The sequence below is a fragment of the Streptomyces sp. NPDC058221 genome, assembly GCF_042882365.1.
In the GTDB taxonomy this organism is placed as follows: domain Bacteria; phylum Actinomycetota; class Actinomycetes; order Streptomycetales; family Streptomycetaceae; genus Streptomyces.
Genome location: NZ_JBHVWF010000021.1, coordinates 1 through 57,671 on the forward strand (window position 1 = coordinate 1; position 57,671 = coordinate 57,671).

Here is a 57,671-nt window from a genome sequence, read left to right on the forward strand (position 1 = left end):
ACGTATGCAACCTACTGCCGGTGCTTGCGTCAAGTGACACCGGAACGCGGCGAGGGGCGGTGGCGGATGCGCCACCGCCCCTCGCGGACGTCTGCCGACGAGCCGTCAGACGGCGCGTCCGTCATCAATGTTGAGCGACGGCGCACCGATGGTCTCCAGCTCACCGCCGGGGCCGGTGCCGACGACCGCGCCCGTGCTCTTCTTCCCGCGCCGGAGCCACCGCTCCAGCCAGCTCGCGAACGAGGTGAGGGTGAAGTTCACCGCGATGTAGATCAGAGCGATGATGGTGAAACACGCGATGGTGTTCGCGCCGTAGTTCGCCGCCATCGGCCGGGCCGATGCCAGGAGCTCGGGGAAGGTCATCACCGCGCCACCGAGAGCGGTGTCCTTCACGATCACCACGATCTGGCTGACGATCGCGGGCAGCATGGCGGTGACCGCCTGCGGCAGCAGCACGAAGACCATTGTCTGGCTCTTGCGCATGCCGATCGCCTTGGCCGCGTCCGTCTGCCCCGAGGGGAGTGTCAGGATGCCGGCCCGCACGATCTCGGCGAGCACCGAGGCGTTGTAGAGCACCAGACCCGTGACGACGGCGTACAGCGGACGGGTGTCGGTGCTGATGTTCGTGTACTCGGAGTAGACCGCGTTCGCGATGATCATCAGAATCAGAACCGGGATGGCCCGGAAGAACTCGACGACCACACCGGCAGGCATCCGCATCCACCGGTGGTCCGAGAGCCTGCCGATCCCGAACAGCGCACCCAGCGGGAGAGCGATGATCAGGGCGAAGAACGCAGCCTTCAGAGTGTTCTGGAGCCCCGGCCAGATGTACGTCTCCCACGGCTGGGAGCTGGTGAAGAAGGGCTTCCACTTGATCCAGTCGAGCTGGTGCTTGGACGCGAGGCCGTCGTAGACCCACCACACGACGGCCGCGGCGACGAGCACGAACAGGACTGTGTACAGGATGTTCCGCCGCTTGGCGCGCGGTCCCTGGGCGTCATAGAGGACGGAGCTCATCGCTTCACCGCCACCTTCTTGCTCACCCAGCCGAGGATGAGGCCGGTCGGGAGGGTCAGGACGATGAAGCCGAAGGCGAAGACGGCCGAGATCAGGATCAGCTGCGCCTCCTTCTCGATCATGCCCTTCATCAGGTACGAGGCCTCCGCCACACCGATCGCCGAGGCGACGGTGGTGTTCTTGGTCAGCGCGATCAGCACGTTGGACAGCGGATTGACGACCGAGCGGAAGGCCTGCGGGAGGATGATCAGCCGCAGTACCTGGGTGAAGCTCAGACCGAGGGCGCGCGCTGCCTCGGCCTGGCCGACCGGGACGGTGTTGATCCCGGACCGGAGCGCTTCGCACACGAACGCCGCGGTGTAGGCGCTCAGCGCGAGCACGGCGAGCCGGAAGTTGATGTCGGTGAAGTCGCTGACGCCGAGAGTGATGCCGAGCGTCTGGAACAGGCCCAAGGAGGAGAAGAGAATGATCACGGTCAGCGGAATGTTCCGGACCACGTTCACATAGCCGGTCGCGAAACCGCGCATCAGGGGGACCGGGCTGACCTTCATGCCGGCCAGCAGCGTTCCCCATATGAGGGAGCCGAGGGCGGAGTAGACGGTGAGTTGCACCGTCACCCAGAACGCCCCCAGCAGGTCGTAACCATCAAGAAAGTCGAACACGATCTCCCGCGCTTCCGCGTGTAGGAGGGCACGGCGCGCCGCCGTCAGTGGCGGCGCGCCCGGTCAGCCCTGCTTCACTTGACGACGTTGCCGATCTTCGGGGCGGGCTCGTTCTTGTAGTTCGCCGGGCCGAAGTTGGCCTTCACGGCCTTCTCCCACGAACCGTCCGAGACCATCTTGGTCAGCGCGTCGTTGATCTTCTTCTTGAGGTCGGCGTCGCCCTTCTTGAGGCCGATGCCGTAGTTCTCGTTGGTCATCTTGAAGCCGGCCAGCTTGAACTTGCCCTTGTTGGTGTCCTGCGAGGCGTAGCCGGCCAGGATGCTGTCGTCCGTGGTCAGCGCGTCAACGGCGTTGTTCTCCAGGCCGGTCAGGCACTCGGAGTAGCCGCCGTACTCCTGGAGCTGAGCCTTCGGGGCCAGCGTGTCGTGGATGTTCTGCGCCGAGGTCGAACCGGCGACGGAGCAGAGCTTCTTGTTGTTCAGGTCCTTCGGCGACTTGATCGACTTCTCGTCCGCACGGACCAGGATGTCCTGGTGGGCGAGGAGGTACGGGCCCGCGAAGTCGACCTTCTGCAGACGCTCGTCGTTGATCGAGTAGGAGGCGGCGATGAACTTTACGTCACCGCGCTCGATCGACGTCTCACGGTCGGCGCTCTTGGTCTCCTTGAAGTCGATGTCCTTGGCGTCGTAGCCCAGTTCCTTGGCTACGTACGTGGCGACATCGACGTCGAAGCCGGTGAACTTGCCGTCGGGCGTCTTCAGGCCCAGGCCGGGCTGGTCGATCTTGATGCCGATCGTGATCTTCTTGCCGCCGCCCGAACCGGACGCGTCGTCCTTGTCGTCGGAGCCACAGGCGGTGGCGGTCAGGGCGAGAGCGAGCACGGCGGCCGAGGCGGCGGTGACCTTACGAAGCTGCATGGTGAAATTCCCTAGAGTTGACGCGATGTGAGTGATCGGCCGGTCCTGAGGCCGGCACCGAAGGCTCCGTCAGTGGTGAAGGATCTTCGACAGGAAGTCCTTGGCCCGGTCACTGCGCGGGTTGCTGAAGAACTGGTCGGGGGTGGCCTCTTCGACGATCTTCCCGTCCGCCATGAAGATGACCCGGTTCGCCGCAGAGCGGGCGAAACCCATCTCATGGGTGACGACGACCATGGTCATGCCCTCGCGGGCGAGCTGCTGCATGACCTCCAGCACCTCGTTGATCATCTCCGGGTCCAGCGCGGAGGTCGGCTCGTCGAACAGCATGACCTTGGGGTCCATCGCCAACGCCCGCGCGATCGCCACGCGTTGCTGCTGACCGCCGGAGAGCTGCGACGGGTACTTGTCGGCCTGGGTCGCCACGCCCACCCGGTCGAGCAGTGAACGCGCCTTGTCCTCGGCAGCCTGCTTGTCCGTCCTGCGGACCTTGAGCTGGCCCAGCATCACGTTCTCGAGCACCGTCTTGTGGGCGAAGAGATTGAACGACTGGAAGACCATGCCGACATCGGCGCGCAGCCGCGCCAGCTCCTTGCCCTCCTCGGGCAGGGGCTTCCCGTCGATCGTGATCGCGCCCGAGTCGATCGTCTCCAAGCGGTTGATCGTGCGGCACAGCGTGGACTTCCCGGACCCCGAGGGCCCGATGACGACCACGACCTCGCCGGAGGCGATAGCCAGGTCGATGTCCTGGAGCACATGCAGCGCGCCGAAGTGCTTGTTGACGTTGCTCAGCACGACCAGGTCGCCGGCCGCGGGTGCAGCGTCCTCGGTGTCCTTGGTCACTGAAACTCCGCTCATCGGCTTTTTGCTCCGTCCTCCTCGGTTGGCAAGGACCTTAGTGACGCAGTGCGACCAGCGTCATTACATCTGAGCGGAAATTGAGCATAACGATCCGGCCGCAACCGGACACTCCGCGTGAACGGGACGCCCTGCGGGCCGTCCGGGCGTACCGGGTGCATAACGGAAACATGGATGCAACGGGCGGGCACTTGACTGGCCCACCGGTCATCGGAGTGGATGCCCTGGTACACCCTTACGTGAAACGCCTCGAAACGGGGAAGTGACCAGGGGCCTACGCACCGAGACACGACCGCACCGACACCACATCGAGATCGCACCGATCACCGCGCCTTTGGATCACCGCACCTTCGGAGAGGGGGGCCCATGAGACTGCTGCTCGTCGAGGACGACAACCACGTCGCCGCCGCCCTGTCCGCCATCCTCGGCCGGCACGGCTTCAAGGTGGTGCATGCCCGTAGCGGCGAGGAGGCCCTGCAGGCGCTCCTCCCTGCGGACACGGAGCCCTTCGGTGTCGTGCTCCTCGACCTCGGGCTGCCCGACCAGGACGGGTACGAGGTGTGCGGGAAGATCCGTAAGCGGAGCTCCGTGCCGGTGATCATGGTGACCGCCCGGGCCGACGTCCGCTCACGGATCCACGGGCTGAACCTCGGCGCGGACGACTACGTGACCAAGCCGTACGACACCGGGGAACTCCTCGCCCGTATCCACGCCGTCAGCCGCCGCAAGCCGGCCGGCGAGGAGACCGGGCCCACGCCCGTCGCCGCGCTGCGCCTGGGCCATGTGCACATCGAGCTGCCGACCAGGCGGGTCAGCGTCGACGGGGCCGAGGTCCAGCTCACCCGCAAGGAGTTCGACCTGCTGGCGCTGCTCGCGCAGCGGCCCGGTGTGGTGTTCCGCCGGGAGCAGATCATCAGCGAGGTCTGGCGTACGAGCTGGGAGGGGACGGGGCGCACGCTCGAGGTGCACGTCGCCTCCCTGCGTTCCAAGCTGCGGCTGCCCGCACTGATCGAGACCGTGCGCGGGGTCGGCTACCGCCTCGTCGCCCCGTCCGCGTAGGGCGTACGTCTCCGGTGCGCACCAGGCTGCTTTCGCTGCTCATCGTTCTCATGGCGAGCGTCCTGCTGGCGCTCGGCTTCCCGCTGGCCGTCAGTGTGGCCGCGGCCCAGCAGCAGGGTGTGGTGATCGACCGGATCGACGACACCGCACGCTTCGCGGCGCTCGCCCAGTTCATCACCGAACGTACCCGCGGCTACGACGAACGACGGCGCACGCTGCAGACCGAACTGGAGACGTACGACTCGGTGTACGGCATCCGGGCGGGCGTCTTCTACCGTGACGACTCCGCGATGGCGAAGGCCCCGGCGGCCTGGCGGCTGCCGGTCGAGGGCGAGGGCCGGGAGGCGTTCAACGAGGCGCTGCTCGGCCGGCGCAGCCACGATCCGCCGCAGGTCTGGCCCTGGCAGAACGGCCGGGTCGTCGTCGCCTCGCCCGTTGTGCGGGACGGTGACGTGATCGCCGTCGTCGTCATCGACTCGCCCACCGCGCAGATGCGTTCCGACACACTCCGCGGCTGGCTGGTGATCGTGGCGGGCGAGGTGGTCGCCATGCTGGTGGCCGTCGGTGCGGCGATCCGGCTCACCGGCTGGGTCCTGCTGCCGGTGCGGACGCTGGACGTGGCCGCCCACGACATCGCCAGCGGCCGGATGCGGTCTCGGGTGGCGGCCTCCGGGGGGCCTCCGGAACTCAGGCGGCTGGCCCGGTCGTTCAACGAGATGGCCGACAACGTCGAGGACGTGCTGGAGCAGCAGCGGGCCTTCGTCGCCGACGCCTCGCACCAGTTGCGCAACCCGCTGGCCGCCCTGCTGCTGCGGATCGAGCTGCTTGCGCTCGAACTTCCCGAGGGCAACGAGGAGATCGCCTCCGTGCGCACGGAGGGCAAACGGCTCGGCCAGGTTCTCGACGACCTGCTCGACCTGGCGCTGGCCGAGCATTCCGCCGTCGACCCGCAGCTGACGGACATCGGCGCCCTCACCGCCGAACGTGTCTCTTCCTGGCGGCCGGTGGCCGAGGAGAAGGGGGTGCGTCTCAGGGCCGACGGCGTCCCTGCCGTCACCGCCTGGACCGACCCCATCGCACTGTCCAGCGCGCTCGACGCCATCATCGACAACGCGCTCAAGTTCACCCCCGCCGACGAGGAGGTCCGGGTCACGGTCGCCTCGGGCCGCGAGTACGTCACGGTCGTCGTCGCGGACCGGGGCCCTGGCCTCAGCGAGCAGGAGCTGGAGCGGGTCGGAGACCGCTTCTGGCGCAGCTCCCAGCACCAGAACGTGCGGGGGTCCGGCCTCGGTCTCTCCATCTCGCAGGCGTTGCTGGCCGCGAGCCGCGGCTCCATCGCCTACGAGCGGCACGAACCGCACGGGCTGCGGGTGACGGTGTCGGTGCCGCGCAACGGGCCGCACGGGTGAGCCGGGGTGCGAGGTCTCAGGGCTTGACCGAGCGGTAGTAGCGTTTCGCCCCTTCGTGCAGCGGCAGCGGATCCGTGTAGATCGCGGTCCGCAGATCCACCAGCTGTGCGGCGTGCACCTCGCGCCCGATGCGGTCCCGGCTGTCGATCACGGTCCGGGTGAACGCCTCGGTCATCGCCGCATCCGTACGGTCCGTGGTCACCAGCACATTGGCGACGGCGACCGTGGGCACGGCCTGCCCCTGCTGCGCGTTTCGGTAGACGTCCGCGGGCATCACGGCCGAGCGGTAGTAGCGGGTGGAGCCGCCCGCCGCCTGGAGCTGCTTGATCAGCGGCTCCTCCAGCGGGACCAGCCGGATCGCGAACCGGCTCGAGAGATCGGCCACCGCGCTGGTCGGCAGCCCACCCGACCAGAAGAACGCATCGAGCCTGCCGTCCTCCAGCAGTTTCGGCATGGTGTCGATCCCCGCGGGAACCGCCGTCACGTCGTTGACGGGGTCCAGTCCGGCGGCCGTCATCAGCCGGTCGGCGACCAGCCGCACACCCGACCCCTGCTGTCCGACCGCCACCTTCTTGCCGCGCAGATCCGCGACCTTGCGGATGTTCGAGCCCCGGTCCACGACCAGCTGTATGTAGTCGTCGTACAGCCGGACACAGCCACGCAGCCGTTCCGCACCGGGCTTCCCGTCCCGCAGATAGGTGGCGACGGCGTCGGTGGTGGCGATGGTGAAATCGGCCTTTCCCGTCGCCACTCGTGCGATGTTCTGCTGAGAGCCCTCGCTCGTCTGCAGCTTTATCGACACATCCGGCAGGTCCTTGGCGAGTGCGCCCTCCAGCCGCTCCCCGTAGCGCTGGTAGACGCCGCTGCGGACACCGGTGCTGAAGGACAGGCTTCCGCCGGGTTCCGGGTCCCCCAGGGGGAGCAGCCACCACAGCAGCAGGCCGAGCACGACGGCGAGGGCGGCGCCCGCCCGCAGGGAGCGCCGCCGGCCGATTCGGGACAGTACTGCCGGGGGCATGGCCGCGATCCTGCCAGGTCGTTCCGGGCGATGGCCAGGGGCGCAGACCGATCTCCCGGCTGCCCCGACGGCCGTGAGGGCGGTCCTGGAGCCGCCCGCGGCGGGAGGCGTCCGGGCAGCGCCTACCCTTGACGCATGAGCAGCGGCAACCGGAGCGAAGCAGTGGACGTCAGAAAAAGCTACGAGGTGCGCACCTACGGGTGCCAGATGAACGTCCACGACTCCGAGCGGCTGTCGGGTCTGCTGGAGGACGCCGGCTATGTGAGGGCGCCCGAGGGCTCCGACGGGGACGCGGACGTCGTCGTCTTCAACACCTGCGCGGTGCGGGAGAACGCCGACAACAAGCTCTACGGCAACCTGGGCCGGCTCGCCCCGATGAAGACGAAGCGCCCCGGGATGCAGATCGCCGTCGGCGGCTGTCTCGCCCAGAAGGACCGCGACACCATCGTCGAGCGGGCCCCCTGGGTCGACGTCGTCTTCGGCACGCACAACATCGGCAAGCTGCCCGTGCTGCTGGAACGCGCCCGTATCCAGGAGGAGGCGCAGATCGAGATCGCCGAATCCCTGGAGGCGTTCCCCTCCACGCTCCCCACCCGCCGCGAGTCCGCGTACGCCGCCTGGGTCTCCATCTCCGTGGGCTGCAACAACACCTGCACCTTCTGCATCGTCCCGGCGCTGCGCGGCAAGGAGAAGGACCGCCGGACCGGCGACATCCTGGCCGAGATCGAGGCCCTGGTCGCCGAGGGCGTCTCCGAGATCACCCTGCTCGGCCAGAACGTCAACGCGTACGGCTCCGACATCGGCGACCGGGAGGCCTTCTCCAAGCTGCTGCGCGCCTGTGGGCGGATCGAGGGCCTGGAGCGGGTCCGCTTCACCTCGCCGCACCCGCGCGACTTCACCGACGACGTGATCGCCGCGATGGCCGAGACGCCGAACGTGATGCCGCAGCTGCACATGCCGATGCAGTCCGGCTCGGACACGGTCCTGAAGGCGATGCGCCGCTCGTACCGGCAGGAACGCTTCCTCGGCATCATCGAGAAGGTGCGCGCCGCGATGCCGGACGCCGCGATCTCCACCGACATCATCGTCGGCTTCCCCGGTGAGACCGAGGAGGACTTCGAGCAGACCATGCACGCGGTCCGCGAGGCCCGCTTCGCCAACGCCTTCACCTTCCAGTACTCCAAGCGCCCCGGGACCCCGGCCGCGGACATGGACGGGCAGATCCCCAAGGAGGTCGTCCAGGAGCGGTACATGCGGCTGTCCGTCCTCCAGGAGGAGATCTCCTGGTCGGAGAACAAGAAGCAGGTCGGCCGCACGCTGGACGTCATGGTCGCGGAGGGCGAGGGCCGCAAGGACGGCGCGACCCACCGGCTGTCCGGCCGCGCCCCCGACAACCGCCTGGTCCACTTCACCAAGCCGGATCAGGACGTACGGCCCGGCGATGTGGTGACCGTCGAGATCAGTTACGCCGCTCCGCACCACCTGCTCGCCGAGGGCGCACCCGTCGGGGTGCGGCGGACCCGCTCGGGGGACGCCTGGGAGAAGCGCAACGCCGCCGCGGCCGCCGAGCCCGCCGGTGTGATGCTCGGCCTCCCCGGGATCGGCGCGCCTGCACCGCTGCCCGCCGCATCGGCTCCGGGCTGCGGCTGCGACTGAGGGGCCGAGGGGCGTCCCAGGCGTAGCCAGTACGCTGCCCACCATGCTCGTAGCCGCCGCTGTCTGCCCCTGCCCGCCCCTGCTGGTCCCCGACGTCGCCGCCGGTGCCGCGCCCGAGCTCGACGCCGCGAGGACCGCGTGCACCGACGCTCTGGGCGTGCTGGCCGCCTCCAGGCCCGGTCTGCTGATCGTGATCGGCCCGGCGGACCTCGCGGGGCGCGGCCCACACCCCGAGGGCGCCACCGGCACCTTCAGGGAGTTCGGTGTCGATCTCGAAGTACGGCTCGGGCGGGATCTGGGCACGGTGGCCGAACGTCCGCTCCCGGCCTCGCTCGCGGTCGGCGCCTGGCTGCTGACGCGCACCGGGTGGGCGGACGCGCCGGTCGAGGCGCTGGGCGTGGGGGAGCCGCTGGAGACCGGCCGCTGCACGGACACCGGGCGGACGCTGGCTGCCAGGGCGGACCGCGTTGCACTGCTGGTGATGGGCGACGGCAGCGCCCGTCGCACCCTCAAGGCCCCGGGCTACCTCGACGAGCGCGCCGCGGGATTCGACGCTGCGGCCGCCCACGCGCTGGGCACGGCCGACACCACCGGGCTGATCGCACTGGACGAGGCACTGGCGTACGAACTGAAGGCCGCCGGCCGCGCGCCCTGGCAGGTGCTCGCGGGGGCGGCACAGGGCGCCGGGCTCGACGGCCGGCTGCTGTACGACGACGCGCCGTACGGCGTGGGCTACATGGTCGCCGCCTGGTCCTGAGCGGCTGCGCCCGCGAGGGCCGGGGCGGGGCACCGTGCGGACGCACAGCGGCCGCGGAGCGGCACCAGCGGTACCTCTCCGCGGCCGGCGGTTGTCCCCTGGGACCTGACAAGGCCCTGGCAGGACGACGTGCCCTGCCGGGGCCGGTCAGGAAGCGGTATCCCCGGCTGCCTGCCGGACCCGTGTCAGGAAGCGGGCGGAGGCGGCGTCGAGCCCGGGGCCGGCGGCGTACCGTCGCCGTCCTTGTGGGAGAGCCGCTCCACCGCGTCCTTGGCCTTCTGGGTGCCGGACACGATCTTGTCGCTGTACTTGCCCTTGGTCTTCTCGTCCACCGTCCGCGCGGCCTTGTCGAGCCCCTGGTCGATCTTGCCCCCGTGCTGCTGCGCGAGGTCGCTGACCTTTTCCTTCGCCGGGCTCAGCTTCGCCTTCAAATCGTCCATGAAGCCCATCGGACACCTTCTCTGCTGGGGGACTGCGGGCGGGTGTTCTCCCTGGCCCGGCTACCCGCCGTGCTGGTGCGCACTCTCCTGGCCGCGAGAGAGCGGCCACGGAGGACGAACGGCGGAACCATGAGAAAACGCCCATATTCAGTCTTCATTTTACTTGACGGGGCGTCCGGACGCCCCGTCGTCCCGGCCGTCACGTCGTCCATTCGGGAATGGGCACCCGGTTTGCGAGACTGGGGCAGTGAGAAGCTCAGCTCCCGCACCGCGGGTCATCGCCGTCGTCGGTCCCACCGCAGCCGGAAAGTCCGACCTGGGGGTGTTCCTCGCCCAACAGCTCGGGGGTGAAGTGGTCAATGCCGACTCCATGCAGCTCTACCGGGGGATGGATATCGGCACCGCGAAACTGACCCTCGCGGAGCGCGCTGCCGTCCCGCATCTGCTGCTGGACATCTGGGACGTGACCGAGGCCGCCAGTGTCGCCGAGTACCAGCGACTGGCCCGCGCGGAGATCGACCGGCTGCTCGCGGAGGGCCGCACCCCTGTTCTGGTGGGCGGCTCCGGTCTCTACGTGAAGGGCGCGATCGACGCCCTGGAGTTCCCCGGTACGGATCCCGGCGTCCGCGCCGCGCTGGAGGCGGAGCTGGCCGAGCGCGGTTCCGGCGCACTGCACGAGCGGCTCGCATCGGCCGACCCGGAGGCCGGCCGCGCGATCCTGCCGAGCAACGGGCGGCGCATCGTCCGTGCCCTCGAAGTCATCGAGATCACAGGCAAGCCCTTCACCGCCAACCTCCCCGGTAACGACGCGGTCTACGACACCGTCCAGATCGGTGTCGACGTGGCCCGTCCCGAACTCGACGAACGCATTGCCGGGCGGGTCGACCGGATGTGGGACGCGGGACTGGTCGACGAGGTACGCACCCTGGAGGCACGGGGGCTGCGCGAGGGCCGCACGGCCTCCCGGGCGCTCGGCTACCAGCAGGTGCTCGCCACGCTGGCCGGGGACTGTACCGAGGAGGAGGCGCGCAGCGAGACCGTGCGCGCCACCAAACGGTTCGCGCGCCGCCAGGACTCCTGGTTCCGCCGTGACCCGCGCGTCCAGTGGCTGAACGGCGCCGCGGAGCAGCGTGGAGAACTCCCGCGCCAGGCGCTGGCGTTGGTCGAACGAGCGGTCACAGCCTGATCGCATGACGGGAGAGCGGCGGCGTGGCGGAAACTGCCAGTCGTCACCGTCAGGGGGGCGGACCGGCGCCCCCGCAGCAGGCCACCACTGCTGTCGCCGTGGAGTCCGAGAAGACCTCAAGGCGTGGCGCATTCGCCCCCGCAAGACGCCCGCATGCCGGGGTCCGGTCGCGGGATATGGCGGTTCAGAGGCCACCAAAAAGGTAATGCGGGGCGATCAGGACAAGTGGTCGTTGGTCCAGATCCCCGATTCGATTCTGGCTGATCCGGGCAGGGCGCCCAACTCGATCACGAACTGGAGTGTGTATTTCCATGTGTTCCTGTCCATATCAGCGAAAATAGGCCAGTCGACTTCCTCGATGCTGGCCTGCATCACCGCGTCTGGGATTCCGGGCATCGCCTGCCTGATTTCAGGCACAATGGCCGGGTCGTCCGCATGCAGGTTCAGGTAGGCCGAGCCCTGCTCCACCGCTGCGATGAATTTCTTGACCGTCGAGGCGTGCTGGTCGGCGTAGGTCTTACGGGTCACCACTACCTGTCCGTAGCCGGCGTAGGAACCTGACCATTCATGCGCTGTCTGCGGGTTCGCTACGACGACGCCGTCCCCGGCAGCCTGGATTTGCAACGGGAGCGGCTCCGAGGTCACGAACCAGTCGATCCGGCCGCCGGCCAGCGCCGCCCTGTCCTCGGAGGGGCTGGCCAGGGACACCCATGAGACTTCGTCGAGGTCCACGGAGCGGTTCTTGAGGAACATCTCCGCCTCTGCCCTTGTGTTGGCCGAGCTGAATCCGCCGGCTGAGCCGATGAGAGCCTGGGCCACCTTCTCGGACGACGTCTTGGAAGTGAGTGCATGCTGCGCTGCGAACTTTTTGCTCACGACAAGACCGAGCGGGTTGCCGAGGCCGTCTGCACCGATCGCGACTTCTTTGTTTCCCTTTGCCACTGCTGAGAGGAAGTTGGTGGGGCTGGAGTTGAGGAACTGAAGCGAGCTGGACTCCAGGGACGGCGTTCCACTGGCTGCTGTCACATGGACGAATGTGACCTTCAGCCCCTGCTCCCGGAAGAAGCCGCGGGCTTCCGCCACCCGCAGGGGGGCGTCAAAGATATTGCCTGCGACGCCGACGGTGACTGTCTCCGCCTGACTGGAGGCGGGACTGCTCGACCCACCGCACGCTGCCAGCAGGACTGAACCGAGCGCGATGGTGGCTGCGACCACCGTCCTCCTGGGGGCGAGCGACACCGGCTTGCTGTGGGCGGAGGCTAACGTGGCCCGTCCGAGGCGGTGCTCCATGATTCTCCTGTCATCAAGTCTTATGGGTGGGGATCGGCCTACGGGTGCCAAGGAAGCCCGGCGACTCATGAACGGGTCCGCCACTCCCCAGTCGATGCGGTCCGTCGGCACGCAGGCGTTGCGTCCTCCTTGGCCCGGCTACGGGAGGAGACTCCAGCCGTATGCCGGCGCGGTCGGCGGGCCCGCCGACCGTGGGGGGAAGAGTGTGCAGGTTGGGCACGTGAAACGGCTACCCCTTCGCGTCCCTCCGGCCTCCGGCGACATCGCGAGGCACCCCTGCGGGGAGTGCGGCTCCGCCGATGTCCTCCGAGCCGCGGCCCTTGCCCGTATTCGACGGGCTCGCGCCAAGAGTGGAGAACGGCGGCGCAACGGCAGGCAGGCGTCTGTCGGCAGGACAGGGCGTTCGTCTACCGCGTCGGCACGGCCGTTCTCCATAAGGTGTCAGCTGTCCATACGCGCGAGCTGATTGTCCGACGAGTGGTGCGTGGGAATGTAACAGCAGCACCGGCGCGCATCAAGAGTCCTGGAGAAGGGTTCACGTTGTGCTTGGTCGGCCTGTTCGGGCCTGGCCTGGCAGATACTCCCGGGCGGTCGCCTCAATGGCCTCTGGTGGGGGAGTGTGTCCTCCTCGGCAGAGGAGGTGGCGGTCAAGCATCAGGGCTTCGGGGCGAGCATTTCTTGTCCGACGATCCAAGTTACACATCAGTCAAAGTGGGGCGATTTGCCCGCGACGGCGCCATGAGGCCGTCACTCGCCCTCGGTGTCGCACTCACCGGGCCTGGGCGGCTCTTGAGGCGGGCGGGGCCGGGTGGCCCGCTCCGGGTCGGCAGGCGCTCCGTTTTCGTCGACCGGGTGGTGTCTTCGGGCTCGCACCGCCCCCACCTCGTGCGCCGGCGCATGGTGTGACCGAGTCGTAGTGCCCCGTCGGTGACGAGACTTTGTCGGACAGTTCTTCAGCGGGTATCCCGGGATTCCTGAGTTTTAAAGCTTCTTCCTGCGCACATCTTGTAGGGCCTGGGTCGTGGTGTTAGCTTCCCCTTATCGGTTGTCAGACAATCTGGCGGGCGCCAGGGTTGCCGACGGCTGATCAGCAGGAGACTCACGTCGGCCTGGATGCTCGTTCGCGTGCAGCAGGCGACCACCTTCACAAGCACCGCCATCCACGAACGCCGCCATAGGCGCGAGCGCACGGCCCCGCTTCAACTCTTGCGAGGACGAGGCCGAGGAGACAGATATGTCGACCACACAGCGCAACTCCCATTCGGAGGCTCTCCGTCTGGACCACGTCACTCTGGAGTTCCCCGGGACTCACCGGCCGGCGATCGAGGACGTGTCGTTCAGTGTCGATCGCGGCAAGGTCGTGGCCGTGATCGGGCCCAGCGGGTGCGGCAAGAGCACCATCCTGAACCTGGCCGCCGGGCTGCTCACTCCCACGCAGGGGCAGGTCCACTACGCCGGCGAACCGGTCACAGGCGTCAACTCCGATGCGGCGTACGTGACTCAGCAGTCCCACCTGCTGCCCTGGCTGAGTGTCCGGGCCAACATCGGCCTGGCGCTGAAGTTCCGCAAGGTCCCCAAGGAGGAGCGCGAGGAGCGCGTCGCCCAGTGGGTGGAGCTCGTCGGTCTGACGGGCTTCGAGAACCACTTCCCCCGGGAGCTGTCGGGCGGTATGCAGAAGCGCTGCGCGATAGCGCGGGCGCTGATCTACAACCCGTCCATCGTGCTGATGGACGAGCCGTTCGGGCCGCTCGACGCCATCACCCGGCTCGAACTCCAACAGGAACTGCTCAACATCTGGCGGGAGCAGAACGGGACACTGATCTTCGTCACGCACGACCTCAACGAGGCCATCTACCTGGCCGACGAAGTCGTCGTGATGTCCAAGGGCCCCGGCACGATCCGCCGTGTCATCAAGGTTCCCTTCGAGCGTCCGCGCCAGATCGGGTCGCTTGTCGAGTCGCCCGAGTTCTCGGAGCTCTACAACGACCTCTGGGGTCTGTTCGCCGCGGAGCGCAAGACCGCCGCGTAACACGCCAAGTCCCGCAGCCGGATCCGGCGGCCCGCACGGGCCCCGGTCCGATGTCCGGAGCTCCGCGTCCCAAGCCACCATGCCGGTCGCACCGTCACGCCCCCTTGTCCGTCTGACGTCGCGCCTGCCGCCCAGTGAGGTACACAGCTTTGATATCGATCACGGAAGAGATCCTCGTTCCGAGTCCGCCCGAACGTGTCTGGGAGGTCATCTCCGACCCCTCCGCCGTCGTGTCCTGCATCGGTGGCGCCGAGCTCGGCCCGTCGCACGACGACGGATCCTTCGACGGCGCCCTGGCCATCAGGTTCGGCGGTCTCCGGGTCAAGTTCGCCGCCAGGGTCTCCCTGGATCTGGACGAGACTGCACGTGAGGGACGTCTTACGGCCCGCGGTGCAGACGGGCAGGGCGCCACCCGCTTCAGCGCCGGCGCCACCTTCCGGGTCGTCGAGGGGGAGACCCCGGGCACGTCACGGGTCTTCTGTGACGGCGAGATCAAACTCAACGGCAAGCTGGCCAAGTTGATCGAGTCGGGCGCGGGGATGGTCGTCTCCCGGATGACGAAGGAGTTCACCGACCAACTGGTCCAGAAGTGCGCCGCAGCTCCTGCCGAGCCGCTCGCTGCCACGCCGGTGGAACCTGTCGCAACCGCATCCGACGGGGCACAGACCTCTCAGCCCCGGCCGCCGGCCGGCCTGTTCGCGCGCTTGCGGGCGTGGTGGGCAGGCCGACGGTCCGGGCGTGCGGGGCAGACGACGCAGCGTCCCGAGGAAAGTTCCGCTGAGGCACTCGACCAGGGAGGTCGGCGATGACAACGTCCAGGCTCAACAAGGTGATCGGCGCCCTGGACGCGGGGCAGCACGTCTTCGCGACCTTCTCCGCGGCCGATCCGGCGTCGGCGGTCGAGCTGAGCAACTCGGAGTACGACGCCGTGGTGTTCGAGATGGAGCACAAGCCCTGGGACATCAACGCGCTCAAGGACAGCTTCCAGTACCTGCTGAGCAGGCGAAGGGTTTTTGAGGCGGACAGCCTGGCGCCGGACGTCACCCCTCTCGTGCGTATCCCTGCCAATGGTGCGGAGAAGGCGCAGTGGCACGCCAAACAGGCCCTGGATCTCGGTGCGTTCGGCATCATCTGGCCACACATCTCCACGGTGGACGAGGCCCGTAACGCCGTCGCCGCCTGCCGCTACCCGCGGCTGCCCGACGCTCCCCGCTACCAGCCGCCCGGTCTGCGCGGGGACGGCCCGCACGCGGCGACCCGCTACTGGGGCATCCCGAACACCGAGTACTACGCCCGGGCCGACGTGTGGCCGCTGGCTCCGGACGGGGAGATCCTGGTGGGCCTCATGATCGAGGACCAGCTCGGGATCACGAACCTGCCGGACATCCTCGACCAGGTGCCGGGTATCGGGCTGGTCCTGATCGGCGAGGGCGACATGAGCCAGGAGCTGGGCTTCCCCCGTCAGTACGAGCACCCGCGCGTCCTGGAGTGCAAGCGGCAGATCCTCGACATCTGCAACGAACGCGGAGTCGCCGTGGGCCACCCGCACGTCACCGCCGGCAACGTGAAGCAGGTGCTCGACGACGGCTACCGGTTCCTGATGTCGGCGCCGGTGCGTACCTACCCCGGCCTGCACAGGGCCCGGGAACTGACCGGCCGTGTCTGACGGGGGCCTTCCCCCACGGCCACCCGCCACGCGAGACCGCACCGCAAGTTTTCGGAGTAACTCATGATCATCGACAGTCACGGCCACTTCACCACGGCGCCCCCGGCGCTGGGGAAGTGGCGTGAGAAGCAGATCAAGGCGTTCGATGAGTCCGGAGCCCGGGTCTCGCCGGACGAGCTTGACATCGGCGACGACGAGATCCGCGCCGCCATCGAGAACGGGCAGCTGAAGCTGCAGACCGAGCGTGGCACCGACCTTACGGTCTTCTCGCCGGGCGCGGGCAAGATGGCACACCACTACGGCGACGAGCGGACCAGCCTCGACTGGTCCCGGGTCAGCAACGACCTGATCGCCCGGGTCTGCGGCCTCTTCCCCGAGCGGTTCGTGGGCGTGTGCCAGCTCCCGCAGTCCCCGGGCGATGCGCTGCCCGCCTCCGTACGCAACTCCGTCGACGAACTGGAGCGCTGCGTCGAGGAGCTGGACTTCATCGGCTGTCTGCTCAACCCGGACCCCTCGGACGGGTACTACCAGGCACCGCCGTTGACGGACCGGGTCTACTACCCGCTCTACGAGAAGATGACCGAGCTCGACGTCCCCGCGATGATCCACGTCGCGATGTCGAGGAACCCGGCGATGCAGGGCACCTGCGCCCACTACCTCGCCGGCGACACCGCGGCGTTCATGCAGCTGTGCGAGTCCGACCTGTTCAAGGACTTCCCGACGCTGAAGCTGATCCTGCCGCACGGCGGCGGAGCCGTCCCGTACCACTGGGGCCGCTATCGCGGAATGATGCAGGACCGCGGCCGGCCGCCGCTGGAGGAGTCGGTCCTGCGCAACGTCTATTTCGACACCTGCGTGTACCACAAGCGCGGCATGGAACTGCTGCTCGACATCATTCCCGCCGAGAACGTCCTGTTCGCCTCGGAGATGATCGGCGCCGTCCGCAGCGTGGACCCGGAGACCGGGCGTCGGTTTGACGACACCAAGTACACCCTCGACTCCATCGACACCCTGAGCGACACCGACCGGCAGGCGGTCTACGGAGACAACGCGCTCCGGGTCTTCTCACGGCTCGACGGCGTCCTGAAAGCGCGGGCGACGGCCGCGGCGAACGTGAAGGAGTCCCAGAAGTGAAGGTCTACGAGGCACTCGCCGAGGCGTTCGTCAAGGAAGGCACCAGCGACGTCTTCGGCATGATGGGCGACGCCAACATGCACTGGATGGCCGCGCTCGCCGACCGCGGAGTGCGGTTGTACGAGGTGCGGCACGAGGGCTCAGGCCTCGGCATGGCGGACGGCTGGGCCCGTGGCGCGGGGCAGCCGGGCGTGGTCACGACGACCAGCGGCCCCGGCGTCTCGCAGCTGGCCACCTCGATGCTCTGCGCGAGCCGGGCAGGAACCCCGCTGGTCGCCTTCTGCGGGGAGACCCCGCTGGGCGACGAGGGCGCCACCCAGTACCTCGACCAGCGGCGCTTCGCCGCCGCGATCGAGTGCGAGTTCATCCAGGTGACCCGGCCCGAGAACGCCCAGGAGGCCGTGCGAGACGCCTTCTACCTGGCACGGACCAAGTCCAGGCCGGTCATGATCAGCGCGCCGTTCGACGTCCAGGTCGCCGACATGGACGACTACGACGAGAACTACGTACCCTCCACCGCCCTGATCGGGAAGTCCCGGCTGCTGCCCGATCCGGCCGGGATCCAGGCCGCCTGCGACCTGATCCAGGACGCCAAGCGGGTGGTGATCATCGCGGGGCGGGGCGCCCGCAGGGCGGACTCCGGCGAGGAGATCCTCGCGCTCCAGGAGCAGACCGGCGGCCTGCTGGCCACCACCCTCCAGGCGAAGAACTGGCTGTGCGACCGCACCGGCTTCCACGTCGGCCTGTCGGGTCTGTTCGGCGACAAGCTGTCGATGGAACTGCTCCAGGAGGCCGACTGCGTGATCGCGGTGGGCGCCAGCCTGAACCACTACACGATCGAGAGCGGCTACCTCTACCCGGAAGCCACGTACATCCAGATCGACACCGCCCCGCACCTGGTGATGGGCAACGGCAAGAGGGCGGACTGCTACCTCCAGGCCGATGCGGTCACCGCCCTCGGCGAGCTGACCCGGGTGCTTCAGGAACGCTCGGTCCGGCTGGAGGGCTACCACACCGACCAGGTCAGGCAGCACCTGACCGGCCGGCTCCAGCAGCCGGAGTACGTGCAGGAGCCCGGGCGGCTCGATCCGCGCGAGGCCATCTGGATCCTCGACCACGAACTCCCGGGCGAGATGGGGCTGGTGCTCGGCAGCGGACATCAGACCGACTTCGGCACCATGCTGTTCCAGCGCTCCCGTGACGTGCTCTCCAACTACGGCATGTTCGGCGCCATCGGCCAGGCCCCGCTGATCGCCATGGGCCAGATGGTCGCGAAGGGCAACAGGCCCGGCTTCGTGGTGGAGGGCGATGCGAGCTTCATCATGCACCTGTCCGAGTTCGAGACGGCGTGCCGGTACGACATCCCGCTGCTGGTCGTCGTCATGAACGACCAGGGCCTCGGCGCCGAGTACCACAAGGCGAAGGCGAAGGGCCTCGACCCGGAGCTGGCGACCATCTCCACCCCCGAACTGGGCGCGGTCGCCCAGTCACTCGGCGGCGGAGGGGCCACGGTCCGCACCGCGCAGGAGCTGACCGAGGCACTGGCCGAGTATGTGCGGGCCCCCCGGCCCACCGTGATCGACGTCCGCATCACCCGCGAGGTGCTGAGTACCCCGTACCGCCGCATCCAGTACGGCGAGGACGTGTGAGTGCCGTGAGCGAGACGCACCCCACGGCCCCACTGACCGTACTGCTGGGCAACTACCCCCACACACGGCCGCTGAAGGACGGGACCATCCCCGTGGACGGGGTGGGCTGCCAGTACCTGGAGTCCTCCCCGCTGCCCCCGGCCTTCGCCCGGATGGTCCGTGAACTGGCCTACGACATCTGCGAAATGCCGATGGCCACCTACCTCCAGGCCCGGGACGCCGGGGTCCCGGTGACGCTGCTGCCGGCGGTGCTGGTGGGAAGCACCCACCACCGCTCCCTGACCCGGCTTCCGCAGGACCCCGAAATCACCCCCGGAGACCTCGTCGGCCGACGCGTGGGCGTCCGCGCCTACGGCCAGACCACTGGATTGTGGGTGCGCGGCTGGCTGCAGGAGGAGTACGGGGTCACATCCTCCGACGTCACCTGGGTGACCACCGAGGACGTCCACGTCGCCCAGTACACCAACCCTCCCTACGTGGAGCGGTCGGGGGCCGAGCGGGTCGTGGACCTGCTGCGCTCCCGCGATGTGTCCGCGGCCGTGCTCGGCCCGAAGGCAATCGGCGGGCAGGGCGCGGGACTGGTCCCGCTCGTGGCGGACGCCGAGAGCGCCGGGTCGGCGTGGGCCGAACGGCACGGGACAGTCCCCGCGAACCACCTGCTGGTCGTCCGCGACGACGTCCTGCGCACCCGTCCGGACTCCGTGCTCAATTTCTACCGAACCCTGAAGAAGGCGATCGTGGCCACCGCCGGCGAGCGCGACGACTCACCCGCGGGGCGCGCGGTCACGGCCGGATGGAGCGCATCCCTGATCGCCTGCCTGGAGATCGCCGGACGCTACGCCCTGGAACAGGAACTCATCAGAACGCCGGTCGATGTCGAGGCGATCGAGGAGAAGACGGCCTTCCTCGACAAGTGAGCAGGCGATCAAAAGAGGAGGTGTGCCGCCGGGCGGCACACCGTGAGGAAACACCGAGAGGAGGAGCAGTGATGGGAGAACCAGTAGGGCTGCGCAAGCGGGGCAACCCGCCCACGCGCAAGCCGGAGACCTGGACGCCCGACCTGCTCGAAAAGATCGCCTGGCGAGTGAAGGCGGCCGAAGAACCCTTCCGGGGTGTGGCCACGTCGGACGGGATGGAGCCTGGGCTGTTCCCGCTGCGCGACACCGGCGCGGACGTCAGCAAGGTGTACCTGGCGGCCGAGGACTACCTGGCAGGCCTGACGGCGGAGGAACTGGCCGAAGGCCGCTTCCCGATGGACGACGTGAGCTGGCGCCACTGGAACAACGGCGCCCGGTACTTCCTGCGCCACGGCATCCTGCTGGAGGACTTCGACGACGCGGGACGCGAGCGGGCCCTGGCCGTCATCCGGGCCAGCCTCAGCGTGGACGGCTACCGCCAGATGGTCGACCTGATGCGTCTCAACCTCACCATCGGCGAGCTGAGCGACAACACCGACGGGCTCAACGAGTGGCTGTACTGGTTCTCCCTCTACGGAGAGCCGGAGAACGGCGGCCCCTGGGGCTGGCAGCTCGACGGACACCACGTCAACATCAACTGCGTCTTCGTCGGGGACCAGATGGTCCTCACCCCCACCTTCCTGGGCGCCGAGCCGGTGGTCGCCGGATCCGGAAAGTACGCCGGGACCGTGGCCTTCCGGGGCGAGGAAGCACTGGGACACGAGCTGTTCACCCGGCTCGACGGACGGCAGCGGGAGCGGGCCGTCATCGCGGACACCATGCCCGATGAACTCCTCGTCGGAGCGTTCCGGGACAACTGGGAACTCGACTACCAGGGACTGCGGCTCGCCGAGATGTCCTGCGGCCAACGGGAGACCGCCCTCCAGCTACTCGGTCTGTACGTGAACCGGGCCGACGACCATCACGCCCGGGTGCGCATGAAGGAAGTACTGGCCCACGAGGGCGACACCCGATTCGGCTGGGCCGGGGACCCCGACGGCACTTTCTACTACCGCTTCCACAGCCCGGTGATCCTCGTCGAGTTCGAGCACATGGCCGGCGTGCTCTTCGACAACGACTACCCCTCGCGCCGTCACATCCACACCATCGTGCGCACCCCCAACGGCAACGACTTCGGTGTCGACCTGCTGCGTCAGCACCACGAGCGGCACCACAAGCCGCGGACGGCGCGTCCCGGCCGGCAGACCTGAAGCGTTCCCCCGTTCCTGCAAGAAAGAGGAGAAGAAGATGAAGTTGGTGCTCGGCCGTGATGATCTCGCGGCAGCCGCGCTGTCCGCGGCTCGCGCCGCGGGTTCGGAGCCGGAACGGGTCGACATCAAGCCGGTGCACAAGGCCTCCCGAGGCTTTGTGAACGAGTCGGACGTCGACCTGTGCGAACTGGCGATCGTGACCGTTCTGCAGGCCCTGGCCTACGGCAAGCCGGTCCTGCTGCTGCCCGTCACGACCCTCGGACGCCACCAGCACCAGACTTTGGTGACCCTCGGCAGGCTGTCGGCCGCCGACGTGGAGGGACACAGCGTCGGAGTCCGCGCCTGGAGCCAGACCACCGGTGTGTGGACGCGCGGATTCCTCACCGAGCAGTACGGCATCGACCTGCGCAAGGCCAACTGGACGACGTACGAGGGCCATCACGTCCAGGGCGCCGAGGACCCGTCCTGGGTGCAGCGGGCGCCGCAGGGTGCCAAGCTGCCGGCGGACTTCCTGGAGGGCCGGGTCGACTTCGGGATCATGGGCAACGAACTGCCCGCCGACGACCGCATCCGCACCGCCTTCGACAGCGCCCACGAGGTCGCCGAACAGTGGTCGAAGGACCAGGGGTTCATCCCGGTCAACCACGTGGTCGGCGTGTCCGAAGCAGCCGCCGCGGAGCACTCCGCCGCCATCCTCGCCGCGTACGACGCGATGCGCTCAGTACTCACCGCCAAGGAGAGGGGCGGGCCCGTCGCCCTGCATCCCGTGGGCTTCGAAGGACTGCGCGCGGCGTTCACCAAGGCGGCCGCCTATGCGCTGGAGCAGGACGTGATTCCACGGGCGGTGGACTACGACGAGCTCGTCGAGCGGTCCTGTGCGGCACTCGGCGTTTCACCCGCACGCCTCGGCGGCTGAACGCCGCAGCACCGGCTGTCGGACCCAATCAGAAACAGTGAAGGACAGGGCATGGACAAGCTCACGGTAGTTCTCGGAGACTTCCCGCACGCGCAGCCGCTACTGGACGGTGAGACCGAAACAGACGGGTTCCTGGTCGATCCTGTCCAGGTCAAGCCGGTCATCGGCGCCTACCGGCGCATGATCCGGGACCTCGAGTTCGACGTGTGCGAACTGGCGCCGGTCTCCTACCTGATGGCACGCCAGGAAGGCATCCCGCTGACCGCGGTGCCGGTGTTCCTCAACAGGCGCTTCCACCACGGCGACGTACAGTGCGCCACCCACTCCGGCATCCGCGTGCCGAAGGATCTGGAAGGACGCCGGGTCGGGGTCCGCGCCTACTCGGTGAGCACGGGCGTGTGGGTACGCGGCGTGCTGCGCGACCAGTACGGCGTGGACATCGACAAGATCACCTGGGTGGTGGACGACGACGACCACATCGAAGGCCGGGCCCCCGCCAACGTCGAGCGCGTCAGCGACGGCCGGTCGCTGGGCGATCTGCTGCGCGCCGGAGAGATCGACGCCGCACTGACCGGAAACGCGGGAACGGGACGGGCGGGCGCACCCAAGGCCGGCTGGACGGCGGCGGCCGAACCCGAGACCGCCGGTGACGACGGTCCCTACCCGCTGTTCGCCGAAGCCGGCACGCTCGCCGTGGACCACTACCTGCGCACCGGCGTCTACCCGCTGCACTCACTGATCTCCGTGCGCACCGAGCTCGTGGAGCGCGACCCCGGCCTGCCGACCAAGCTCTATGCCGCCTTCGTGGAGAGCAAGCGGCGCCACCTTGCCGCGCAGCCCCAGTGGTCGGCAGTGCCCCGGCTGGCCCGTCAGGGACGCGCGATCGGCGGCGACCCCGTCCCCTACGGCATCGAGGCCAACAAGCCCAGCCTGAACGCGATGGTGCGGTTCGCCAAGGATCAGGGCCTGCTCGACGCGGACTTCTCCTCCGACCCGCGTTCGCTGTTCGCCCCGGGTGACTACCCGGACGCCTGAGCCGGCCCGCACAGATCACACCGAAGACCGAAGTCAAGGGAGTACCACGTGGACGTCGTCGACGCACACTGTCACATCATCTCCGAGGACCTGACCGCCTACCCCAAGGCCCCGATCGGGGGCAAGCAGTCCGAATGGGCCGCGACTCGGCCGGTGACCGCAGAAGGCATGGTCAGCCGCATGGACGAGACCGGCACAGGCCAGGCCGTCCTGGTCCAGGCCACCACGAACTACGGCTACGACAACTCCTACGTCCTGGACAGCAGCCGGCGCTGGCCGGAGCGTTTCGTCGCAGTCGGCACCGTCGACCCGCTGCGCCCGGATGCCGCCGCGAATCTCAAGGCCGCGGTCGGCGAAGGGGGCCTGGCCGGTGTCAGGCTGTTCACCAGTGGCAGCACCGTGCCTACACAGGGCGAGTGGTTCGTTGCCCCGGAAACATTTCCTTTCTGGGAGCAGGCTCAGGAACTGGACCTGCCGGTCTGCCTTCAGATGCGCCTGGGCCCGGCCACCGCGCAGCTGGTGGAGCTGCTGGAGCGGTTCCCGGGTGTGAAGGTGCTCCTCGACCACATCGGTTACCCCGACATCGCTTCCTCGCCCGCCCGTGCCGGCGCCGAGGTCGCGGAACTCGCGGCCCACCCCGGCCTGCACCTCAAGCTCACCCACCGCAACCTCGAGCGGCTGCAGGACGCCGGAGAGCGAGCCGGAGAGTTCCTCGGACCGGTTCTCGACACGTTCGGTGCCGAGCGGATCGCGTGGGGCTCGAACTGCCCCGCAGCCGAGCAGTCGCTGCCAGAACTGCTCACCCTCGCCCAGGAGGTCCTCGTCGCACTGCCGGAGCAGGTCCAGCAGGAGATCTTCGCGGGCACGGCCCGGCGCCTGTACCCGTCCCTCGGTGAGCACGGAAGCTGACCTGCCATGTCGTCGGCTAGTGTTCCGGCCTCAGTTCTCACTCTTACGCACAAAGAAGGTGGCCGCGGTGGACAGCGAGAGCATCGGTGCCGTACCCGGAGCGAAAGCCTCGGGCACCCGCTACAGCCAAGCCTACGAGGGGCTGCGCTCCTTGCTGTTGTCGGGGAGTATCGAGCCCGGCACGCGGCTCACCGAGGCGGACCTCACACGGATGTTCGACGTGTCACGGAGCACGATGCGCACCGCGCTCGCGCGGCTGACACAGGAGGGCTACGTCACCGGCGAGGTCAATCGCGGGGTGCGCACCAGGAGCTTCTCCGCCGAGGAAGCAGCGGACATTCTGGAGGCCCGCGAGATTCTGGAGTCGGCACTGGCCGGCAAAGCGGCGGAACGGGCTACAGCCGACGAGGTGGCAGAGCTGCGCAGCACCCTCCAGGCGATGGAGGAGTCGCAGTCACGCGGGGATCAGGACGCCTACTCGCGCGGCAACCGCAGCTTCCACCAGCAGGTCAAACTGGCAGCGCATCAGACGACCCTGGCCCGCGCCTACGACACGCTGCTCTATCCCCTGGTGATGCGCCAGTACCGCAACCTCTCTGTTCAGCACCCGCGATCCGGGTCGCTGGAGGAGCACCAGACCATTCTGCTCGCCATCGTTACGCGCAATCCCGATGCGGCTGTCGCGGCGATGCGCCATCACGTCGGCTCCGCCCGCAGGGCGTTGCTGCTGGACAAGTCCCCGATGCCACCGGTCACCTGACCGTACACGGGGGCGGAAAGTACCCCATGCCCTACACGGTTGACACCGAAGCGGGGCCCGTCGAGGGCATACCGTGCCGGGACCGCGCCGTCACTGTATTCCGAGGCATCCCGTATGCCGCCCCGCCGGTCGGAGACCAGCGGTGGCGGCCGCCCCGGCCGCCTCTGCGCTGGGAAGGCGTCCGGCGTGCCGACCGGTTCGGATCCATGTGCCCGCAGGCGCCGACCGACGCGGCCGCGACCGGTGTCGACGTGCCGATGAGCGAGGACTGCCTGAGCCTGAACATCTGGACGGGCGCACCCGCCACCGAGGAGCTCCGCCCTGTCCTCGTGTGGATCTACGGAGGTGGGTTCCGCGAGGGCACGGGAGCCCACCCCCGCTACAACGGCGAAAACCTTGCGCGCAACGGCCTCGTCGTGCTCACCTTCAACTACCGCCTCGGCGCCTTCGGCTTCCTCGCCACACCGGACCTGAGCGAGGAGTCCGAGCACGGCACCTCCGGCAACTACGGTCTCCTCGACTGCGTCGCTGCCTTGCGCTGGGTGCGCGACAACATCACACACTTCGGCGGCGACCCCGCCCGCGTCACCATCGCCGGCCAGTCCGCAGGAGCGGGCATGGTCAACTTCCTGGCCATGTCTCCGCTTGCCAAGGGCCTGTTCCACCGTGCGATCGCCCAGAGTCACTCCCGTTACGCACGCGATCCCGAACTTCGCTATATGTCGACGTCCTACCGTCTGCAGCCGGACGCAGAAGGCGCCGGCGACCGCTACACAAGAGCACACGGTGCACACACGGCCCGCGACCTGCGGAGCCTGCACTGGCGGAAGCTGATCGACGGGCACCACCCGCTCGACACGGCCGTCGACACCGGAGGCCCGGCAGGACCACCGCTGTTCCGTCCCGTCGTGGACGGATGGGCACTGCCGGCCGGCTACGACGAGACGTACGCCAAAGGCCTGCAGAACGACGTCGACTACCTCACCGGAAACAACCTCGACGAGAGCGGCGCGGTCCCGGAAACCCTGGTCGCCGCCGTGCGCGCCGGCCGGCAGAAGGCCAGGCCGGGTTCCCCGCCGGTCAACGTGACCCTCGAACAACACGTCACCTCGGCCCATCGGAAGTTCGGGCCATCCGCCGAGGAGTTCCTGCGGCTTTATCCGGCCGGCACGGACGACGAAGCGGCGCGGGCGAGCAGCCTCGCAGCTCGCGACAACTCCCGGGTCTCGACTTCTCTGTGGGGCTCGGACTGGGCACGCCACGCCACCGGCACGGTGCGCTCCTACTTCTGGACCCACCGCGCCCCGTCACCGGATGCCGGACCGAGGCGGGCCGGCCACGGCTCGGAGATCGACTACGTCTTCCACAACCCCACCGGCGGCACCGGTGCGTGGAACGAGGAAGACCACGAGATAGCCCGAACGCTGGCCGGGTACTGGACCAACTTCGTCGCCACGGGCGACCCCAACGGAAGCGGCCTGCCTCACTGGCCCGTCTTCTCACCGGACTCCGCCACCGTCATGGAGATCGGCGCGCACTTCCGCACGATCCCCGTCTCCGATCCAGTACGCAGCGACTTCTGGATCCGATTCTTCGCCACCCAGCAAGCCTGGTGAACAAAGGAGTTCCCATGAGCCACCGCACCAACCGCTCGTCCCTCGCACTGGCCATCTCCGTGATCTCCGGCGCTGCGCTCCTGACCGCCTGCGGCAACGACGGCTCGTCGTCGGTCGGCTCGGACGGCAAGACGACCGTCTCGGTCGGCGTCAGCGGCAACGTCTTCGACCTGTCCATCCGCCTGGCGGACGAGGCCGGCTACTTCGACAAGCAGAACATCAAGATCAAGTACGTGACGCTGACCGCCGCCACGGGCACCTCGGCCCTCCAGTCGAATTCGGTGCAGTTCCTCAACTCCAGCCCGACCAGTTTCCTCGCCGGCCTCAGCAAGGGCCTGCCGGAGCTGTCGGTCGCCACGAACGGCGGAGGGAACCCGCTCGGAATCGTCGTCAGCACCGCGTTCGCCAAGAAGCACAGCCTGACCGCGAGCAGCCCGGCGGGCGAGGTGGCCAAGGCGCTGGCCGACTCGACGGCCGGCGCCAGCTCCGCGAACACCAAGGCCGAAGCGGGAATCTTCCTCAAGGCGCACGGTGTCGACCCGGCCAAGCTGAAGTGGGTGTCGCTGCCCAGCCCGGCCGCCGACAAGGCCGCACTCACCAAGGGCGAGGTCGACTGGTTCATCACCTCGGAGCCGATCCCGCTCCAGGTCCAGCACGAAGGTGACGGCATCGTGGTGGCCAACCCCAAGAAGGTTCCCGAGTGGGGCGCCGGGCAGGCCGGATACGGCCAGGTCGTGGTCGCGAAGAAGGACTATGCGAAGAGCAATTCCACCCTGGTCAAGGGATTCGCCACAGCCGTACAGGAGGCGACCACCTACCTCGACACCCACGCCTCCAACGACAAGGCCGTCATGGCCGCGGCGCGGGAGAGCCTGCCGGGCACGCCCGACGACGTGCTGAGCGCAGCCGTGTCGGAGGTGGACTGGCCCAAGACCGCAAAGATGGATGCCGCGGGATGGAAGAAGACCGTCGCTTTCGTGAAGGACGGCATAGGCGCGGTGCCGGACGCGAGCGTCTCGTCCGACGACTGGACCAACACGTACCTGCCGTGAGACGGCCGAACCCAAACGGAAGGGAGAAGACCATGGCAACCGTCACCGGCAAAGCCGTGACCGAGCCCGAGCCCGAAACGCCGGCAAGGCCGGTCAAGAAGGCAGGCGCCGGCTGGCAGAGCACGGGCTCTGTCATCGCGCTGCGCATCCTGGTGATCGTGGCCGCCCTCGTCCTGTGGCAGCTGATGAGCGGTCCTGTCGTACCCGAGTACGCGGTCAGCAAGCCCACCGAGGTGTACGACGCACTCACGGACATGCTCGGCTCCGCCGCCGGGTGGAACGACATCAGGGTGACTACCGTGGAGGTGCTGGCCGGTTTCGGTCTCGGCGTCGCCGCAGGGACGGTCATGGGCCTCGTACTGGGCTCCTTCCCGCTCCTGGGGCGCGTCCTCGAACCACTCGTCGCGGCCGTCAACGGCATCCCGAAGATCGCACTCGCCCCCCTGTTCCTGCTGTTCTTCGGTATCGGCCCCTGGTCGAAGATCACCATTGCCATGACCGGTGTCGCCTTCGTGGTCTTCTACAACATCTATCTCGGCCTGCGGATGCGCGAACGCGAACTCGTCGAGGTCGTCCAGGTGATGGGCGGGCACAGGCACCATGTCCTGGGCTACGTGACGATTCCGACGCTCGCCGCGCCGTTCTTCGCCGCCCTCAAGACCGGCGGGCCCCTGGCCATCCTCGGCGTCATCGGTGGCGAGTTCATCGCCTCCTCCGAGGGCGTCGGCCATGAACTGTTCACCGCCGCCCAGAACCTCGACGCGGCCTCCGAATTCGCCGGCCTCATCGTCCTCGTCGTGCTGACCCTGTCTCTCAACGGGGTGCTCAGCGGCCTCGACACCTACGCTCTCAAGCGCCTCGGCCTCGCGGCCCGCCGCCGGCCCCAGACGAAGCGCTGAACCGCACCCTCACCGACATGTGAAAGGACAGTTCCCCCGATGAACGAACCTCCGCACGTCTCAGCCGGCGCCATCCGGGGCGAGGAGACGTCGCCCGCCCGAAGACCCTCCCGCAGGGCGGTTCTGGCCGCCGTCGCGGCGTCGACCGCAGCCGCCGTGCCACTGCTCTCCAGCACATCAGCCGCTGCCTCACCGGAACGGCACCACAGCCAGGATCTGCTCTACATCGGCACCTGGGGGCAGAACCAGGTACACGCCGTACGGTTCGACTCCGTCCGCGGGACCATGAACCCTCTAGGGGTCGTGGCGGACGTCAGCTCGAACTGGGTGGCGGTACACCCGACCCGCCCGGTTCTCTACGCAGCGGGCGGCGAGCCGGGCGGATTCATCCGCACCTTCCGTATCGACGACGCCTCGGGAGCTCTACGGAAGACCGGCGAGATCGAGACGGAGGCCGTCCCCGGCGGCAGCGGCGGACTGTCGTACATCGGGCTCAGCACGGACTCGGACACCCTCCTGGTCGCCGACTTCGCCACCGGCTCCGCAGCGACTGTGCCCATCCGCTCCGACGGCCGGCTGGGTACCGTGGCCTCCAGCGTGCAGGACACCGGCTCGGGGCCCAACCCTCGCCAGGCCGGTCCGCACACGCACCACGTGGTCATCGACCCGAGCCGCAGGTTCGCTCTGGTCGCGGACTTCGGCGCCGACCGGGTATTCGTCCGGGGCTACGACCGGGACACACACCGGCTGTCACCCGGCGACGGCTCCTACGCGACGGCACCGGGATCGGGCCCGCGACGCCTTGCCTTCCACCCGAACGGGCGGACGGTGTATCTGCTGAACGAGCTGACGGCGGACATCGAGGTCCTGCGGTGGGACGCCCACACCGGTGCACTGTCTCCTCGCCGGCTCCTGACGACGAACGCCCCGGGCCACTCCGGCACCACCAGCGCCGCCGAACTGGCAGTCAGCAGCGATGGCCGCCACGTCTACACCTCCAACCGCGGCGACAACGCCCTGGTCGTCTTCTCGGTCGACCCGAGGACCGGACTGCTCACCGAGGCCCAGCGCCTGCCGTGCGGAGGTGTCACACCGTGGAGCTTCTCACTGCACCCCGGGGGACGGTGGCTGTTCGTTGCGAACGAAGCGAGCGGAACGGTCAACCTCTTCCGGGTGGACCCCCGGTCCGGGCAGCTCACGGACACCGCGACCTCTGTCGACATCCCCAATCCCGACTGCATCAGTGTCCGCACGGCGCGCCACTGAGGGGATCACCTGCCTCCGAGCACGTCACGGATGCCGCCAGGCCTCACCGGCCCCGGCGGCATCCGTGACGTTCATGACCCTCCACCACCGTGCCGACGCGGGCCGCGGCGGATCAATGAGCACGGGCCGTGCGGCGGACGGACCGGGACATGGCGAGCATGGTGATCCCAACGGCTGCCGCGGCCAGCCCGCCGACCAGGAGCACGCTACGGGGCCCGCTCACCGCCCCGGCCGCCCCGACGGTGGGCGCGCCGACGACGGTGCCGCCCATCCAGCCGATCGTCCAGATGGACACCACCCGCCCCCGCATCTGCGGTGCGGCCCCGACTTGCATGAGCGTCTTGGCCGACGAGTTGAACGTGATCGACCCTGCGCCGACGAGCAGCAGGGCAGCCAGCGCCAGCGGCAGGTTCGGAGCCAGGGCGGCGGCACAGATCAGAACTCCCCAGAACACCGCCGACACCGACAGGGACTGCGTGGTGACCTGAGGACGTCGCACCGCCATGAACCCGCCCAGGATCGCCCTCTCCCTCGGTGTATCTCGAACGCCCGACTCCGTGAACCAAGAGTTCAACGAGCCCTCGCCAGGCCGGGCATGGAGGTGTGGGAGCCCGGTTCTGGGTGTGAAGTTCGAACCCCGCGAAGTAGAGTTGTTGGACAATCAAGGGCCCGCCTCAATGTGTCAGGTGCCTCGAGTGCCCAGTTTGCGCTGGATCTCTTGTGGTTGGATTTCCTCGGTGTTACGTTCACGCCCAACTTGTTCGACAATCCATGCGGCGGGCGCATGCGACCTACGAACTGAGCGGCGCATGCGACCTACGAACTGAGCGGCGCCTGGGACCCAAGCTGAGTCGCAGCTGGCATGGCCATCCCGCAGAGCCGGCGACTACGTCGTGCGCGGTGATCCATCCGTGCGGTCGCGCGTCCCCCAAAAAACGAAAGGACCCGGACAGCTATGTCACCTGACATGAAGCGTCGAGCGTTTCTCGCGGCCGGTGCGGCCGTCGCCGGAGTCGCACTCCTCCCCAATCCCTTCGCTGTGGCGGCGGCCTCCTCCGGCAAGAAGGGGGTGATGCTGATGAACCGGATCGGTCCGTCCGGCTCCACCCTGTGCATAGCGAACGCCGACGGTTCGAACGAGCGTGAGCTGCTGCAGAGCGCAGCATTCGATCACCACGCTGCCTTCTCCGCCGACGGCGCATCGGTGTTCTTCACATCCGAACGCACCGGCGACGGGAACTCTTGTCTCTACCGGGCCAAGACCGACGGATCGGGCGTCCAGCCGCTGGTGGTGAGCTCGGCCATGAATGACTGGGCCGTTCCGTCACCGGACGGCAAGAAGGTGGCCTACGTATCCACCAGCGGGGACCACAAGACACACATCTGGCTGCTCGACCTGAGCACGAACAAGCGGACCAACCTGACCGGGACGACCGCCCTCGCCGGCGACCCCGCAAGCCCCGACGGCCACTTCCGTCCGTCCTGGTCGCCCGACAGCCAGTGGATCGCCTTCTCCAGTGACCGCAACACCACGTGGCGCGGCCACGACAACGGCACCGGCTGGGAGCACACGCAGGAGCTGAGCGTCTACGTCATCCGGCCCGACGGCACCGGCTTCCGGCAGGTCGCGACCCGGGACGGATACTGCCTCGGCTCGCCGAAGTGGTCGCCCGACGGCTCCCGGATCGTCTTCTACGAGATCACCGTCGAGGGAACCTGGGGTGCGCATCGCCCCGAGGCCATCGGGACCGTGGAATCCCAGATCGTTTCGGTGGACGTCGCGACCGGCGCACGCGTCGAGCACACCTCCGGTCCCAACCTGAAGGTCGCGCCGCAGTACGTGAGCGCGACCGAGATCGGCTACCTCGTCAAGGGCGGAGCCGACGAAGGGCTGGCCTACGCCGGCGGTTCGCGGCCGTCCGTCAAGCGGGCACTGCGCTCTCCGGTCTGGTCGCCGGACGGGGCGTCGGTGATCTACGAGAAGCTCGATCACACGACACGCACCCTCGACGAGCCGCTGTACAGCTGGGACCCGGACTGGGACTACCGCTTCTGCGACGTCTTCCCCGCGCTGTCCAAGGACGGGCGTCTCGCGATCACCAGCAAGCAGCTCGGCAACTCCTCGATCGTCACCATGCGCCCGGACGGGTCGGACCAGAAGGTCGTCTTCGACACTGCCACCTCGGGCCTCGACCCCGTCCTCGTCGAGCACGGCCTGGGCGGCGCGTTCCGGCCCACCTGGTCGCACGACGGCACATGGATCGCGTTCGGTCTGGGCGGCTGGTTCCAGTCACGCGCGACAACCACTGCCGTACTGGTCCGGGTGTCCAGCGACGGATCCTCGCACCAGGTGCTCACGGACGGCTCGACCAACGCCGGCTTCCCGAGCTACTCGCAGGACGGCAACAAGATTGTCTACCGCGTGTGGGGCGAGGAGAAGGGTCTGCGCATCCTTGACCTCAAGACCGGGGCGACAACCGTCCTGACCACGGAGTCGGACAACCTGCCCGACTGGTCCTGGGACGGCAAGCTCATCCTCTTCACCCGGAAGACTGGACCCACGAACTTCGACGTATGCACCATCAAGCCGGACGGAAGCGGCCTGAAGATCCTCACGAGCAGCGGTGCGAACGACGGTCACGCGGTCTGGAACTACGACGGCCGCATTCTGTACAACAGCGGCATGTGCGGCTTCCGCGAGGAAGCCGCACTCTACGACGACACCTTCCAGCCCTACGGCCAGATCTTCAGCATGAAGGCGGACGGCACCGACAACAAGATGCTGACCGACAGCCAGTGGGAGGACTCGATGCCGCTCTACCTCACGCAGGATGTCCTCTCCAGATAGCGGGAAGGCGGGGCCGGCGTACGTGCCCCGGACCCGACCGTTGCCCGTCCCGCATCTGACGACTGGGCAGCGGCGACCGAATCGCTCGGCCCCGGCGTCGAAGGAGACGGTCGTGGCCCCAACGAGGGGAAGCCGGACTCCTCGGCCTGCTCGCTCCGGGTGTCGCGGAAGCCGATCGTGCAGCGCGGGCAGCTTGAGGGTCGCCGGCACCCGCAGGGCTCGAAGAAGCTCCCCATACCCCGCGCAAGCTTGTTCGACATGCTTCAGATGGCCCTTCTTCGGGCCGGTCGCGACCGCTCAATCCGGCGCTGACCTGGGGCTATTGCTGACCTCTCGCTGACTCGCCGACCAGCAGCAGGCGTCTGACCTGCATAACCCTGAAGCGGGGCTGTAACAGCCTGATCACGTGATGGCATCGGGAAGCCCTGCCCGTCAGTTCGGCGACCTGGGGCGTGCCATCATCGAGCATCGATCGACCAGTGGAGTCCGAGTTGGGAGGGCGCGTGGCGATGGAGGCCGGCCCTCGCGACACAGAGCAGGACGCACCGGACGCGCAGCACGAGGCAGGAAGCTTGAGCCCCGACGGGCCCGACGACCTCGAGGTGACCCCCGAGGTCGAGGTGGAGCTGCGCCCTGCGCGCCGCCTGCGCATCTGGCAGCTTGCGCCGATTGTCACACTCGCCGCGATGGGATCGCTGATGTTCGCCTTCCCGCTCGCCTTCGAGTTCGGCGACGGCGGTGCGGTCGTCGCCATGCTGGGACTGTTGATCAGCTGCTGCGCCGCGGGCTGGGGCATGATGGCTGCCCGCCGCGTGGGACACACCTGGCCCGGTCTGCCGTCCAGGGGCTCGGGGGAGCGCCCCGACTGGCGTGTGATCGTGCTGTACGTCGCGGTCTGCGCGGCCCTGGTAGCGCTGGCCGTGTGGCGCGTGGCACGGCTGCGTACCTGACGCCCGGACCGGCTCCCGCACTCCTGCGGCAGGCCGCCTGTCCGATCGGTGCGGGCGGGCCGAGTCGCGACGCTGTCGGTGTCCCCTCGTACAGTTGTCCTGTGACCATCTCGCAGATCGCTTTCCTCAAGGGCCACGGCACCGAGAACGACTTCGTGATCGTTCCGGACCCGGACAACGTCGTCGACCTGCCCGCGTCCGTCGTCGCCCGGCTCTGCGACCGCCGGGCGGGCATCGGTGGCGACGGGGTGCTGCACGTCGTGCGGTCCGCCGCACACCCCGAGGCCCGAACGATGGCCGACGAGGCCGAGTGGTTCATGGACTACCGCAACGCGGACGGTTCGATCGCCGAGATGTGCGGCAACGGCGTACGGGTCTTCGCCCACTACCTCCAGCGCTCCGGCGCCATCGAGGAGGGCGACGTCGCAGTCGCCACCCGCGGCGGAGTGAAGAAGGTGCATCTCGCCAAGAACGGCGACATCACCGTCTCCATGGGCCGGGCGCAGTTGCCCGCCGACGGTGTCACCGTCACCGTCGGCGAGCGCAGCTGGGCGGCCGGCAACGTGAACATGGGCAATCCGCACGCCGTCGCCTTCGTCGACGACCTGGCCCACGCCGGTGATCTGTTCTCCGAGCCGTCCTTCGGTCCGGCAGCGGTCTACCCCGACGGGGTCAACATCGAATTCGTCGTGGACCGCGGACCGCGCCATGTCGCGATGCGTGTCCATGAGCGAGGCTCGGGCGAGACCCGGTCCTGCGGCACCGGTGCCTGTGCCGTGGCCGTCGCGGCGGCCCGCCGGGACGCGGTGGACCCCGCGCGGACGGGCGCCCCGGTCACGTACACCGTCGATCTTCCGGGCGGCACGCTGGTGATCACCGAGCACCCGGACGGCGAGATCGAGATGACCGGCCCGGCCGTGATCGTCGCCGAGGGCACGATCGATCCGGCTTGGCTCGAAGACACGCCCTGGGGCCGGGCATCGCGGACCCGACCGTGATCGGCGAGACGTCCCTGGGGCGTGCCCCGCGGATCAGGGGCGGACACGCCCTGGAGCTTCGCTCGAATGGGTGATCCGTTTCACGCTGGGCGAGAGGCGGACCCCGCCACGTGGTGGGGTCGGTAGCATCAAGCACCGGCCCGGAGGCGCGACCGCACCTCCCCACCGCCGGTCGACGTTGCCGGAGGTGCCCCATGAGCGCAGAGGCCACCAACCCAGGTGCTCCCATCCGCAGGCGGGGCCGTCCCCGGATCGATCTCCGCAGGCTGGGGCGGGTCGCCCTGCTCGGCCCGGTCTCCCGGGACCGGCTGCCCGATGCCATCGGACATGTCGCCGAGGCCCACCGGGCCCACCACCCGGACGCCGACCTGTCCGTTCTGCGCCGGGCCTACGTCCTCGCGGAGACCTCGCACCGCGGCCAGATGCGCAAGAGCGGCGAGCCGTACATCACGCACCCGCTCGCGGTCACCCTGATCCTCGCCGAACTCGGCGCCGAGACCACGACCCTGACCGCGTCCCTGCTCCATGACACGGTCGAGGACACCGAAGTCACACTCGACGAGGTGGGGGAGCAGTTCGGCGACGAGGTCCGCTACCTGGTCGACGGCGTCACGAAACTGGAGAAGGTCGACTACGGCGCCGCCGCCGAGCCCGAGACCTTCCGCAAGATGCTCGTGGCCACCGGGGACGACGTCCGGGTGATGTCGATCAAGCTCGCCGACCGGCTGCACAACATGCGCACGCTGGGCGTGATGCGCCCCGAGAAGCAGGCCAGGATCGCGAAGGTCACCCGGGACGTGCTGATCCCGCTGGCGGAACGGCTCGGTGTGCAGGCGCTCAAGACCGAGCTGGAGGATCTCGTCTTCGCGATCCTCCACCCCGAGGAGTACGCACACACCCGCGCCGTGATCTCCGCCGCCACAGCCGCGGCGGACCCGCTCACCGCTATCGCCGGGAACGTCGCCGCGGTACTCAGGGAGGCCGGTATCGCCGCCGAAGTCCTCGTCAGGCCACGGCACTTCGTCTCCGTGCACCGGGTCAGCGTCAAACGCGGCGAACTGCGCGGCACCGACTTCGGGCGGCTGCTGGTGCTCGTCGGCGACGACGCCGACTGCTACGCCGTCCTCGGTGAACTCCACACCTGCTTCACCCCGGTGATCTCCGAGTTCAAGGACTTCATCGCGGCCCCCAAGTTCAACCTGTACCAGTCCCTGCACACCGCGGTGGTGGGCCCGGAGGGCGAGGTCGCCGAAGTCCTCATCCGTACGCACCGGATGCACAACGTCGCCGAGGCGGGCGTCATCGCGCTCGGCAACCCGTACGCCGCGGACAGCGTCGCGCAGAGCGCCGAGCCGGCGGACGGCGAACGCGCGGACCCGACCCGGCCCGGCTGGCTGTCCCGGCTCCTCCAGTGGCAGCAGTCCGCGACCGACCCCGACACCTTCTGGACCACACTCCGCGCCGATCTCGCCCAGGACCGCGAGATCACCGTCTTCCGCACGGACGGCGGCACGCTCGGTCTGCCCGCGGGCGCCAGCTGCGTGGACGCCGCCTACGCGCAGTACGGGGACGCGGCGCACACCTGTATCGGGGCCCGGGTGAACGGTCGGCTGGCCACACTCAGCACGGTGCTCGGCGACGGCGACACCGTGCAGCTGCTCCTTGCCGAGGACGCCGCTTCGGGGCCGTCGCCCGACTGGCTCGACCACGCCCGGACGCCCACCGCCCGCATCGCCATCACCGGCTGGCTCGACGCCCATCCGCAGGCTGCCGAGGCCGCCCACGGCAGCAGGCCAGCGGCCCGCGGCCCCGGCCCGCAGCCCGACCAGCCCGCCCAGACCGCGCAGCCCGGATCTGCGGGGACGACGGCCGGCCGCACCGCGAGCGCCCTGGTCGAGCGGGCGGACGCCACCGTGCGGCTCGCCGGCTGCTGCACCCCCGTACCGCCCGACGACGTCACCGGATTCACCGTGCGCGGCGGCACCGTCACCGTGCACCGACTGGAGTGTCCCGCGGCGGTCCGCATGGAGGCCGTCGGCCGGGTACCGGTCGCGGTGAGCTGGGGCGACGCCTCCGAATGCCGGGTGACGCTGGTCGCCGAGTCCTTCGGACGCCCCCGGCTGCTGGCCGATCTCACCGAGGCGATCGCCGGGGCGGACGCGGCGATCATCTCCGCCACCGTCGAACCGCCGAGCGAACAGCGCGTACGGCACACATACACCCTGCAACTCCCCGATGCCGCAGGGCTGCCCTCGCTGATGCGCGCGATGCGGGATGTGCCAGGGGTGTACGACGTGAGCCGCGCCCAGCATCCGGCCCCCGCTCTCTGACCCGGCGGCCTCCCGGGCCGCCGGTGTCGTCCGCCGCCGCGGATCTCGTTCGAGTGGCACGGCGCGCGCCGTCCCGGTACGGCGGGGCGGCGCTGGTAGCCGTAGTCCATGCCGTTCCTCTCCCGCCGCCTGCGGGCCGCTCTGCTGGCCACCGCATCGGCCACCCTTGTCGCCGCCACCCTGCCCGCACCGGTGCCGCTCGGCATCGGCGACCCGCTCTTCCCTCATCTGGGCAATCCCGGATACGACGTACTCGCCTACGACATCGGCCTCGACTACCGCGGCAGCAACAGCGAACCGCTGGAAGCCGTCACCACGATCGACGCGCGGACGACCGGGCCACTGGACCGGATCAACCTCGACTTCACCCGGGGCACCGTGCACTCCGTCTCCGTCAACGGCCTGCGCGCCGACTTCGCGGTCGAGGACGAGGACCTGATCGTCGAGACCCCCGGCCGGCTCCCGGCCGGCGTGCCGCTGCGGATCACCGTCCGGCACACCAGCGATCCCCAGGGGGAGCGGGACAGCGGCGGCTGGGTGCAGACGGCCGACGGCCTGGCCATGGCCAACCAGGCCGACGCCGGCCACCGGGTCTTCCCGAGCAACGACCACCCGGCCGACAAGGCGTACTTCACCTTCCGGGTCACCGCCCCCGAGGACAAGACGGTGGTGGCCAACGGGGTGCGCACCGGACGTACCCGGCACGGCGAACGCACCACCTGGACCTACCGAACCGAACACCCGATGGCCACCGAACTGGCCCAGGTCAGCATCGGCACATCCACGGTCGTCCGGCGGACCGGACCGCACGGACTGCCCGTCCGTGACGTCGTGCCGGCCGCCGACCGGAAGCGGCTGGAACCCTGGCTGAAGAAGACGCCCGGTCAGCTGGAGTGGATGGAGAAGCAGGTCGGCCGCTACCCCTTCGAGAACTACGGCGTGCTGATCGCCGACACGGAGACCGGATTCGAGCTGGAGACCCAGACGCTGTCGCTCTTCGAACGCCGCCTGTTCACCGACGGCGGCTTCCCCGAGTGGTACGTCGACTCGGTCATGGTGCACGAGATGGCACACCAGTGGTTCGGCGACAGCGTTTCGCCGCGTACCTGGTCCGATCTCTGGCTCAACGAGGGACACGCCAGCTGGTACGAGGCGCGCTACGCGGCCGAGCACGGCGACAGGCCGCTCGAAAGCCGGATGCGCGACGCCTACGCCAGGTCGGACGGGTGGCGGGCCGAGGGCGGTCCGCCCGCGCGACCCGACGCACCCGCACCCGGCGAGAAGATCAGCCTGTTCCGGCCGGTGGTCTACGACGGCAGCGCACTGGTCCTCTACGCGCTCCGCCAGGAGATCGGACACACCGCCTTCGACCGGCTGGAGCGGCTCTGGGTACGCAAGCACCGCGACTCCAACGCCGCCACGGCGGACTTCATCACGCTGGCGTCCCTGGTCGCGGGACGCGACCTGACCACGTTCTTCGACGGCTGGTTGTACGGGACGACCACGCCGCCGATGCCGGGCCACCCGGACTGGCACAGCACCGCACCGGCAGGTGGTAAACCCGCGTGACGGGCCGGGCGGGCCATGCCACTATCGACAGGTCGCCACGGAGGCCGGGCCGGAGCACTTCCCCTGAGGGAATCATCCGGGGAGGTCACACGTTGTGACTGTTGCAGACCACTTCTATCGACGTAAGGATCCAATGACCTCCTCTTCTTCCCTTCCCCAGGACGCGCAGGATGCGCAGAGCGCCACGGAGAACGTCACCGAGAGCCTCACCGAGCCCCTTCGGGCCGACGCCCTGATGGAAGAGGACGTCGCCTGGAGCCACGAGATCGACGGAGAGCGGGACGGCGAGCAGCTCGACCGCTCCGAGCGCGCCGCACTGCGGCGGGTGGCAGGACTCTCCACCGAGCTCGAGGACGTTACCGAGGTCGAATACCGACAGCTGCGCCTGGAGCGTGTGGTGCTGGTCGGTGTCTGGACCTCGGGGACCGTGCACGACGCGGAGATCTCACTCGCCGAGCTGGCGGCCCTCGCCGAGACGGCCGGGGCCCAGGTGCTGGACGCCGTGTTCCAGCGCCGGGACAAGCCGGACCCGGCCACCTACATCGGTTCCGGCAAGGCCCTGGAGCTGCGCGACATCGTCCTCGAGACCGGGGCCGACACCGTCGTCTGCGACGGTGAGCTCAGCCCCGGCCAGCTGATCCACCTGGAGGATGTCGTCAAGGTCAAGGTGGTCGACAGGACCGCCCTCATCCTCGACATCTTCGCCCAGCACGCCAAGTCCCGTGAGGGCAAGGCGCAGGTCTCGCTGGCACAGATGCAGTACATGCTGCCGCGACTGCGCGGCTGGGGTCAGTCGCTCTCCCGTCAGATGGGCGGCGGCGGTTCCAGCGGCGGGGGCGGCATGGCGACCCGTGGTCCCGGTGAGACCAAGATCGAGACGGACCGGCGACGGATCCGCGAGAAGATGGCGAAGATGCGCCGGGAGATCGCGGAGATGAAGACCGGCCGCGAGATCAAGCGCCAGGAGCGCAAGCGCAACAAGGTGCCTTCGGTCGCCATCGCCGGCTACACCAACGCCGGCAAGTCCTCGCTCCTCAACCGGCTGACCGGCGCGGGTGTACTGGTGGAGAACTCACTGTTCGCCACCCTCGACCCGACCGTGCGCCGGGCCGAGACGCCCAGCGGCCGGATCTACACCCTGGCCGACACCGTCGGGTTCGTGCGGCATCTGCCGCACCACCTCGTCGAGGCGTTCCGCTCCACCATGGAGGAGGTCGGTGAATCCGACCTGATCCTGCACGTGGTGGACGGCTCGCACCCGGTGCCGGAGGAGCAGCTGGCCGCCGTGCGTGAGGTGATCCGCGAGGTGGGTGCGGTGGACGTACCCGAGATCGTGGTGATCAACAAGGCGGACGCGGCTGATCCGCTGGTGCTCCAGCGGCTGATGCGCATCGAGAAGCACGCCATCGCGGTGTCGGCGCGGACCGGCGCCGGTATCGACGAGCTGCTGGCGCTCATCGACAGCGAACTGCCGCGCCCCTCGGTCGACATCGAGGCGCTCGTGCCCTACACCCAGGGCGGCCTGGTCTCCCGGGTGCACGCCGAGGGCGAGGTGATCTCCGAGGAGCACCTGCCGGAGGGCACCCTGCTCAAGGCACTGGTGCACGAGGAACTCGCTTCGGAGCTCTCCACGTTCGTGCCCGCGGTGCACTGACCGCGGCGCAGCACCGCACAGGCCGACGGCCCGCCCCCGTACAGGGAGCGGGCCGTCGGTCTTTCGCCGTGCGCGGCCGTCACTGACCGCCGAACTTGTCGCTCATCATCGTGAAGATCTGCTCGGCGCCCTTGCCCAGGTGGGGCCCGGCCAGCCAGCCAGAGGTGACCGGGCCGATGGAGGTGTTGGAGACCAGCGCCAGCTTGCCGTCGTCACCCTCGCTGAACCAGCCGCCGCCGGAGGAACCGCCGGTCATGGTGCAGCCGATGCGGTACATCGTGGGTGTACTGGGGCTGATGGAGAGCCGGCCCGGGCGGTCGACGCACTTGTGCATGATCAGGCCGTCGTACGGCGGTGCGGCCGGGTAGCCCCAGGCGCCCATCGAGCTGATCTGTGTGGCTTCGGGGGCGTCGAAAATGACCGTCAGGGCGTTGCCCACGGTCTCCTCGAGGGACTTCGTGCCCTTCTCAGGCTTCACGTGCAGCACCGAGTAGTCGTACGGGGCACCCTCGCCACCGGTGGGGCCGCCGTTGGTCAGCCACTCGCCGGACGTGGTGGCCCAGTCGGCCCAGTAGGCGCCGTACGGGGCGACCTCCTGCGGCTGCGCGTTCTGCAGCGCCGCGGCGTCCTTGCCCTGGTCGTTGTACGCGGGCACGAAGACGATGTTGCGGTACCAGCCGCCCTTGGAGCCGGCGTGGACGCAGTGGCCGGCGGTCCACACCAGGTTGGACTTGCCAGGGTTCTTCGGGTCCTTGACGACGGTGCCCGAGCAGACCATGTGGCCCTCCGGGGAGTCGAAGAAGACCTTGCCGACCGGGGCCGCGTAGTTGTGGTACGGCGTCTTCTCGGGTTCGGCCTTGACCGGCTTGGGCTCGGGGTCGCTGACGCCCTGGCCGCCGGAGAGGTCCCCGGCGGACATGGTCTTGGCCGGGTCCTTGGCCGACTTCATCCGGTCCGGCTTCCACAACCCGTCGATGACCGGGTTCACGAAGTCCTTGGCCTCACGCAGCCACTTGTCCTTGTCCCAGTTCTTCCACTCGCCGCTCTTCCACTTCTCCGGGTCGACACCGTGCTTCTTCAACGTGTCGGCGAGACCGGCGGACAGGCCGCCGTCGGCGCCACTGCCACTGGCGGATTCGCCGGCGGCGGGCTTGTCGGCCGACTGGTCCTCGCTCGGACCGCAGGCAGTGGCTGTCAGCGCCAGCGCGGCGACGAGGCCGGTGGCGGCGAGCAGCGGACGTATGGATCGCATGGAAAAGATTCCCCCTGAAATCTCAAAAATGGCATGAGCGTGTCACGCAAAACGCCGGTCGGACCGGCTGCTGGTGGTGTTGCGGGACCACCCTATGACGGCCGGAACCGAGGTTTCTGCCATCGGCCGTCGCACGGGTGGCGGGCGAGGGGCAACGGTCCGGGCGCGGACCGTTGCCTGGCCCGGGACGACGGGAGCCCGGGCAGGGCCCGGGCTCCGGCGGATCCCCGCCCCGCCGAAGACCCCTGACCGGCCGTCACCCGTGCCAGGACGGGTGACGGCCCGACCTCACTGCCCCGCGTACTTCTGGCTGACCGAGTCGTAGACGCCCTTGGCCACCTTGCCGAGGCGCGGTCCGGCCAGCCAGCCGGCCGTCACCGGGCCGATGGAGGTGTTCGAGACCAGTGCGGGCTTGCCGTCCTGGCCCGCCGCGACCCAGCCGCCGCCGGAGGAACCGCCGGTCATGCTGCAGCCGATGCGGTACATCGTCGGGTCGCTCCTGGTGAGCGAGAGCCGGCCCGGCTTGTCCTTGCACTGGAAGAGCTTCTGGCCGTCGTACGGCGGAGCCGCCGGGAAGCCGGTCGCCGTCATGCCGGCGATCTTGGGCACGGCCGGGGCGTTGAACTCGACCGGCAGTGCCGAACCGACCGTCTCCTCCAGGGACTTGCCGTTCGAGCCCTTCTCCGGAGTCACGTGCAGCACCGCGAAGTCGTACGGAGCGCCCAGGCCGCCGACCGAGGACCCCTGGTCGATCCACTGCTCGGAGGTCTGCGCCCACGCGCCCCACCACACGCCGTACGGGGCGACCTTCTCCTTGGGCGGGTTGTTCCGGAGCTCATCGGTCGACAGACCGGCGTTGTTGTACGAGGGCACGAAGGCGATGTTGCGGTACCAGCCGCCCTTCTTGCCCGCGTGGACGCAGTGACCGGCGGTCCACACCATGTTGGACTTGCCGGGGTGGGCCGGGTCCTTCACCACGGTCGCCGAACAGACCATCGAGCCCTCGGGGCCGTCGAAGAACAGCTTCCCGGACTCGGCGGCGTTGTCGTGGTACGGAGTCTGCACGCCCGCGGCCCGTACCGGCGCGGGGGTCGGGTCGGTCACGCCCTCGTCGCCCGAGATGTCGTTGTCGACGGGCTTCTCGGGCGACTTGTCGGCGTCGCGCATCCGGTCCGGGTCCCAGAGGCCCGCGATGACGGGATTGATGAAGTCCTTGGCCTCACGCAGCCACTTGTCCTTGTCCCAGTTCTTCCAGTCGCCGTTCTTCCACTGGCCGAGGTCGATCCCGTGCTCCTTGAGCCGGTCCTTCAGATCGTCCGGAACGGTGATCTTGTTGTCCGACGTCTGGCCCGCGGAGCTGCTGCTCGGCTCGGAGCTCGCATCGTCGTCGCTCGGTCCGCAGGCGGTCGCGGTGAGTGCGAGGACGGCGGCGACCGCCGCGGTGGCGAGCACGGGGGAGGAGCGACGGGCGCTCCCCCCACGGCGTGCGGTGGCTGCTGGTCGAGTGAGACGCATCTGGTGATCCCCCTGGGACTTCGTAACTCAACGCTTCTGTACTGCACTTCTGCACGGAACGCCGGACTGCCGTACGGCACACCGGCCGGTTCTCCGGTGGTGTTCCGGGACTGCGCCGGAGGTGCCGCGGCCGCCGGGAGGCTGTCCCGGAGGCTCGGCGCGGTCCCCCACTATGCCGGTGCCGGTGTGGACGGTCTGCGGCAGGGGCATGGTTCCGGTCCGCGAGGATCTTCAGATTTACCCGTGATCCCCTGTGTCCGGCGTCGTTGGTACGTACGGGGGACACAGGCACAGCGTTCACCTCCGCAGTCCGTCGCTGCGGAATCGTGCTGACGTGCAACGCAACTGTTACAGCGGGAGGACCAAAAGCCGTGGCCGTGACCGAACCAGCTCCGGCGGCACCGCCCGCGGCGTACGAGGGCATCCTGCGCCGCCAGTCGATGCGGGAATCGGCCGCCCGCACCTATGCCCGGTCCCTGCCGATCGTGCCGGTCCGGGCGAGGGGACTGACGATCGAGGGAGCGGACGGGCGGCGCTATCTCGACTGCCTGTCCGGCGCCGGGACTCTGGCCCTGGGACACAACCACCCGGTCGTCCTGGAGGCGATCAAGAAGGTCCTCGATTCGGGCGCGCCTCTTCATGTGCTCGACCTCGCCACCCCGGTCAAGGACGCCTTCACCACGGAGCTCTTCTCCACACTGCCGCGTGAGTTCGCGGACAACGCGCGGATCCAGTTCTGCGGGCCGGCCGGCACCGACGCGGTCGAGGCGGCCTTCAAACTGGTCCGCGCCGCCACCGGACGCAGCGGCCTGCTCGCCTTCACCGGTGCCTATCACGGCATGACGGCGGGCGCTCTCGCAGCATCGGGAGGCGCCGAGGACGTACGCGTGACCCGCCTCCCCTTCCCGCAGGACTACCGCTGCCCCTTCGGTATCGGCGGGGAGCGCGGCGCGCGGATCTCCGCGCGGTGGACCGAGAGCGTGCTGGACGACCCCAAGAGCGGGACGCCCACGCCCGCCGGAATGATCCTCGAACCGGTGCAGGGGGAGGGCGGGGTCAACCCCGCCCCCGACGGCTGGATGCGCCGGATGCGGGAGATCACGGCGTCCCGGTCGATCCCGCTGATCGCCGACGAGGTCCAGACCGGAGTCGGTCGCACCGGTGCCTTCTGGGCAGTCGGACACAGCGGCGTCGTGCCCGACGTGATGGTGCTCTCCAAGGCCATCGGCGGTTCCCTCCCGCTCGCTGTGATCGTCTACCGCTCCGAACTGGACACCTGGCAGCCCGGCGCCCACGCAGGCACCTTCCGCGGCAACCAGCTGGCGATGGCCGCGGGCACGGCGACCCTCGCCCATGTCCGGGAGAACCGGCTCGCCGAGCGGGCCGGGGTCCTCGGCGACCGGATGATGGCGAGCCTGCGGGCGCTCGCCAAGGACCACCCCTGCATCGGTGACGTCCGAGGCCGGGGCCTGATGATCGGCGTGGAACTCGTCGACCCCGAGTCGGCCCCGGTGGACGGAGGGAGCGAGGCGCCGCCCGACCCCGCCCTCGCCGTCACCGTCCAGCAGGAGTGCCTGCGCCGAGGCCTGATCGTTGAACTCGGCGGCCGGCACTCCACGGTCGTACGCCTGCTACCACCCCTCACGCTCACCGACGAACAGGCAACAGCGGTCGTCGACCGCCTTGCCGATGCCATGGCAGCCGCGGAGCGCTCACCGCACCGACGGACCGCGACCGGGTCGATCCGCTGACCCCGGACACCATCACAGGAAAGACCGCCGTGAACCCCACCCCCGCGCCCGAGGCCGACGGCCCTCCCTCCAGCCACCACCGAGGAGAGGCCGGAACACCCGGCCACCTCGCGGTCGAGCCGTCGACCGTGCCGCGCCAGAAGGAGATGCCGCACGGTCTCTGGCATGTCTCCAGGGCCGTGTCCGCCGCCCCGGCACCGGCCGCCGACCCCCTGGACCACCCGGACCCGCTCCGGGCCGCGGACGCCGCCGGCATCGAGAACCTCCTGCGCTGCTGGGTCCGCGAATGTGACCTGCCCCGCCCCGAGGGGCAGACGCTCCGTGTGCCGCTGCCCGCCAGCGGCACCGCCCTGCTTGTCCCGGTCCGCCATTGGTCCGCCACGGGCTGGCACCGCTTCGGAGCCCCGGTCCTTGAACAGGCACCCGACGAGGCGCCCACCGCCGACGCCGCCACGGTTGCCGCTCTGCTGGGCCGCGAAGCGGACCACAACGAGGGCGCCGACATGGTGGCCAGGGTGGCCGACTCGGTACGCCGGACCGCCGGATTCATCGATGGGCAACGACGCCAACCCGCTGCCCCCGACGAGGCCGACCTCTTCCTCACGGCGGAGCAGTCACTTCTCCTCGGACATCCTCTCCACCCCTCTCCCAAGAGCCGTGAAGGCCTCTCCGACTCCGAATCCCGCCTCTACTCACCTGAGTCGCACGGATCGTTCCCTCTTCACTGGATGGCCGTCGACCGGTCCGTACTGGCCACCGACTCCGCATGGACCGACCAGGGCCGTCCGGTGCCTGCCACGGAACTCGTGGCCCGGCACGCAGAAGGGCTGCGATTCCCCGAGCGCACCGCACTGATTCCGCTTCACCCCTGGCAGGCCAGAGAGCTGGGGCACCGGCCCGAGGTCGCCGCCTTGCTCGACGCGGGACTCGTGCACGACCTGGGTCCGTACGGCGCGCGATGGCACCCCACCTCGTCCGTGCGCACCGTGCAGCGGCCCGGTGCCGACATCATGCTGAAGCTCTCCCTCGGGCTGCGCATCACCAACTCCCGCCGTGAGAACCTCCGTAAGGAACTCCACCGGGGCGTGGAGGTCCACCGTCTGCTGCGGAGCGGACTCGCCACGCAGTTGCACCGGGCCCACCCCGGGTTCGACATCGTCCGGGACCCCGCATGGCTCGCGGTCGACACCCCCGCAGGCGAGCCCGTCCAAGGCTTTGATGTCATGCTGCGCCACAACCCGTTCGACCGGTACGACGACGCTGTCTGCATCGCCGGGCTCACCGCCCCGCGCCCCTGGCCGGACCGGGTGGGAATGCACTCGCGCCTCGCCGACATCGTCTGCCGGCTCGCCGCCGGCACCGGCCGGACCACGACCGCTGTCGCCGCCGAGTGGTTCCTGCGCTACCTCGACCGAGTCGTCCAGCCGGTGCTCTGGCTCGACGCGCACGCCGGTGTCGCCCTCGAAGCCCATCAGCAGAACACCCTGGTGCTGCTCGATGCAGACGGCTGGCCCGTCGGCGGCCGCTACCGCGACAATCAGGGCTACTACTTCCGGGAGTCCCACCGCGCAGCACTTGAGCGCAGGCTCCCCGGCATCGGATCGGTCAGCGACACCTTCGTCTCCGATGCCGTCACCGATGAGCGCTTCGCGTACTACCTCGGCATCAACAATGTGTTCGGGCTGATCGGAGCGTTCGGTGCCCAGCAGCTCGCCGAGGAACAGATGCTCCTCGCAGCCTTCCGCCGCTTCCTGGGAACAGCAGCCCAGTTGGGGTCCCCACTTCCCGCACATCTGCTGGAGACTCCGCATCTGCGCTGCAAGGCCAACATGCTCACCCGGCTGCACGGACTCGACGAGCTCGTCGGTCCCGTCGACACGCAGTCCGTCTACGTCACCATCACCAACCCCCTCTGCCGCTGAGCAATACGCGCTGTGTGCGCAGGGAACCCGCCCTCCGGCACCCGGCCGTCACGATCCCCGCCGTCAGGGAACCCATGGTCCGAATTGCTGAGATCCGAATCGCTGAGAGAGGAGACCGTCGCCGTGCCTCCCGCCGATGCACACACGGACCCCGGAACCGGCCCTGCCCCCCAGGTCGGAACGGGGGTTGAGGACACACTGGATCTGCAGCTCACCGATGAACTCCTCGCCTTCCTGGAGGAGGACACACCCGTCACCGGGTACGGCACAGCCACCTCCGAGCTGCTCGACCGTCCGGCCGAATGGAAGCCCGTCACCACGCCGGCCGGAGTGTTCCAGCTCGTTCCCGTACGGCTGGAGCGCGACCTCGCGGTGATCAGCCGCTGGATGAACGACCCTGCCGTCGCAGCCTTCTGGGAACTCGCCGGGGCCGAAACCGTCACGGCGGAACATCTGATGCCTCAACTCGACGGCGACGGACGCAGCCTCCCCTGCCTGGGGGTGTTGTCAGGCGTCCCCATGAGCTACTGGGAGATCTACCGCGCGGACCTCGACCCGTTGGCCCGCCACTATCCCGCCCGTCCGCATGACACCGGAATCCACCTCCTCATCGGTGAAGTGCACCATCGCGGCCACGGAGCCGGCACCACACTGCTGCGGGCCGCCTCCGACCTCGTACTCGACAACCGTCCCCTGTGCACACGCGTCGTCGCCGAACCGGATCTCCGTAACACCCCTTCCGTCTCCGCGTTTCTCAGCGCCGGATTCCGCTTCTCCGCGGAGGTCGAACTCCCGGACAAGCAGGCCGCGCTGATGATCCGCGACCGAGCCCACCGTGCCCTGCTGTGAACCATCTGCTGCCTTGTCTACACCGCTCGAAGCCCATCGGTTCCATCGCGAGGAGTCCCCGTGCCCACATATCCTGCGAGCCATGATTCAGCGGAGTCGCCCGCGCTCCTGCGCACTCCAGAACTCAACCGGGCGGTCTGGGACCGAGCCGCCGCCCGGATGCTCGCGAAGATGCTCGGCGAATTCGCCTACGAGGAAGTCATCCAGCCCGTCCCGCGAACCGCCGGAGGCGATACGTACACCCTCGTCCTGGACGACGGCGGAAGCCTGATCTTCACCGCCGGGCGAGGGGTGTACGGCAGCTGGCGGGTCGCCCCCGACTCGATCCGCGAGGCGACGACCGCCGAGACCGAAGCGGACGCAGCAGGTGCGCCACCGGCCGAGGCACCCACCGAGCCCGCCCCGGACTCCGCATCCGGCCACTGCGGCGAGCACGCCGACGGGGGTACCGCTCCGGACCGCGCTCCCGCCGGTGTCCCGTTTCGCGATCCGCTGCTCTTCCTGGCCCGCGCCCGGCGTCTTCTCGGGCTCGACGGTGCCACCCTGGGCCATCTCGTCCGCGAGCTCACCACCACGCTCACCGCCGACGCCCGGCTCGACCACGGCGCGCTGGCGGTCGCCGAGCTCGCCGACCTCGACTACGCGGCACTCGAAGGGCACCAGACCGGCCACCCCTGGATCGTCGCCAACAAGGGGCGGCTCGGATTCTCCGCGACCGACGCGTCCCTGTTCACCCCCGAGGCCCGCAAACCGGTCAGGCTGCCGTGGATCGCCGTCTCCTCCCGGATCGCCGCCTACCGTGGCGTCCCCTCGCTCGCCACCGCCGAGCAGCTCTACACACAGGAGCTCGACCCCGCGGTCCGCGAGTCCTTCGCCGCGGCTCTCCGGACCCGTGGCCTCGACCCGGACGGCTACTACTGCCTTCCCGTCCACCCCTGGCAGTGGGACGAGTGGATCGTTCCCCTGTTCGCCCCGGCCATCGCCGCGGGAGACATTGTCCCCCTGCACGCCGACCCGGACCTGCGGCTGCCCCAGCAGTCCATCCGTACGTTCGCCAACCTGGACCGGCCCGACCGGCACACCGTCAAACTGCCGTTGTCGATCCTCAACACGCTGGTCTGGCGCGGACTGCCGACCGAACGCACGCTCGCCGCCCCCGCCGTCACCGGCTGGGTCCAGGGGCTGCGCGACAGCGACCCCTTCCTGCGCGACACCTGCGGCGTCATCCTGCTCGGAGAGGTGGCGTCGGTCGCCGTCGAGCATCCGCTGTACGACCACCTCCCCGAGACGCCGTACCAGTTCAAGGAGATCCTCGGCGCGATCTGGCGTGAGCCCCTCATCCCGCGTCTCGCAGCCGGCGAGCGTGCCCGCACTCTCGCCTCACTGCTGCTCATCGATCCGCAGGGCCGTTCCTTCACCGCCGAGCTCGTCGCCCGCTCGGGGCTGACGCCCACGGCATGGCTGACCCGGCTCTTCGCGACGATGCTCCCGCCGCTGCTGCACTTCCTCTACCGCTACGGCACCGTGTTCTCGCCGCACGGCGAGAACGCCATCGTCGTCTTCGACGGCCAGGACGTCCCCGTACGGCTGGCGATCAAGGACTTCGTGGACGACGTGAACATCAGCGCCCGGCCGCTGCCCGAGCACGACACGATGCCGGAGGATGTCCGCCGCATCCTGCTCACCGAGGAGCCGTCCTTCCTCACCCAGTTCATCCACTCCGGGCTCTTCACCGGGGTCTTCCGCTTCCTGTCCCCGCTCTGCGAGGAGCAGCTGGGCGTTCCGGAGGCCGAATTCTGGTCACTCGTCCGGGCGGAGATCCTGCGCCACCATGCCCGTTTTCCCGAGCTGAAGGACCGGTTCGAGATGTTCGACATGCTGACGCCGCGCATCGAACGCCTCTGTCTGAACCGCAACCGCCTGCATCTGGACGGCTACCGTGACCGGCCCGAGCGGCCGCACGCCGCGGTCCACGGTACGGTGCCCAACCCGCTCCACCCCTCCGCGTGAGGCCGGTACTGATCGCCGTTGTCAGTGGCGCCCCGTAGGGTGGTCGGGCTATGACGAAGCCAACCCTCCCCGAGCTCCTGCACGCCGCCGTGACCGCCGTCGGCGGTACGGAGCGGCCCGGCCAGGCCGCCATGGCCGACGCAGTCGCCGAGGCCGTAGACGACCATTCCCACCTGCTCGTCCAGGCCGGCACCGGCACGGGCAAATCGCTCGGCTACCTGGTGCCCGCCCTGGCACACGGCGAGCGTGTCGTGGTGGCCACGGCGACCCTGGCCCTGCAGCGCCAGCTCGTGGAGCGGGACCTGCCGCGTACGGTCGACGCCCTGCATCCACTCCTGCGCCGCCGTCCTCAGTTCGCGATGCTCAAGGGCCGGTCGAACTACCTCTGTCTGCACCGCCTCCACGAAGGAGTGCCGCAGGAAGAGGAAGAGGGGCTCTTCGACCAGTTCGAGGCCGCGGCCCCGTCGAGCAAGCTCGGCCAGGACCTTCTGCGGATGCGGGACTGGGCGGACGAGACGGAGACAGGCGACCGTGACGACCTCACCCCGGGTGTCTCCGACCGCGCCTGGGCGCAGATCTCCGTCTCGTCGCGCGAGTGCCTGGGCGCCAGCAAGTGCGCGTACGGGGCGGAGTGCTTCGCCGAGCAGGCCCGGGAGCGGGCGAAGCTCGCTGATGTGGTGGTGACCAACCACGCGCTCCTCGCCATCGACGCCATCGAGGGCGCCCCGGTGCTCCCGCAGCACGAGGTGCTCGTCGTCGACGAGGCCCATGAGCTGGTCTCCAGGGTCACCGGCGTGGCGACCGGGGAGCTCACCCCGGGCCAGGTCAGCCGCGCGGTGCGGCGTGCGGCGAAGCTGGTCAACGAGAAGGCCGCCGACGCGCTGCTGAGCGCGTCGGAGGGTTTCGAGCGGGTGATGGAGCTGGCGCTTCCCGGCCGTCTGGAGGAGGTCCCGGAGGATCTGGGCTACGCGCTGATGGCGTTGCGCGACGCCGCTCGTACGGTGATTTCCGCTCTCGGCTCCACCCGCGACAAGTCCGTCCAGGACGAGGACGCCGTCCGCAAGCAGGCGCTGGCCTCGGTGGAGACGATCCATGGTGTCGCGGAACGCATCACGCAGGGGTCCGAGTACGACGTCGTCTGGTACGAACGCCATGACCGCTTCGGTGCCTCGGTGCGGGTCGCCCCGCTCTCCGTCTCCGGGTTGCTGCGCGAGAAGCTCTTCGCGGACCGGTCCGTCGTCCTCACCTCGGCCACGCTGAAGCTCGGCGGGGATTTCAACGGAGTGGGTGCGTCGCTCGGGCTCGCCCCCGAAGGCACGGCAGGGGACGACATCCCGCAGTGGAAGGGGCTCGACGTCGGCTCGCCCTTCGACTATCCGAAGCAGGGAATCCTTTATGTCGCCCGGCATCTGGCGACCCCCGGCCGGGAGGGCTCCCGCACCGACATGCTGGACGAGCTCGCCGAGCTGGTGGAGGCGGCAGGCGGTCGCACCCTGGGACTGTTCTCCTCCATGCGGGCCGCCCAGGCGGCCGCCGAGGACCTCAGGAGCCGGCTGGAGCGGCCGATCCTGCTCCAGGGCGAGGAGACCCTGGGGGAGCTGATCAAGAATTTCTCGGCCTCCCCGGAGACCTGTCTCTTCGGCACGCTGTCGCTCTGGCAGGGTGTGGACGTCCCCGGGGCGAGCTGTCAGCTGGTGGTCATGGACAGGATCCCGTTCCCCCGTCCCGACGACCCCCTGATGAGCGCACGCCAGAAGGCGGTCGAGGAAGCGGGGGGCAACGGCTTCATGGCCGTCGCTGCCACGCATGCCGCGCTGCTCATGGCACAGGGCGCCGGCCGTCTCGTCCGGGCCACGGGTGACAAGGGCGTTGTCGCGGTGCTCGATCCCCGTCTCGCCAATGCCAGGTACGGGAGCTATCTGCGCGCCTCGCTGCCCGACTTCTGGTACACGACCGACGGCGATCAGGCGCGTCGCTCGCTCTCGGCGATCGACGCCGCTGCCAAGGCCGAGGAGGGGTAGTCACGTACGGGTCCCGGTCGAACGGATGAGGCCCCGGGATCGGTACGTACGCCGATCCCGGGGCCCCATCCATGTAGTGGAGACGTCACACCCGCCGCAGCACCGCCACGACCTTGCCGAGGATCGTCGCCTCGTCGCCGGGGATGGGCTGGTAAGCGGAGTTGTGGGGGAGCAGCCACACATGACCGTCCTCCCGCTTGAAGCGCTTGACCGTGGCCTCGCCCTCCAGCATCGCCGCCACGATGTCGCCGTTCTCCGCCACCGGCTGGCGCCGTACGGTGACCCAGTCCCCGTCGCAGATCGCCGCTTCGATCATCGAGTCGCCGACGACCTTCAGTACGAAGAGCTCCCCGTCACCGACCAGCTGGCGGGGAAGCGGAAAGACGTCCTCGACGGATTCCTCGGCGAGGATCGGACCACCGGCAGCGATCCGGCCGACCAGCGGCACATACGACGCCGCGGGCTTTCCGGTGGTGTCGGTGGGCTGTGTACTGGGCTGGTCCGAACCGCGCACCTCGTACGCCCGGGGGCGGTGAGGGTCGCGGCGCAGGAAGCCCTTGCGCTCCAGGGCCATGAGCTGATGTGCGACGGAGGACGTGCTGGAAAGGCCCACCGCCTGACCGATCTCCCGCATCGACGGGGGATATCCCCGCCGCTGCACGGAGTCCCGGATGACCTCGATCACTCGCCGCTGCCGGTCCGTGAGCCCCGAGCTGTCCGCCCGGATTCCAGGAGGTCGTCCGGGCAGCGAGCGCGCTGGGCGCGCGGGCTCCGGGCCCTCCGTGTTCGTGACTGAGTCATTCATGGCATGCACCGGCTCGAGTCGGCTCTGGGAGCGGTCCTGGGCAGTGATGATGGCACTGTCTGCGGTGGTGGTCACGTCGGCCCCTCTCGAATGGTCTCCCTAGCTGCACAACGGTAGTAGCTTTCGAAAGGTTGCGCCAAACACACGTTCGAGTGAAAAACAAATAAAAGTCCGCTGAGTGTTCACTGCTGGGTGTATGGGCGGCGCCGGGGGATGCGCTGCCCGCCGTTGGATCGAACGGTCATTCGGACCATTACGGTAGCGTTCGCGGCCTCGTTGCCGTCGCAGGGGGTGCCGGTCACCGCTCCTCGTGCTCCGGAGGCCGCCGCCCCGCAATCGGTGCGGCCGCATGCTTCCCGTACCCTCTTGCTCGGTCGTACGCTGCCTTCCGGCCGCCCGCACCGCGCGACACGCGCTAGGGCCAAATGCGCGGCCAAACCCAAGATCTAGTGGTTGGATTGTTCCAGCCGCCCAGAAGTTGTGGTCCCCGTCTTCCGGGGGTGCGGTCATCGCCTATGCTTGGGACTGCTTCCAAGGCCCCTCGCGGGGCCTGGTGAGGCCATTCAGTCGTGCTGTGAAGGAGGGTTGGGAGCCATGCACTGCCCCTTCTGCAGGCACCCCGACAGCCGGGTCGTCGACAGTCGCACCACCGACGACGGAACCTCGATCCGCCGACGGCGTCAGTGCCCCGACTGCTCCCGCCGTTTCACGACGGTGGAGACCTGCTCGCTCATGGTGGTGAAGCGCAGCGGCGTGACCGAGCCCTTCAGTCGCACCAAGGTCATCTCCGGCGTGCGCAAGGCGTGCCAGGGGCGGCCGGTCACCGAGGACGCCCTCGCCAAGCTCGGCCAGCGGGTCGAGGAGGCGGTGCGCGCCACCGGCAGCGCCGAGCTGACCACGCACGACGTGGGCCTGGCCATCCTCGGCCCCCTGCAGGAACTCGACCTGGTCGCCTACCTGCGGTTCGCATCCGTGTACCGGGCGTTCAACAGCCTCGAAGACTTCGAGGCCGCCATCGTGGAACTCCGCGAGCAGCGGCCTCCCACAGAAGGATGCGGGACCGGCGAGACCCTTGAGGTCCCCGTTCCCGCCGTCGCCGCCGACTAGCGGCACCGTCCGCTCGTCGCGGGTCCGCGGACCCGTGGCCGGGCGGCACCACACACCTGCTCCGGATGCCTTGTGCGGCGTCCGAAGTACCAGACACAGACTGTGCCCGGGGAAGTTCTCGGCACTTCAGGGCGTTTTTGCCCACATATGGGAGGCGGCATGACAGAGACGGCGAGCGGCCCGGCACGAGGTTCCCGAGGTAAGGGCACCAAGTCGACTGCGACCAAGCAGGGCCTGCGTATCGAGCGCATCCACACCACCCCCGGCGTGCATCCGTACGACGAGGTGTCGTGGGAGCGCCGTGACGTCGTCATGACCAATTGGCGCGACGGCTCGATCAACTTCGAGCAGCGTGGCGTCGAGTTCCCCGACTTCTGGTCGGTGAACGCGGTCAACATCGTCACCAGTAAGTACTTCCGCGGTGCCGTGGGCACCCCGCAGCGCGAGACCGGTCTGCGACAGCTCATCGACCGGATCGTGAAGACCTACCGCAAGGCCGGCGAGGACTTCAACTACTTCACCTCTCCTGCGGACGCGGAGATCTTCGAGCACGAGCTGGCGTACGCCCTCCTGCACCAGATCTTCAGCTTCAACTCGCCGGTCTGGTTCAACGTGGGCACGCCCCAGCCGCAGCAGGTCTCCGCCTGCTTCATCCTGGCCGTCGACGACTCCATGGAGTCGATCCTCGACTGGTACAAGGAAGAGGGGATGATCTTCAAGGGCGGATCGGGCGCCGGCCTGAACCTCTCGCGTATCCGCTCCTCCAAGGAGCTCCTCTCCTCCGGTGGCAACGCCTCCGGTCCGGTCTCCTTCATGCGCGGCGCCGACGCTTCCGCCGGAACGATCAAGTCCGGTGGCGCCACCCGCCGTGCCGCCAAGATGGTCATTCTCGACGTCGACCACCCCGACATCGAGAACTTCATCGAGACCAAGGTGAAGGAGGAGGAGAAGATCCGCGCCCTGCGTGACGCGGGCTTCGACATGGACCTGGGCGGCGACGACATCACGTCCGTCCAGTACCAGAACGCGAACAACTCGGTCCGGGTGAACGACGAGTTCATGAAGGCCGTCGAGTCCGGCGGGAAGTTCGGGCTGCGCGCCCGGATGACCGGTGACGTCATCGAAGAGGTCGAGGCCAAGTCCCTCTTCCGCAAGATGGCCGAAGCGGCCTGGGCCTGTGCCGACCCCGGCATCCAGTACGACGACACGATCAACCAGTGGCACACCTGCCCCGAGTCCGGCCGGATCAACGGCTCGAACCCGTGCAGCGAGTACATGCACCTGGACAACACCTCGTGCAACCTGGCCTCGCTGAACCTGATGAAGTTCCTCAAGGACGACGGAAAGGGCAACCAGTCCTTCGAGTCCGAGCGCTTCGCCAAGGTCGTCGAGCTGGTCATCACCGCGATGGACATCTCGATCTGCTTCGCCGACTTCCCGACCGAGAAGATCGGTGAGAACACCCGCGCGTTCCGCCAGCTCGGCATCGGCTACGCCAACCTCGGCGCCCTGCTGATGGCGACCGGCCACGCGTACGACAGCGACGGCGGCCGTGCGCTCGCCGGAGCCATCACCTCGCTGATGACCGGTACCTCGTACAAGCGCTCCGCCGAGCTGGCAGCGGTCGTCGGTCCGTACGACGGCTATGCCCGCAACGCCGAGCCGCACCAGCGCGTCATGAAGCAGCACGCCGACGCCAACGCCGTGGCCGTCCACGGGGACGACCTCGACAACCAGATCTGGGCCGCCGCGACGGAGGCCTGGCAGGACGTCGTCCGCCTCGGCGCGAAGAACGGTTTCCGTAACGCGCAGGCCTCGGTCATCGCACCCACCGGCACCATCGGCCTCGCGATGTCCTGCGACACCACCGGCCTCGAGCCCGACCTCGCCCTGGTCAAGTTCAAGAAGCTGGTCGGCGGCGGCTCGATGCAGATCGTCAACGGCACCGTCCCGCAGGCCCTGCGTCGCATGGGCTACCAGGAGGAGCAGATCGAGGCGATCGTCGACCACATCGCCGAGAACGGCAACGTGATCGACGCCCCCGGCCTGAAGGCCGAGCACTACGAGGTCTTCGACTGCGCGATGGGCGAGCGTTCCATCTCCGCGATGGGCCACGTGCGCATGATGGCGGCCATCCAGCCGTGGATCTCCGGCGCGCTCTCCAAGACGGTGAACCTGCCGGAGACGGCCACCGTCGAGGACGTCGAAGAGGTCTACTTCGAGGCGTGGAAGCTGGGCGTCAAGGCGCTCGCGATCTACCGCGACAACTGCAAGGTCGGCCAGCCCCTCTCCACCAAGAAGTGGGAGGAGAAGAAGGACGAGGTCACGGCCAAGGCCGAGGACACCATCCGTACCGCGGTCGAGAAGGTCGTCGAGTACCGTCCGGTCCGCAAGCGTCTGCCCAAGGGCCGTCCCGGCATCACCACTTCCTTCACGGTGGGTGGCGCCGAGGGTTACATGACCGCCAACTCCTACCCGGACGACGGTCTCGGCGAGGTCTTCCTGAAGATGTCCAAGCAGGGTTCGACCCTCGCCGGCATGATGGACGCCTTCTCCATCGCCGTCTCGGTCGGTCTGCAGTACGGCGTTCCGCTGGAGACGTACGTCTCGAAGTTCACCAACATGCGGTTCGAGCCGGCCGGCATGACGGACGATCCGGACGTGCGGATGGCGCAGTCGATCGTCGACTACATCTTCCGTCGTCTGGCACTCGACTTCCTGCCCTTCGAGACCCGCTCGGCCCTCGGGATCCACTCCGCCGAGGAGCGGCAGCGCCACCTCGACACCGGTTCGTACGAGCCGTCGTTCGAGGAGGAGCAGCTGGCCGCCGAGAGCCTGACCCCGTCGGCTCCGGCGCGCACGGAGCCGCTGAAGGCAGTGGCCCCCGTGCAGGAGGCCGGAACCCCGGCCCCGAAGGCGGCGCACACCTCGGCGGAGCTCGTCGAGATGCAGCTGGGCATCAGCGCGGACGCCCCGCTCTGCTTCTCCTGCGGTACGAAGATGCAGCGCGCCGGATCCTGCTACATCTGCGAGGGCTGCGGCTCGACCAGCGGCTGCAGCTGAAACCGGGCGGAACCGCATCTGCCGCAACATTCGGCAGGTGCGGCCGGCCCGCCTGAACAGCACGTCACGAAGGGCGCCGACAGCAGGTCGGCGCCCTTCGCGCTGTCCGAAGAGGGTTGTCCGAAGAGCGCTGCCTGAAGAGAGCTGTCCGAAGAGAGTGCCGCCGAGACCGATCCCGGCGTCCGGGCGGTCATACCCCGGGCGGGCGGCCTCCCATGGTCGCGGCGAACGAGTCCGCGTCCCCGTCGAAGCCCCGGACCCCGTCGTGGAACCGCCAGACTCCCGTGCCGTCCCGGACGAACTCGGCGACGACGGCCGCCGTCGCGGCGCCGACCGCCGCGAAGTCGTCCTCGGAAAGGCTGTTGTACCCCTCAAGGATCTGCACCACGGTGTTCTCCACACCGGCGAAGGTCTTGCGGCCGTCACGCTGCTGAATGGCCACACCGACGACGACCCGGGTGTACGAGTCCGACAGCCGGTCCAGTTCCAGCGTCATCACCTCGTCGAAACCCAGGCCCTGGCCGGTCCGGCTGTCCCGGTCGAGCGTGATGGTCCCGTCGGGTGCACGGCTGTCGAAGTGCACGAGGTACGCAGGGCTGCCGTACGGCTCCTCCGTCGAATAGGTTGCCGCGATGATGTCGAGGTCGTTGGGGGGCTCGCCCTGAGAACTGGGGTCCCACTTGAGCCTGACCTCGACCTTGTCGATGTCCTTGTTGGGCGTGCTCATCGGACTTGCCTCCTTCGCGCGCGGGGCCGTCGCTCCGGTTCTATCACCCGATCATGTCCGTAACTGTCCGTGGAACCAACAGGCTTGGTAGCGGGCAGCTGATTCGGGCCACCGCCGAGAGCGTGCCGAGGCCGTGTTGGTCATTATCCCGGGGCCGGTTCCGGTGCACTGAACCGGAGCGTGACCCACGCCACGCCCGGCACCCGTACGATGGGGCCGTGCTGGTCAAGTGGATTCGCTGCAATGTGGTCGACCGTCGTGGTTTTGAGCGCGGGCAGCGGAAGTGGGCGGGGCTGCTGGGTGAGCCGGGGTTCAGGGGACAGGGCGGTGGCTGGAGCCGTGGGCGGCCGGACGTCGCGCATGTCTTCGCGTTCTGGGAGAACCGGGTCTTCTACGACTCGTTCATGGCGCGCGGGCACGACGCCCTGGCCGCCGCGCAGTCCGGTACCTGCAACGACATTCAGGTCAAGCTGTTCGAGTACCGCTTCGACGTGAAGACAGGCTTCGAACCGGGGTTCACCGACGCGGACGTCCTCAGGGTGGCGCACAGCCGGGTGCACGAGGACCGGGTCGAGCACTTCGCGCTGATGCAACAGAGGGTATGGAACCCGGCGATGGCCGGATCGCCCGGGATGTTGCGGGGCGTGTTCGGAGAAGCGCCTGGTCATGAGTTCCTGGTCCTCTCCATGTGGCAATCGAGCGCCGAACGCGGCAAGTACCGGGAGGGGAGCGTCGAACGGCTCTCGCAGCGCGCGCAGACCGAGGACGATGTCGCGGCGCTCGCCGGTGACGTCGTGCAGCTCGAACCGTCGTGGACGGTGTGACGGGCGGGCGCCGCTTCTCGCTTCGGCTGCTTCCGCTTCGGCTGCGACATGCGGCGGTCGAAATCCGGACAGCTGCTCGAACAGTGTCGACTCGATCTAGGGTCGGTACATG

General features: G+C 68.9%; 47 protein-coding genes (1 of these 47 running past the window's edge). 35 read left to right on the forward strand and 12 right to left on the reverse strand.

Annotated elements, in window-relative coordinates:
• Window positions 1-105: 105 nt before the first annotated feature.
• The 4 genes from ACFVW8_RS09775 to ACFVW8_RS09790 form a co-directional block, all read right to left on the reverse strand.
• Window positions 106-1,017, reverse strand: coding sequence for an amino acid ABC transporter permease (locus tag ACFVW8_RS09775; protein WP_389687915.1), 912 nt, complete (start codon window positions 1,015-1,017; stop codon window positions 106-108).
• Window positions 1,014-1,679, reverse strand: coding sequence for an amino acid ABC transporter permease (locus ACFVW8_RS09780; protein ID WP_384131335.1), 666 nt, complete (start codon window positions 1,677-1,679; stop codon window positions 1,014-1,016). The genes ACFVW8_RS09775 and ACFVW8_RS09780 overlap by 4 nt, the downstream gene beginning before the upstream one ends.
• Window positions 1,680-1,753: 74 nt before the next feature.
• Window positions 1,754-2,596: a glutamate ABC transporter substrate-binding protein gene (locus ACFVW8_RS09785; RefSeq protein WP_389687918.1), complete on the reverse strand. Its 843-nt coding sequence runs from the start codon at window positions 2,594-2,596 to the stop codon at window positions 1,754-1,756.
• A gap of 69 nt (window positions 2,597-2,665) precedes the next feature.
• Complete coding sequence (locus tag ACFVW8_RS09790) at window positions 2,666-3,451, reverse strand: amino acid ABC transporter ATP-binding protein (RefSeq protein WP_389687920.1); 786 nt, start codon at window positions 3,449-3,451, stop codon at window positions 2,666-2,668.
• A 366-nt stretch (window positions 3,452-3,817) separates the two neighbouring features.
• Between ACFVW8_RS09790 and ACFVW8_RS09795 the strand changes: the two genes are divergently transcribed.
• Together ACFVW8_RS09795 and ACFVW8_RS09800 are read left to right on the forward strand one after the other, a co-directional pair.
• Window positions 3,818-4,510 carry a response regulator transcription factor gene (locus ACFVW8_RS09795; protein WP_389687922.1) on the forward strand — a complete coding sequence of 231 codons (693 nt, stop codon included), beginning with the start codon at window positions 3,818-3,820 and terminating at the stop codon, window positions 4,508-4,510.
• Between the two features lie 14 nt (window positions 4,511-4,524).
• Window positions 4,525-5,919: an ATP-binding protein gene (locus tag ACFVW8_RS09800; RefSeq protein ID WP_389687924.1), complete on the forward strand. Its 1,395-nt coding sequence runs from the start codon at window positions 4,525-4,527 to the stop codon at window positions 5,917-5,919.
• A 16-nt stretch (window positions 5,920-5,935) separates the two neighbouring features.
• On the opposite strand, the gene ACFVW8_RS09805 is transcribed toward ACFVW8_RS09800, so the two are convergent.
• Window positions 5,936-6,937 carry a TAXI family TRAP transporter solute-binding subunit gene (locus ACFVW8_RS09805; RefSeq protein WP_389687926.1) on the reverse strand — a complete coding sequence of 334 codons (1,002 nt, stop codon included), beginning with the start codon at window positions 6,935-6,937 and terminating at the stop codon, window positions 5,936-5,938.
• A gap of 135 nt (window positions 6,938-7,072) precedes the next feature.
• Here ACFVW8_RS09805 and miaB point away from each other — a divergent pair, with 135 nt between their 5' ends.
• Together miaB and ACFVW8_RS09815 are read left to right on the forward strand one after the other, a co-directional pair.
• Window positions 7,073-8,593: a tRNA (N6-isopentenyl adenosine(37)-C2)-methylthiotransferase MiaB gene (gene miaB, locus ACFVW8_RS09810; RefSeq protein ID WP_389687928.1), complete on the forward strand. Its 1,521-nt coding sequence runs from the start codon at window positions 7,073-7,075 to the stop codon at window positions 8,591-8,593.
• A 43-nt stretch (window positions 8,594-8,636) separates the two neighbouring features.
• Window positions 8,637-9,350, forward strand: coding sequence for a class III extradiol dioxygenase subunit B-like domain-containing protein (locus ACFVW8_RS09815; RefSeq protein ID WP_389687930.1), 714 nt, complete (start codon window positions 8,637-8,639; stop codon window positions 9,348-9,350).
• Window positions 9,351-9,535: 185 nt separating this feature from the next.
• Here the strand turns inward: ACFVW8_RS09815 and ACFVW8_RS09820 are convergent, their stop codons facing one another.
• Window positions 9,536-9,799: an antitoxin gene (locus ACFVW8_RS09820; RefSeq protein ID WP_389687932.1), complete on the reverse strand. Its 264-nt coding sequence runs from the start codon at window positions 9,797-9,799 to the stop codon at window positions 9,536-9,538.
• A gap of 238 nt (window positions 9,800-10,037) precedes the next feature.
• Between ACFVW8_RS09820 and miaA the strand changes: the two genes are divergently transcribed.
• Entirely contained in the window at window positions 10,038-10,976 is a 939-nt protein-coding gene (gene miaA / locus ACFVW8_RS09825) for a tRNA (adenosine(37)-N6)-dimethylallyltransferase MiaA (protein ID WP_389687934.1), read from the forward strand.
• Window positions 10,977-11,192: 216 nt separating this feature from the next.
• Here the strand turns inward: miaA and ACFVW8_RS09830 are convergent, their stop codons facing one another.
• Window positions 11,193-12,266, reverse strand: coding sequence for an ABC transporter substrate-binding protein (locus tag ACFVW8_RS09830; protein WP_389687936.1), 1,074 nt, complete (start codon window positions 12,264-12,266; stop codon window positions 11,193-11,195).
• A 1,234-nt stretch (window positions 12,267-13,500) separates the two neighbouring features.
• Here ACFVW8_RS09830 and ACFVW8_RS09835 point away from each other — a divergent pair.
• The 15 genes from ACFVW8_RS09835 to ACFVW8_RS09905 all read left to right on the forward strand — a co-directional run bounded on the left by ACFVW8_RS09835 (window position 13,501) and on the right by ACFVW8_RS09905 (window position 29,364).
• Window positions 13,501-14,295 (forward strand): ABC transporter ATP-binding protein, encoded by a 795-nt coding sequence (locus tag ACFVW8_RS09835; protein WP_389687938.1) that lies wholly within the window; start codon window positions 13,501-13,503, stop codon window positions 14,293-14,295.
• A gap of 149 nt (window positions 14,296-14,444) precedes the next feature.
• Window positions 14,445-15,104, forward strand: a complete 660-nt coding sequence (locus ACFVW8_RS09840; RefSeq protein ID WP_389687940.1) for an SRPBCC domain-containing protein — start codon at window positions 14,445-14,447, stop codon at window positions 15,102-15,104.
• On the forward strand, window positions 15,101-15,961 hold the full coding sequence (locus ACFVW8_RS09845) for an HpcH/HpaI aldolase/citrate lyase family protein (RefSeq protein WP_389687942.1): 861 nt from the start codon (window positions 15,101-15,103) through the stop codon (window positions 15,959-15,961). Before ACFVW8_RS09840 ends, ACFVW8_RS09845 begins: the two co-directional genes overlap by 4 nt.
• A gap of 63 nt (window positions 15,962-16,024) precedes the next feature.
• The gene (locus ACFVW8_RS09850; protein ID WP_389687944.1) at window positions 16,025-17,095 is read left to right on the forward strand and encodes an amidohydrolase family protein; all 1,071 of its coding nucleotides are present in this window, start codon (window positions 16,025-16,027) and stop codon (window positions 17,093-17,095) included.
• The gene (locus ACFVW8_RS09855; RefSeq protein ID WP_389687946.1) at window positions 17,092-18,744 is read left to right on the forward strand and encodes a thiamine pyrophosphate-binding protein; all 1,653 of its coding nucleotides are present in this window, start codon (window positions 17,092-17,094) and stop codon (window positions 18,742-18,744) included. The genes ACFVW8_RS09850 and ACFVW8_RS09855 overlap by 4 nt, the downstream gene beginning before the upstream one ends.
• Window positions 18,745-18,749: 5 nt before the next feature.
• Window positions 18,750-19,661: a hypothetical protein gene (locus ACFVW8_RS09860; protein ID WP_389687948.1), complete on the forward strand. Its 912-nt coding sequence runs from the start codon at window positions 18,750-18,752 to the stop codon at window positions 19,659-19,661.
• Between the two features lie 71 nt (window positions 19,662-19,732).
• Window positions 19,733-20,911 carry a DUF3500 domain-containing protein gene (locus ACFVW8_RS09865; protein WP_389687950.1) on the forward strand — a complete coding sequence of 393 codons (1,179 nt, stop codon included), beginning with the start codon at window positions 19,733-19,735 and terminating at the stop codon, window positions 20,909-20,911.
• Between the two features lie 37 nt (window positions 20,912-20,948).
• Window positions 20,949-21,827 carry a hypothetical protein gene (locus ACFVW8_RS09870; RefSeq protein WP_389687952.1) on the forward strand — a complete coding sequence of 293 codons (879 nt, stop codon included), beginning with the start codon at window positions 20,949-20,951 and terminating at the stop codon, window positions 21,825-21,827.
• Window positions 21,828-21,878: 51 nt separating this feature from the next.
• Window positions 21,879-22,862, forward strand: coding sequence for an ABC transporter substrate-binding protein (locus tag ACFVW8_RS09875; protein ID WP_389687954.1), 984 nt, complete (start codon window positions 21,879-21,881; stop codon window positions 22,860-22,862).
• Between the two features lie 48 nt (window positions 22,863-22,910).
• Window positions 22,911-23,771 (forward strand): amidohydrolase family protein, encoded by an 861-nt coding sequence (locus ACFVW8_RS09880; protein ID WP_389687957.1) that lies wholly within the window; start codon window positions 22,911-22,913, stop codon window positions 23,769-23,771.
• Window positions 23,772-23,838: 67 nt separating this feature from the next.
• A complete protein-coding gene (locus ACFVW8_RS09885; RefSeq protein ID WP_389687959.1) occupies window positions 23,839-24,531 on the forward strand; it encodes a GntR family transcriptional regulator in 693 nt (230 codons plus the stop codon).
• Between the two features lie 26 nt (window positions 24,532-24,557).
• Window positions 24,558-26,147 (forward strand): carboxylesterase/lipase family protein, encoded by a 1,590-nt coding sequence (locus ACFVW8_RS09890; protein ID WP_389687961.1) that lies wholly within the window; start codon window positions 24,558-24,560, stop codon window positions 26,145-26,147.
• Window positions 26,148-26,161: 14 nt separating this feature from the next.
• Window positions 26,162-27,199, forward strand: a complete 1,038-nt coding sequence (locus tag ACFVW8_RS09895; protein WP_389687963.1) for an ABC transporter substrate-binding protein — start codon at window positions 26,162-26,164, stop codon at window positions 27,197-27,199.
• A gap of 32 nt (window positions 27,200-27,231) precedes the next feature.
• Entirely contained in the window at window positions 27,232-28,098 is an 867-nt protein-coding gene (locus tag ACFVW8_RS09900) for an ABC transporter permease (protein WP_389687965.1), read from the forward strand.
• Window positions 28,099-28,137: 39 nt separating this feature from the next.
• On the forward strand, window positions 28,138-29,364 hold the full coding sequence (locus ACFVW8_RS09905) for a lactonase family protein (RefSeq protein WP_389687967.1): 1,227 nt from the start codon (window positions 28,138-28,140) through the stop codon (window positions 29,362-29,364).
• Between the two features lie 112 nt (window positions 29,365-29,476).
• Here the strand turns inward: ACFVW8_RS09905 and ACFVW8_RS09910 are convergent, their stop codons facing one another.
• Window positions 29,477-29,869 carry a hypothetical protein gene (locus tag ACFVW8_RS09910; RefSeq protein WP_389687969.1) on the reverse strand — a complete coding sequence of 131 codons (393 nt, stop codon included), beginning with the start codon at window positions 29,867-29,869 and terminating at the stop codon, window positions 29,477-29,479.
• 462 nt (window positions 29,870-30,331) lie between these two features.
• Between ACFVW8_RS09910 and ACFVW8_RS09915 the strand changes: the two genes are divergently transcribed.
• From ACFVW8_RS09915 to hflX, 6 genes are all read left to right on the forward strand, one after another.
• The gene (locus ACFVW8_RS09915) at window positions 30,332-32,212 is read left to right on the forward strand and encodes a hypothetical protein (RefSeq protein ID WP_389687971.1); all 1,881 of its coding nucleotides are present in this window, start codon (window positions 30,332-30,334) and stop codon (window positions 32,210-32,212) included.
• A 509-nt stretch (window positions 32,213-32,721) separates the two neighbouring features.
• Window positions 32,722-33,162 carry a hypothetical protein gene (locus ACFVW8_RS09920; RefSeq protein WP_389688036.1) on the forward strand — a complete coding sequence of 147 codons (441 nt, stop codon included), beginning with the start codon at window positions 32,722-32,724 and terminating at the stop codon, window positions 33,160-33,162.
• A gap of 101 nt (window positions 33,163-33,263) precedes the next feature.
• Complete coding sequence (dapF, locus tag ACFVW8_RS09925) at window positions 33,264-34,160, forward strand: diaminopimelate epimerase (protein ID WP_389687973.1); 897 nt, start codon at window positions 33,264-33,266, stop codon at window positions 34,158-34,160.
• Window positions 34,161-34,354: 194 nt separating this feature from the next.
• A complete protein-coding gene (locus ACFVW8_RS09930; protein WP_389687975.1) occupies window positions 34,355-36,490 on the forward strand; it encodes a RelA/SpoT family protein in 2,136 nt (711 codons plus the stop codon).
• Window positions 36,491-36,598: 108 nt separating this feature from the next.
• Window positions 36,599-38,059, forward strand: coding sequence for a M1 family metallopeptidase (locus tag ACFVW8_RS09935; RefSeq protein ID WP_389687977.1), 1,461 nt, complete (start codon window positions 36,599-36,601; stop codon window positions 38,057-38,059).
• 133 nt (window positions 38,060-38,192) lie between these two features.
• Window positions 38,193-39,713: a GTPase HflX gene (hflX, locus tag ACFVW8_RS09940; RefSeq protein ID WP_389687979.1), complete on the forward strand. Its 1,521-nt coding sequence runs from the start codon at window positions 38,193-38,195 to the stop codon at window positions 39,711-39,713.
• A 79-nt stretch (window positions 39,714-39,792) separates the two neighbouring features.
• Here hflX and ACFVW8_RS09945 read toward each other — a convergent pair whose 3' ends face one another.
• Together ACFVW8_RS09945 and ACFVW8_RS09950 are read right to left on the reverse strand one after the other, a co-directional pair.
• On the reverse strand, window positions 39,793-40,965 hold the full coding sequence (locus tag ACFVW8_RS09945; protein WP_389687981.1) for a trypsin-like serine peptidase: 1,173 nt from the start codon (window positions 40,963-40,965) through the stop codon (window positions 39,793-39,795).
• A 288-nt stretch (window positions 40,966-41,253) separates the two neighbouring features.
• Window positions 41,254-42,480: a trypsin-like serine peptidase gene (locus ACFVW8_RS09950; protein WP_389687983.1), complete on the reverse strand. Its 1,227-nt coding sequence runs from the start codon at window positions 42,478-42,480 to the stop codon at window positions 41,254-41,256.
• A 371-nt stretch (window positions 42,481-42,851) separates the two neighbouring features.
• Between ACFVW8_RS09950 and ACFVW8_RS09955 the strand changes: the two genes are divergently transcribed.
• From ACFVW8_RS09955 to ACFVW8_RS09975, 5 genes are all read left to right on the forward strand, one after another.
• Entirely contained in the window at window positions 42,852-44,231 is a 1,380-nt protein-coding gene (locus ACFVW8_RS09955; RefSeq protein WP_389687985.1) for a diaminobutyrate--2-oxoglutarate transaminase family protein, read from the forward strand.
• Between the two features lie 29 nt (window positions 44,232-44,260).
• On the forward strand, window positions 44,261-46,153 hold the full coding sequence (locus ACFVW8_RS09960; RefSeq protein ID WP_389687987.1) for an IucA/IucC family protein: 1,893 nt from the start codon (window positions 44,261-44,263) through the stop codon (window positions 46,151-46,153).
• Window positions 46,154-46,276: 123 nt separating this feature from the next.
• On the forward strand, window positions 46,277-47,002 hold the full coding sequence (locus ACFVW8_RS09965; protein WP_389687989.1) for a GNAT family N-acetyltransferase: 726 nt from the start codon (window positions 46,277-46,279) through the stop codon (window positions 47,000-47,002).
• Window positions 47,003-47,062: 60 nt separating this feature from the next.
• Window positions 47,063-49,012, forward strand: a complete 1,950-nt coding sequence (locus tag ACFVW8_RS09970; RefSeq protein WP_389687991.1) for an IucA/IucC family protein — start codon at window positions 47,063-47,065, stop codon at window positions 49,010-49,012.
• A gap of 50 nt (window positions 49,013-49,062) precedes the next feature.
• A complete protein-coding gene (locus tag ACFVW8_RS09975) occupies window positions 49,063-51,033 on the forward strand; it encodes an ATP-dependent DNA helicase (RefSeq protein ID WP_389687993.1) in 1,971 nt (656 codons plus the stop codon).
• Between the two features lie 85 nt (window positions 51,034-51,118).
• Here ACFVW8_RS09975 and lexA read toward each other — a convergent pair whose 3' ends face one another.
• Complete coding sequence (gene lexA, locus ACFVW8_RS09980) at window positions 51,119-51,913, reverse strand: transcriptional repressor LexA (RefSeq protein ID WP_123462787.1); 795 nt, start codon at window positions 51,911-51,913, stop codon at window positions 51,119-51,121.
• Between the two features lie 519 nt (window positions 51,914-52,432).
• Between lexA and nrdR the strand changes: the two genes are divergently transcribed.
• Together nrdR and ACFVW8_RS09990 are read left to right on the forward strand one after the other, a co-directional pair.
• The gene (gene nrdR / locus ACFVW8_RS09985; RefSeq protein WP_389687996.1) at window positions 52,433-52,945 is read left to right on the forward strand and encodes a transcriptional regulator NrdR; all 513 of its coding nucleotides are present in this window, start codon (window positions 52,433-52,435) and stop codon (window positions 52,943-52,945) included.
• 159 nt (window positions 52,946-53,104) lie between these two features.
• Entirely contained in the window at window positions 53,105-56,008 is a 2,904-nt protein-coding gene (locus ACFVW8_RS09990; protein ID WP_389687998.1) for a vitamin B12-dependent ribonucleotide reductase, read from the forward strand.
• Window positions 56,009-56,198: 190 nt separating this feature from the next.
• Here the strand turns inward: ACFVW8_RS09990 and ACFVW8_RS09995 are convergent, their stop codons facing one another.
• Window positions 56,199-56,735 carry a TerD family protein gene (locus tag ACFVW8_RS09995; RefSeq protein WP_389688000.1) on the reverse strand — a complete coding sequence of 179 codons (537 nt, stop codon included), beginning with the start codon at window positions 56,733-56,735 and terminating at the stop codon, window positions 56,199-56,201.
• A 218-nt stretch (window positions 56,736-56,953) separates the two neighbouring features.
• Between ACFVW8_RS09995 and ACFVW8_RS10000 the strand changes: the two genes are divergently transcribed.
• Window positions 56,954-57,559 (forward strand): YdbC family protein, encoded by a 606-nt coding sequence (locus tag ACFVW8_RS10000; protein WP_389688002.1) that lies wholly within the window; start codon window positions 56,954-56,956, stop codon window positions 57,557-57,559.
• Between the two features lie 109 nt (window positions 57,560-57,668).
• Window positions 57,669-57,671: the start of a histidine phosphatase family protein gene (locus ACFVW8_RS10005; RefSeq protein WP_389688004.1), read on the forward strand. Its footprint extends 657 nt past the window's final position; only the first 3 of its 660 coding nucleotides appear in the window; its start codon is at window positions 57,669-57,671; its stop codon lies beyond the right edge, outside the window.

What these genes read in the sequence shown, in the direction of transcription:
- ACFVW8_RS09775 (WP_389687915.1), bottom strand. Translation starts at nt 1,017, where the DNA reads ATGAGCTCCGTCCTCTATGACGCCCAGGGACCGCGCGCCAAGCGGCGG.
- ACFVW8_RS09785 (WP_389687918.1), bottom strand. Translation starts at nt 2,596, where the DNA reads ATGCAGCTTCGTAAGGTCACCGCCGCCTCGGCCGCCGTGCTCGCTCTC.
- ACFVW8_RS09790 (WP_389687920.1), bottom strand. Translation starts at nt 3,451, where the DNA reads ATGAGCGGAGTTTCAGTGACCAAGGACACCGAGGACGCTGCACCCGCG.
- ACFVW8_RS09795 (WP_389687922.1), top strand. Translation starts at nt 3,818, where the DNA reads ATGAGACTGCTGCTCGTCGAGGACGACAACCACGTCGCCGCCGCCCTG.
- ACFVW8_RS09805 (WP_389687926.1), bottom strand. Translation starts at nt 6,937, where the DNA reads ATGCCCCCGGCAGTACTGTCCCGAATCGGCCGGCGGCGCTCCCTGCGG.
- miaB (WP_389687928.1), top strand. Translation starts at nt 7,073, where the DNA reads ATGAGCAGCGGCAACCGGAGCGAAGCAGTGGACGTCAGAAAAAGCTAC.
- ACFVW8_RS09815 (WP_389687930.1), top strand. Translation starts at nt 8,637, where the DNA reads ATGCTCGTAGCCGCCGCTGTCTGCCCCTGCCCGCCCCTGCTGGTCCCC.
- ACFVW8_RS09820 (WP_389687932.1), bottom strand. Translation starts at nt 9,799, where the DNA reads ATGGGCTTCATGGACGATTTGAAGGCGAAGCTGAGCCCGGCGAAGGAA.
- ACFVW8_RS09830 (WP_389687936.1), bottom strand. Translation starts at nt 12,266, where the DNA reads ATGGAGCACCGCCTCGGACGGGCCACGTTAGCCTCCGCCCACAGCAAG.
- ACFVW8_RS09835 (WP_389687938.1), top strand. Translation starts at nt 13,501, where the DNA reads ATGTCGACCACACAGCGCAACTCCCATTCGGAGGCTCTCCGTCTGGAC.
- ACFVW8_RS09845 (WP_389687942.1), top strand. Translation starts at nt 15,101, where the DNA reads ATGACAACGTCCAGGCTCAACAAGGTGATCGGCGCCCTGGACGCGGGG.
- ACFVW8_RS09850 (WP_389687944.1), top strand. Translation starts at nt 16,025, where the DNA reads ATGATCATCGACAGTCACGGCCACTTCACCACGGCGCCCCCGGCGCTG.
- ACFVW8_RS09865 (WP_389687950.1), top strand. Translation starts at nt 19,733, where the DNA reads ATGGGAGAACCAGTAGGGCTGCGCAAGCGGGGCAACCCGCCCACGCGC.
- ACFVW8_RS09870 (WP_389687952.1), top strand. Translation starts at nt 20,949, where the DNA reads ATGAAGTTGGTGCTCGGCCGTGATGATCTCGCGGCAGCCGCGCTGTCC.
- ACFVW8_RS09875 (WP_389687954.1), top strand. Translation starts at nt 21,879, where the DNA reads ATGGACAAGCTCACGGTAGTTCTCGGAGACTTCCCGCACGCGCAGCCG.
- ACFVW8_RS09890 (WP_389687961.1), top strand. Translation starts at nt 24,558, where the DNA reads ATGCCCTACACGGTTGACACCGAAGCGGGGCCCGTCGAGGGCATACCG.
- ACFVW8_RS09895 (WP_389687963.1), top strand. Translation starts at nt 26,162, where the DNA reads ATGAGCCACCGCACCAACCGCTCGTCCCTCGCACTGGCCATCTCCGTG.
- ACFVW8_RS09900 (WP_389687965.1), top strand. Translation starts at nt 27,232, where the DNA reads ATGGCAACCGTCACCGGCAAAGCCGTGACCGAGCCCGAGCCCGAAACG.
- ACFVW8_RS09905 (WP_389687967.1), top strand. Translation starts at nt 28,138, where the DNA reads ATGAACGAACCTCCGCACGTCTCAGCCGGCGCCATCCGGGGCGAGGAG.
- ACFVW8_RS09910 (WP_389687969.1), bottom strand. Translation starts at nt 29,869, where the DNA reads ATGGCGGTGCGACGTCCTCAGGTCACCACGCAGTCCCTGTCGGTGTCG.
- ACFVW8_RS09915 (WP_389687971.1), top strand. Translation starts at nt 30,332, where the DNA reads ATGAAGCGTCGAGCGTTTCTCGCGGCCGGTGCGGCCGTCGCCGGAGTC.
- ACFVW8_RS09920 (WP_389688036.1), top strand. Translation starts at nt 32,722, where the DNA reads ATGGAGGCCGGCCCTCGCGACACAGAGCAGGACGCACCGGACGCGCAG.
- ACFVW8_RS09930 (WP_389687975.1), top strand. Translation starts at nt 34,355, where the DNA reads ATGAGCGCAGAGGCCACCAACCCAGGTGCTCCCATCCGCAGGCGGGGC.
- ACFVW8_RS09935 (WP_389687977.1), top strand. Translation starts at nt 36,599, where the DNA reads ATGCCGTTCCTCTCCCGCCGCCTGCGGGCCGCTCTGCTGGCCACCGCA.
- hflX (WP_389687979.1), top strand. Translation starts at nt 38,193, where the DNA reads ATGACCTCCTCTTCTTCCCTTCCCCAGGACGCGCAGGATGCGCAGAGC.
- ACFVW8_RS09945 (WP_389687981.1), bottom strand. Translation starts at nt 40,965, where the DNA reads ATGCGATCCATACGTCCGCTGCTCGCCGCCACCGGCCTCGTCGCCGCG.
- ACFVW8_RS09950 (WP_389687983.1), bottom strand. Translation starts at nt 42,480, where the DNA reads ATGCGTCTCACTCGACCAGCAGCCACCGCACGCCGTGGGGGGAGCGCC.
- ACFVW8_RS09975 (WP_389687993.1), top strand. Translation starts at nt 49,063, where the DNA reads ATGACGAAGCCAACCCTCCCCGAGCTCCTGCACGCCGCCGTGACCGCC.
- nrdR (WP_389687996.1), top strand. Translation starts at nt 52,433, where the DNA reads ATGCACTGCCCCTTCTGCAGGCACCCCGACAGCCGGGTCGTCGACAGT.
- ACFVW8_RS09990 (WP_389687998.1), top strand. Translation starts at nt 53,105, where the DNA reads ATGACAGAGACGGCGAGCGGCCCGGCACGAGGTTCCCGAGGTAAGGGC.
- ACFVW8_RS09995 (WP_389688000.1), bottom strand. Translation starts at nt 56,735, where the DNA reads ATGAGCACGCCCAACAAGGACATCGACAAGGTCGAGGTCAGGCTCAAG.